Below are 57,671 nucleotides of genomic sequence, written 5' to 3' on the forward strand. Positions count from 1 at the left end.
GTGTCTCTGGGGAAGAAGAAAAGGTGCTAAGCGGTCGGACGAGCGAACCTGATCAGTTGGTTGAACGGGTGGACTAAGACACAGACACTCCCCGTTGGCCTTCGGGCAGACGGTCCGCGCCGCTGCTTGATCGCCGGGACGGATCAAACGGTGCTGACCACCTGGTCGTAGGCCAGCCGCGGACCGCGCGGCTTCCAGGCGTCCTCGCCCGGCTTGCCAATGTTGACGACCATCAGCGGGCTGTGGTTGTCGTCCAGGAACTCCTTCTGGATCCCGGCGGGGTCGAAACCGGTCATCGGACCGGCGGCCAGCCCGGCGGCGCGGACGCCCACGATGAAGTAACCGGCCTGCAGCGAGGCGTTCAGCGCGGCGGCCTGCTCACGGGTCTCGCGCTCGCTGAAGAAGACGTCCTTGATCTGCGGGGCGTGCGGGAAGAGCGCGGGCAGCTCCTCGTGGAACTCGTTGTCCGCGGCGAGGATCGCGACCAGCGGCGCGGAGGCCGTCTTGGGCTGGTTGCCCTCGGCCATGTGCGGAACCAGGCGCTCCCGCGCCTCGGCGGAGCGGACCAGGACGATGCGCAGCGGCGACTGGTTGAAGGCCGTGGGGGCGTACTTCACCAGGTCGTAAATGGCCTGCACCTGCTCCTCGGAGACCGGCTCGTCCGTGAAGACGTTGGCGGTGTGGGCCTCACGGAAGAGAAGATCCTGGGCGGCCGGGTCGAGTGCGAGCGTCATGGTAAACCTCCTGGTCACGGTGGTGATATCGATGTGCGCTGTCTCCACTGTACGAGTTTTAGGTTAATCTTCAACTAAAACCGGACCGTGGTGCTCCGAATCACAGCGCCTGGCCTCCCAGCCCCGGTCTGCACAACCCAGCTCGGTCGGCATCACCCAGCCCCGGTCGGCACAACCCAGCCCCTCCGGCGTTTGAGGAGCCGGGGTCCAGGGGCGGAGCCCCGGTTCGGGAAGGGGCGGGGTGGGGTAAGGCCCGCCGCAGGCGCCCCACCCGCATCAGCCCTCGCCGTCGCCCTCCGCGCCGCCGTCCGCGGACTCGGCCAGCGCCGCGTCCAGCCGCGCCCGCGCCCCCTCCAGCCAGCGACGGCACACCGTGGCCAGCTCCTCGCCCCGCTCCCACAGCGCCAGCGACTCCTCCAGGCTGGTGCCGCCCGCCTCCAGCCGCCGCACGACCTCGACCAGCTCGTCCCGCGCCTGCTCGTAGCCGAGCGTCGTCTCCGCGGCCCCGGCCTTGCCGTCGGCCTTCTCGTCCGTCTTCGCCATGCCCCTCACCCTATTCAGCGGGTCCGACAGCATCGGCGGGTCCGACAGCATCGGCGGGTCCGACAGCATCGGCGGGTCCGACAGCATCGGCGGGTCCGACACCTTCGCCCGTCCCAACGGCGGCCCGCACCGTGAACTCACCCTCCGCGACCCGCGCCCGCAGCTCCTCGTCCGCCGCCACCTCGGCCGCCGCCCGCACCACCGACCCATCGGCGTGCTGCAGCACCGCGTAACCGCGCCGCAGCGTCGCGGCGGGGGAGAGGGCCACCACCCGGGCCTGGGTGTGCGCCAGCTCCGAGTCCGCCCGGTCGAGCAGATGCCCCAGGCAGCGCCGGGCGCGGTCCAGCACCGACGCGATCTGCTCCTCGCGCTCGTCCACCATCCGCCGCGGCTGCCGCAGACACGGCCGGGCGAGCGCGGCCTCCAGCCCCCGCTCCTCGCGGTCCAGCAGCCCGTTCACACTGCGCAGCGCGCGCTCGCGCAGATGCTGGATGCGCACCAGCTCCTCGCCCACGTCCGGCACGGTCTTCTTCGCCGCGTCCGTCGGGGTGGAGGCGCGCAGATCGGCGACCAGGTCGAGCAGCGGCGAATCCGGTTCGTGGCCGATCGCGGACACCACCGGCGTCCGGCACGCCGCGACCGTCCGTACCAGCTGCTCGTCCGAGAACGGCAGCAGATCCTCCACGCTGCCGCCACCCCGCGCGACCACGATCACGTCCACCGCGGGCAGCGCGTCCAGCTCCTTGACCGCCTCGATCACCTGCGGCACCGCGTGGGTGCCCTGCACCGCGACGTTGCGCACCTCGAAGCGGACGGCGGGCCACCGCAGCCGCGCGTTCTCCAGTACGTCGCGCTCGGCGGCCGAGGCACGACCGCAGACCAGCCCTATCAGCTGCGGCAGGAACGGCAGCGGCTTCTTGCGCTCGGCGGCGAACAGACCCTCCGCCGCCAGCGCCTTCTTCAACTGCTCCAGCCGCGCCAGCAGTTCACCGACGCCCACCGGCCGGATCTCGGCGGCCCGCAGCGACAGCTGGCCGCGTGGCGCGTACCACTCCGGCTTGGCGTGCACGACGACCCGGGCGCCCTCCGAGACCGTGTCCGCGATCTTGTCGAAGACGGCGCGGAAGCAGGTGACGGTCAGCGAGATGTCGTAGCTGGGGTCGCGCAGCGTCAGAAAGACCACACCGGCGCCCGGCCGCCGGGACAGCTGGGTGATCTGCCCCTCGACCCACACCGCCCCGAGGCGGTCGATCCACCCCCCGATCAGCCGGGACACCTCGCCGACCGGGATCGGCGCTTCCGCGGACGTGTTGACAGCCATCCCGCGAGGGTATCGGCCACCACCGACAGAGCCCGTCGTCATCGCCCCTACGATGGGGACATGACTGCAACCTCCGCCCGCCGGGTCCTGCTCGCTGCCCCGCGTGGCTACTGCGCGGGCGTCGACCGTGCCGTAATCGCCGTCGAAAAGGCCCTGGAGCAGTACGGCGCGCCGATTTACGTGCGCAAGGAGATCGTCCACAACAAGTACGTCGTCCAGACCCTGGAGAAAAAGGGCGCGATCTTCGTCGACGAGACGGAGGAGGTGCCCGAGGGGTCCATCGTGATCTTCTCGGCGCACGGTGTCGCCCCGGTGGTCCACGAGGAGGCCGCGCAGCGCAAGCTGGCCACCATCGACGCGACCTGCCCGCTGGTCACCAAGGTCCACAAGGAGGCCGTCCGCTTCGCCAAGGAGGACTACGACATCCTCCTGATCGGTCACGAGGGCCATGAGGAGGTCATCGGCACCAGCGGCGAGGCGCCGGAGCACATCACCCTGGTCGACGGCCCGGACGATGTGAAGAACGTCGCGGTCCGCGACGAGTCCAAGGTCGTCTGGCTGTCCCAGACCACTCTCTCGGTCGACGAGACGATGGAGACCGTGGACGCGCTGCAGGACCGCTTCCCGCAGCTCATCAGCCCGCCCAGCGACGACATCTGCTACGCCACCCAGAACCGCCAGGTCGCGATCAAGCAGGTCGCCGCCGAATCCGACCTCGTCATCGTCGTCGGCTCGAAGAACTCCTCCAACTCGGTGCGGCTGGTCGAGGTCGCGATCGGCGCCGGCGCCAAGGACGGCCACCTGGTCGACTACGCGAGCGAGATCGACGAGGCCTGGCTGGAGGGCGTGACGACGGTCGGCGTGACCTCGGGCGCCTCCGTACCGGACGTGCTGGTCGAGGGCGTCCTGGAGTGGCTGGCCGAGCGCGGCTACGGGGACGTGGAGGTCGTCCAGCCCATGCAGGAGTCCCTGACCTTCTCGCTGCCCAAGGAGCTGCGCCGGGACCTGCGGTCCGAGGCGGCTTCGGCGGCCCAGTCGGCCCAGTCGGCCCAGTCGGCCCAGGCGGCCGAGGCCGCCCCCGCCGCCACCGGAACGGACGGCGCGCAGCGGTGACCAAGGGAACCGGCGGCGGCCCGGCTGCCCGCGTATTCGGCGTCGACATCGGCGGGTCCGGGATCAAGGGCGCGCCGGTGGACCTGGACCGCGGCGACCTCGCGGAGGAGCGCCACAAGGTCCTCACCCCGCATCCGTCCACGCCCGAGGCGGTCGTGGACGGCGTGGTGGAGGTCGCCGGGCACTTCGGCTGGTCCGGGCGCCCGGTCGGGGTCACCTTCCCGGGCGTCGTGACGGACGGGACGACCCGTACCGCCGCCAACGTCGACAAGGGCTGGATCGGCACCGACCTGGCCGGTGTGCTCGGCGAGCGGCTGGGCGCCCCGGTCACCGTGCTGAACGACGCGGACGCGGCCGGGGTCGCCGAGATGACCTTCGGCGCGGGCCGCGGCCGCCAGGGCACCGTGATCGTGCTCACCCTCGGCACCGGCATCGGCAGCGCGGTCTTCACCGGCGGGCGGCTGGTGCCCAACACCGAGCTGGGCCATCTGGAGCTGGACGGCCACGAGGCGGAGAAGCGAGCCTCGACCAAGGTCCGGGAGGACCAGGACCTGAGCTGGCCGCACTGGGCGCACCGGGTGCAGACGTACCTGGCGCATCTGGAGATGCTGTTCTCGCCCGAGCTGTTCGTGATCGGCGGCGGGGTGAGCCGGAAGGCGCACAAGTTCCTGCCGCTGATCGAGGGTGTCAGGGCCGAGATCGTCCCGGCTCAGCTGCAGAATAACGCGGGGATCGTGGGTGCCGCGATGGCCGCGGCTGCCGCTGCTGACGACGCCGCCGCTGCCGCCCCATGAGGGCGATCTTGCGGACGAGGACGATCACCGCGGTGAGCAGCGTACCGGCGTAGAGCCAGCCCGCGTTCAGCGACAGCGCGGTGAACACGCCCAGCGCCTGCCCCGCGAACCCCTCGCCGCCGTCGTTGATCGGCAGCAGCCCGGCCGTGAAGGCGATCGGCACCCCGATCGCCCCCGGGAACAGGTCGGCGGGCCGTACCCACATCCCGCAGCCCGCGCACGCCAGCAGGAAGAACACCCCGTACGCGGTGGGCGACCCGGACAGCAGAGCTGCGTCCAGGCAGCCGAAGGCGAACATCGCGAGCGCGGTCAGCAGCCCCGCGCCCAGGGCGGTGAGCCGGGCGCTGGGCACGGTGATGGGCCGGTCGCGCAGCGCGGCGGCCGCGCCCCGCAGCCCGCCGCGCGCGCTCGGGCGCGCCACCGGCCGCGCGCCGCGCCCCGCGCCGTCCGCGCCCTGCCTTCCACCCTGGCCCCGGCCCCGGCCCGGGTACGTGTCATCCGCCGCCGGACGGGGCGAGGGGGCGGCCGCCCGGCGGGGCGTACGTGTCCTGTAGTGCTCCACCAGACCAACGTAGGTGGGCGGAGGGCTGGAATCCTGACTGGGACACGCCCTTCGCGGGACCTTGGCAGTCTGTTCGACTGATTGTCAGCCCGGGAGGGTGACGGTCCGCCCGGGCGGGTGACCGGAGGCGGGCCCGTAGACTGGTGGACCGGCCCCCGCGCGGGGCCGGAGCCCTGTCCTCGCATTCGATCCCGCTACGGGAAGCTACGGGAAGTCGCCAACGTGTCGCTCACGATCGGAATCGTCGGTCTGCCGAATGTCGGCAAGTCGACCCTGTTCAACGCCCTGACCAAGAACGACGTGCTGGCGGCCAACTACCCGTTCGCCACCATCGAGCCCAACGTCGGCGTCGTGGGCGTCCCCGACCCCCGCCTCGACAAGCTCGCCGAGCTGTTCGGCTCGGCCCGCAAGCTCCCCGCCACCGTCGACTTCGTCGACATCGCCGGGATCGTCAAGGGCGCCTCGGAGGGCGAGGGCCTGGGCAACAAGTTCCTCGCGAACATCCGCGAGTCCGACGCGATCTGCCAGGTCATCCGCGCCTTCAAGGACGAGAACGTCGTCCACGTCGACGGCAAGATCTCGCCCAAGAGCGACATCGAGACGATCAATACCGAGCTGATCCTGGCCGACCTCCAGACCATCGAGAAGGTGCTGCCCCGCCTGGTCAAGGAGTCCCGGATCCAGAAGGACAAGCAGGCCCAGGTCAAGGCCGTCGAAGAGGCCAAGGGCCTCCTCGAAGAGGGCCGCACCCTCTTCTCCGCGGGCATCGTCCAGGGCAGCGAGCGCGCCGCCCTCCTCCACGACCTGCACCTGCTCACCACCAAGCCGTTCCTCTACGTCTTCAACGTCGACGAGGACGAGCTGACGGACGACGACTTCAAGGCCGAGCAGCGCGCCCTCGTCGCCCCCGCCGAGGCGATCTTCCTCAACGCCAAGCTCGAAGCAGACCTGGCGGAGCTGGACGACGAGGAGGCCCTCGAACTCCTCCAGTCCGTGGGCCAGACCGAGCCCGGCCTCGCCACCCTGGCCCACGTCGGCTTCAACACCCTCGGCCTCCAGACCTACCTCACGGCAGGTCCCAAGGAATCCCGCGCCTGGACCATCCCCAAGGGCGCCACGGCCCCCGAGGCGGCCGGTGTCATCCACACCGACTTCCAGAAGGGCTTCATCAAGGCCGAGGTCATCTCCTTCGACGACCTGGTCGAGACGGGCTCCGTCGCCGACGCCCGCTCGGCGGGCAAGGCGCGCATGGAGGGCAAGGACTACGTGATGCGCGACGGCGACGTGGTGGAGTTCCGCTTCAATGTTTAATTGGAATTTCAACTAAATCGTTCGCCCTGTAAAGGCGCAGATCAAGAGGGGTCCGTCAATCCGAGACGGGCCCCTCTTGCGGCTCTATCGAGGGCTGGACAACGTGATCGATTCATTTGTCGGAGAGGAGTGCCCGGTCGGACGTAAGGTGAGAGGTCTTGTCACAGGTGGGGGCCAGATGTGGCCTGGTCGAGGAGCGGCAGCGTATGAGCGAGCAGGCACGGCGTCGTGAGCAAGTCCCGGAGCAGCTGAAGGTAGTGGCCCGAAGGTCTCCCAACTTCGGGCGTCTCTACACCATGCAGCCCCTACTCGCGATCTACGGTTCCCAGGCCGAACAGTCGGTCTTCACCAACCCCAACGTCTCGTATGTGGCGTCCGGCCAGTTCGGAGAGGTGCTCGCCGAGGAGCTGGTCCAGAGGGCAGGGGTGCGAGTCGAAGGGGCCCGCCAAGTCGACCGGCTCGCCGGGCTCCAGCGGGCTGGTCTGCTGCCGGGCCGCACCCGGGACGCCTTCGACACCCTTCGCCGGGGGCGGAACGACGCCGCGCACAATCACCTCTTCGACACCAGCAAGGCCCTCAAGGCCGTCGAGCTCTGCTTCCAGCTTGGGCAGTTCTTCTCCCGCGCGATCGACGGTGTCCGCGAAATCTCCGCGTTCGTGCCGCCGCGGCTGCCGAGTGACGTGACGGCCGGGCCTGCCGAGCTCGAGGAGCTCCGCGAGGCGCTCGGCCACCACCAGCGCACCCTCGCCGAGTCCCGCACCCGCCTCGGCGAGGTCGGCGACCGTCTGGAGGCCGAGCAGCGCGGCCGGGAGGAGGCCGAGAAACTGACCGCGGCCGCCGAGCAGGCCCGCGCTGAGTCGGAAGCACTGGCAGCGAGCTATCGGAAGGAGATCGAGCGGCTCAGGAGCGAACAGCGGAGCCGTTACAACCAGGAGCGGTTGAAGCCCCGCCCGGTCGCCGCCGCCGCCCGCGAGGCGATCGTCGCCCGTGCACAGCGGCCCGAGCCGCTCAACGAGGTGCAGGCTCGCGTCCGTATCGACGAAATGCTTGCCGCGGCCGGCTGGACCCTCCAGGACAAGGCTAATCTCAACCCGCTCGCCTCCCAGGGCGTCGCGGTCCGCGAGTTCACCCTGGCCACCGGCCGCGCCGATTACGTCCTCTACGTCGACGGCATGATCGTCGGCGTCATCGAAGCCAAGCGTGAGGGCACCGCCCTGGCCGGGGCCCTCGCTCAGAACGAGCGGTACGCGGCCGGTGTCCTCAAGGAACACTGCCTGGCGGTGTGGCACGAGGATGAACCGTTCGCCTTCCGCTACGCCACCACTGGCGCGGAGACATTCTTTATCAACCTCCTCGACCCGCACGCCCGTTCCCGCCCGGTCTTCGCCTTCCACCGGCCCGAGACCTTCGCCGCCTGGATGAAGCGGGCCACCGAGCGTCCGGACGCTCCCACCTTCCGCGCCGCCCTGCGCACCGGGCTCCCGGTCCTGGAGACCCACGACCTCCGCGCGGCGCAGGAGGAAGCGATCATCGGCCTTGAGCACTCTCTCGGCCAGGACAAGCCGCGTGCCCTGATCCAGATGGCCACCGGCGCGGGCAAGACCTACACCGCCGTCACCGAGGCGTACCGGCTGCTCAAACACGCGGGCGCGGGCCGCATCCTCTTCCTCGTGGACCGGAACAACCTCGGCCGCCAAGCCAAGGCCGAGTTCGACAAGTACCGTGCCCCGGACGAGAACCGTAAGTTCACCGACCTGTACAACGTCGACACGCTCGGCCGGACCGGACTCCAGGAGACCTCCGCCGTAGTCGTCTCCACCATCCAGCGCATGTACTCCCTCCTCAAGGGCGAGCCACTGGAGGACTCGGGCGAGGCCGAGGACCGCGAGGACGCCTCCATCCTCGACGAGAACTACATGACCGACCGCCCGGTCAGTGTCGAGTACAACGCGGACGTTCCCATCGAGTCCTTCGACGTGATCGTCATCGACGAGTGCCACCGCTCCATCTATGGCCTGTGGCGCGGCGTCCTCGACTACTTTGACGCCCACCTGGTCGGCCTCACCGCCACCCCCACCCGCCAGACCAAGGGCTTCTTCGACAACAACCTGGTCTCCGAGTACACCTACGAACAGGCTGTCGCCGACGGCGTCAACGTCGACTTCGACGTGGTCACCATGGACACCTCGGTACGGGAGGCAGGCGGCGCCAAGATTGACAAGGGCACCACGGTCCGTATCCGCGACCGCAAGACCCGTGCCCAGCGGTACGAGGAACTGGACGAGGACTTCGCGTACACAGTCGGCCAGATCGGTCGCACGGTGATCACTGAGGACGAGATCAGGGCCGTCCTCACCGCCTACAAGAACAACTGGCAGCGCTGGTTCCCGGGCCGTGCCGAACTACCCAAGACGCTTGTCTTCGCGGCGAGCGACGACCACGCCGACGAGGTCTTGAAGCAGGTCAAGGAGGTCTTCGGGCGCGGTGACGCCTTCGCCAAGAAGATCACCTACCGGTCCCGGGACAAGGGCGACGACCCTGAGCAGCTCGTCAACGACCTGCGGAACTCGCCGCTGCTCCGGGCCGCCGTCACCGTCGACATGATCGCCACGGGGACGGACGTTCGCGCCCTGGAGTGCGTGATATTCCTGCGGGCCGTACGCAGCCCCGTCCTCTTCGAACAGATGAAGGGACGCGGCTCCCGCACGATCGACGCCGACGAGCTTAAGGCGGTGACACCGGAGGCGGCGACCGACCTCGCCAAGGACCGCTTCGTCCTGGTCGACGCGGTGGGCGTCACCGCGTCGCCGCTGGTCGACACCCGGCCGATGCTGCCGCCGGACACCGGTGCTCTCAGCACGGACAAGCTCATGGACAAGGCGGGCAGCCGCTCCCTCACTGCCGAACAGGCCGAGACGCTCGGCCGTCGCCTGGCCCGCCTGGACCGCAAACTCACCGAGGAGGAGCGTGAGCAGATCAAGCAGGCATCGGGCGGCGTCCCACTCGGCGAGCTGGTCCGCCGGATCTCGGACGCGGTGGATGTCGACACCCAGGACCGGGCGTACCGGGAGGGCGGCGCGGACCAGGCCCGGCGCCTCGTCCAGGATGCGGTCGAGGTCCTGACCACGCACCCGGAGCTCCGCAAGCTGATCGTCGGCATCAAGCAGCAGTACGACTTGACGTACGACGCGACGACCGAGGTCGGGATACGGCTGACGGAGGTCCCGCGAGAAGAACGCGCGGAGAAGGAACTCGCTGAGTGGCGCCGTTTGTTGGACAGCCGCCACCGCGACGAGCAGGCGGCGGAGACGATCGCACTCCAGGTCATCCTCGGCAGCGGATCGCGGGTCCGCCCACAGGAGGCCCGGGCACATCTTCGCGAACTGCTCGCCACCATCAAGGCCACCAACCGGACCTGGACCCCGAAGGTCATCTGGGACCACTACGACCTGCTCGGCAAGGCGTCGGAATCCCTATCGAAATCGGCCGGCCTCGGCGATCTCATGAACCTCGTCCGCTACACGCTCGGCGCGGACGACGAACTCCGCCCTTACCGGACGGTGGTTGAGGAGCGCTTCGAGAGCTGGCTGCTGCGGCAGGGCCAGACGGGCGTCGAATTCACCGAGGACCAGCTGTGGTGGTTGCACCGCATAAAGGACGCGATTGCCGTGGACGTGGGCATGGAGCGCGAGGACTTCGGCCATCTCCCCTTCTCGGCGAAGGGCGGCGGCCGAGGCTTCGCGAACGCCTTCGGTGACAAGGACCGGGCGCTGGAACTGCTGGACGAACTGAATCAGGAACTGGCTTGAGTACGGATATGAGCGGGTTGCCGGAGGGGTGGGCAACAGTCCGCTTGGATGAGTTGTGCGTGGTAAATCCTCGAATGTTCGATGTGGAGCCGACAGACAATGACGCGATTTCTCGGATCCCGATGGCGGCTGTCGAGGCGGGGACGGGAAGGCTGGATGCGTCGGAGACTGTCCCCTATGAGGATGTGAAGGGGAAGTCGCTGACGAAGTTCCAGGAAAGAGACGTCCTGTTCGCGAAGATCACGCCCTGCATGGAGAACGGCAAGATCGCTCTTGCTTCAGGACTCGAAGGCGGGAGGGCCGTCGGGAGTACTGAGTTTCATGTGCTGAGAAGCCGCGGAGGCCTGCTCCCCGAGTATCTGATGCACTTCCTGCTGCAGAAGAGCGTTCGGGTTGCAGCAGAGCGCAATATGGCCGGTGCGGTCGGGCAGCGCCGAGTGCCCAAGCCGTACTTGGCGGCTCTTGAGATCCCGGTGCCACCCCTCGCCGAACAACACCGCATCGTCAAGGCCCTCGAAGAGCAGCTATCCCGGCTCGATGCGGCTGCCAGATCTGTCGAAGCCGCAACACGGCGGGCCGAGGCGCTCGGGAAGTTGCTTGACAGCTGTGCGGTGGCCGATGCCGATTCTAGGAGTGAGTTTGCTCGCCCGTTGACTTTGGGCGAGGTGCGCAGCAGCACTAAGGATTCAGCTGGCAGGAAATGGAAGCCTACGGATCCGATCAACATTCCTGGCTTCGTCGAGACCTCGCGATGGCCAACGGTCAGTCTCGGTGACCTTGCCGTTGATCGAGGGTATGGGACATCCGTTAAGTGTTCCTACGGAGGGTCTGGGGCTCCCGTTCTGCGAATTCCGAATGTGCAGGACGGGGTAATTGACCCTGAGGATATGAAATTCGCCGAGGATCCTACCGTGGATCTCTCGGATTATTTTGTGCGCTCCGGGGACGTTCTCTTCGTTCGCACCAATGGAAGTCCGAGTCTCATCGGGCGAGTCGGTGTAGCTGAGGAAGATGCTGACGTTGCGTTCGCTTCGTATCTCATTAGGTTCCGACTCAACCTCGAAGTCGTAGATCCTCGATGGGTGCGGCTGGTGACGCAGAGCGGGATTTGGCGGAGGCATATCGAGCGAGTTGCGGCGTCTTCCGCAGGTCAGTTCAATCTGAACTCCTCACGCTTGGCGGAGCTTCCGATTCCGCTTCCTTCGCTCGACGAGCAGAGGTCGATCGTCGAGCAGGCGGAGTCGCAGTCGGAGGAAGTCCAGCGGGTGAGGGGCGTTCTCCGGCGCTCCGATCGCCAGGCGCACCAGCTTCGCGCCAGTCTTCTGCGTGCTGCCTTCGAGGGGCGGCTGACGGACCAGGACCCCGCCGACGAACCCGCCACCACGCTCCTCGCCCGCATCGCCGCCGAGCGTGACGCCGCCAAGCCCGCCCCTAAGGTCAAGCGTGCCGCTCGCCCCAGCAAGGCAACTGCTGCCGCACCTGCCCTAACCGCCGCCCCCTCCACCACTGTTCAGCAGGAGCTCTTCCAGTGACCGCCCCCGTCCCGACGCCAGACGACGAAGCCGCCCCCTCCGCCGAGGGCGTCCCTCTCACCGAGACGCCCAAGTCGAAGAAGGCCGCCGCGCAGACCAACACGCTGGTCGCCAAGCTGTGGAACTACTGCAATGTCCTCCGTGACAACGGTATGTCGACCATCGAGTATGTCGAGCAGCTCTCGTACCTGCTCTTCCTGAAAATGGTCGACGAGATCGAGAACGACCCGTGGGAGGGCCGCGACCTCAGCGGCATCGTGCCGGAGGGCTACGATTGGAAGTCGCTCGTCAGCAAGCGCGGAGCGGCGCTCGAAGCGCACTACTGCGCCATCCTGGAGCACCTGGGCCGTAAGCCCCACACCACCATCGGCACGATCTTCGCCGACGCGCAGAACCGGATCACCAAGCCCGCGCTGCTCGAAAAGCTGGTCGTGGAGCTGATCGGCCGAGAGGAGTGGACGGTCACCGGGACCGACCTCAAAGGCGACGCCTACGAGGGGCTGCTCGCCAAGGGGGCGTCCGACACCAAAACCGGCGCCGGCCAGTACTTCACGCCGCGCGCGCTCATCGACGCGATGGTGGACGTGACCCGGCCCGGTCCGGACGACACCATCACCGACCCCGCCTGCGGCACCGGCGGGTTCCTCATCGCCGCGCACAGTTACATCACCCGGCACCACGTCAAGGACATGGACCTTGAGGCCCGCAAGGCATACGACAGCGGCCGCAAGATCTGGGGCACCGAGCTGGTAACCGGCACCGCCCGCCTTGCCGCCATGAACATGCTCCTCCACGGCATCGGCAAGAGTGACGGCCCGGGCCTGATCCACGTCGACGACGCGCTCGCCGACCAGCCGAGCGGCCGGCACGCCTCACTCGTCCTCGCCAACCCGCCCTTCGGGCGCAAGTCCGCAATCACCGTGATCGGCCAGGACGGCGACTTGGAGAAGGAGGACGTCCAGTACGACCGCGACGACTTCACCGCCACCACGACCAACAAGCAGCTCAACTTCCTCCAGCACATCATGTCGCTGACCGCGGTGAACGGCCGGGCGGCCGTCGTCCTGCCGGACAACGTCCTCTTCGAGGGCGGCGCAGGCGAGAAGATCCGCTGCAAGCTGCTGGACGAGTTCGACCTGCACACGATCCTGCGCCTGCCCACCGGCATCTTCTACGCGGGCGGCGTCAAAGCCAACGTCCTCTTCTTCGACAAGAAGCCCCCGCGCGCCGACGGCAAACCGCACACCACCGTCACCTGGGTCTACGACTTCCGCACCGGCCAGCACTTCACCATGAAGCAGCGCCCGCTGACCCGCCCCCACCTGGACGACTTCGTCGCCAAGTACAAGGCGGGCGAGCCTCTGACCGCCCGCGTCGCCGACGAGGACGACAACGGCTGCTGGAAGCCGTACGCCTACGAGGACTTGATCAGGCGCGACAAGGTCAACCTCGACATCACCTGGATGAAGGACCCCGCCTTGGAGGACGCGGACAGCGACCTGGAGCCGGAGGTCATCGCCGAGGAGATCGTGCGCGATCTCCAGTCCGCTCTCGCCGAGTTCACTGCCATCGCGAAGTCCCTGGGCGCGGATGTGGACGCACCAGATGCGGAAGAGATCTGACGAAGGCCGGAAGGTTCGTCGTCACCGCACCGTAGGGCCGCAATGCCAAGTACGTTGTGGCCCTACGGCGTTCACGTGCGGCTGCTGCCAGCTATTCCTCCGCAACGGCGATGCCGAAGGTTCCCTTCGTCGAGACGGTCTGTACGATGCATCAGGCCGGTTATGGAGCAGCCACAACGGCGGACAGCCTCTCGGCCAACCCCGCTACCTCCCTGGGGGAGTGCCGACGGCAAATCCTGCTACTTCATCTCCGGCTGCGACGGTGAACTGGCGAACTGGCCTCACGGCTGACCGGGCAGCACAAGGCCTTGCAACTGGCCATGGTCGCTCGCCCGCCTGTTGCGGAACCCTGAGACGATACTCAGGACCACACGGCAGGTAGCGGATGAGCTCCGCTACCTGAGCCGATGCCAAGCCGCGAGCCTGGCCAACTCCGTACGTACCGCGGAGGGCTCCAGAATCCTGCCTGTGCGAGAGTGAAGGGCCGAATCCGGAGCCGAACCCATCAGATCGAGCCGCAACCGACCGTGATCCGCAAGCCGCTTGACCGGCCTTTGTACGGTGCAGGGAGGATCAGGAGTCCGCGTCCCGAAGTTCCCCGTCCTCCCACGCCCCGCACAGAGGTATGCATGGCCATCGCGCACCCTCAGACCCGTCAGTTCGGGTCGTTCGTCACAAACCTGTCGTACGCACGCCAGATGGTCCGAGCCGGGCAGGCACTGGAGGTGCTCAGTCCCAAGGGCATCGACACCGGCGATTTCTACCGGGCCGCCTGGGTGCAGTCCATTGCCGCCCTCGAACACTGGGTGCAGGAAGAGGTGTTGCGCCGGGTCGCCGAGGAAGCTGCCAAGGACGACCCGGACATGCCACGGAAGCTCCGTGACTACCCGTTGCCGCTGCACTGCGTGGAGAGGGTCCAGCGGGGCGAAACGACCACCGCCGAGGTGGTCGCGGAGCGGGTGCGCCAGGACATCGCCCGTCAGACCTTGCAGAACCCGGACGCCATCGCGAAGGTGATGTCGCTCGTCACCGACGTCAAGGTGTGGCGGGAGGCGGCGAAGTGGGTCAACCGGTGGAGCCAGTACCGCACTGCATACGACGAGAAACGGCTGCGCGGCCAGTACATTCTGTTGCTCCGCCGCCGAAACCAGATCGCACACGACGCGGATCTGATCGACGGCGACCTCACGCAGCGCCGCCAGATCGGCGAGGCTGACGTCACGGACGCCCTCAACTGGATCGAGCGAATTGCGCTCGCGCTTGCGTATGCCCTGGAGGGGGAAGTGTCCAGGACTTCAGGGCATCCGGCTCCGGCCGGTGCTTCGGAAGTACCAGGTGGAGATCAGCTGCACATCGACTGAGTGATCGTCATCGACCCCTGCGTACCCGTCCTAGGGGCCTTGTCAGTCCTCCGGTTTAGCCTTTGGCCATGCGACCGCCTCTTGAGAACGTTCTGCGCAACACGCTCTTACGGAACCTCGAACTGATTGAGCCGGGGCTCCGGCCGGTTCAGTTCGAGGAGTACCCGCTCCCCAATGCCCGTGGCACGAGGGGCAGAATCGACATCCTGGCTCGTGATCGCCATCAAATGTGGGTGGTCATCGAGCTGAAGCGGTCCCGGTCCAGCGCACGGCAGGCCCTGCACGAAGTCAACAAGTACACGGAGCTTCTCTGTCGGGAGAAGAACCTCGCGCCGGACCGCATCCGTGCCGTGATCGTGGCTATGCCGGATGACTGGGAGGAACTCCTGATCGCCGTTAGTCACGCGGCGCGAGTCTGGAGCCATAATCTTCGCGGTTACCGGCTACTCCTGGACAGCAACGGTGCCCCCACCAGAACCGAACGGGTAGAGCTTCTGCCTCGAGCCTTCGAGCCCCGGTCGTTTCCGCGGAGGATCGGCCTGGATGGTGCGGACGCTTTCGTCGCCGGTGTGGAGAAGGGCAAGAAGGCCGGCGTCTGCGTCGATTCTGCGCGCGGTGCCATGTCCTTGTCGGTCTGGGTTGAGGAGTGGCTTGAGCGACGAGTCATCGGTGAGTCGACCCGCCGCAACTACGAAGGGTTTGTCCGGAACCATCTCGTGCCGCGCCTTGGCTGCAAGCTCCTGACTGGGCTTGCGCGGTGGGACTTTGAGAAGTTCGTCAAGGGCATCTACCGAGGCGGTGCAGGGCTGGCTGCATCGACAGTGAATGACCACATGGTGATGGTGGCCGCCTTCATGAAGGCGGCCGTCGTCGACAAGCGCATCACGGAGAACCCTGCACGGGGCATCTGGATATCCCGTAGGGTGCGCGTCAGTGCCAAGGCCCACCATGGGGACTGTTAGACGCCCTTCGTGCCGCTGAAACACCGGCTGGAGAAGGAGTGCCGAGACATCCCAACTGCCCTGTTCATTGAGCAGGAGATTGACGCTCACCTCGTCAAGTGGAAGCCAGTGCCCGTGGTCTTCACCGGACAGAAGGGCAAGCGGATTCGGCTCGAGACCCTCTTCGCGCACGTCAGCCTGGCACCGGCGTGATGCCGACCATCTCCACCTACGGCTACCAGTTCAAGAAGGTATGTCTCTCGGCCGGTCCGGTCGGTCTGGACGGCAATGCCAAGTACACGCCTCGTAGCCTGCGGCACTTCTTCGCCTCCACCGCCCTGGCCAACGGTGGGCCGATCCACGAGGTCTCGCGCTGGCTGGCTGGGTCACCGCTCGGTCAAGGCCACGGTCGACATCTACGGGCGTCTGCTGCCCAGCGCGTGGGACCGCTGCCGGGAAGTCCTACAGCACGCCATGGGGCCCGCATCCTTGGGCGGGACGTCCCTGCCGCCGAAAGACGCGAGCTGGAGCGCTGGCACCCGAGCTGCGTAGGTGTACGAGGACCGTCTGGCCTGCATGGTGCTGGAATGGAACATTCGTACGATGATGCTGGGATGACCTCTGTAAAACCCGCGTTTCCGCAGGTGGGAGCTCTGCGCTATGGGTTCCGCTTTAACGTCTAGAAGCGCCGCCACATCCGGTGTTCGCGCTGAGGCCCGGGCGTCCCCCTGACGTCCGAAGACTGCGCACGTAAGGCCCTAGGAGTCCGGTTCCTGCATTGCGGGCCCTTCTACGGCCCCCTCATCCACGGTGATAGCCGCAATCACCAGCCGACGGAGGAGGAGCCAGATGAAGACCGACCTCACTGCTGCACCGGATGCGGATCACGGCGCCGTAAGCCCCTGCCCACCCGGCGGCAGGGGATGCGCACCATTGTCGGCACCGGGGCGGGCAACGCGCTCGAGTGGTACGACTGGAACGTCTACGCGCTCTTCGCGCCCTTCATCGCCGCGCAGTTCTTCGACCAGGGGAACGCGTTCTCCGCGCTGCTCGCGACCCTCGCGGTGTTCGCCGTGGGGTTCGTGATGCGTCCGCTCGGTGGTCTGCTGTTCGGCTGGATCGGCGATCGGTACGGACGGCGGGCGGCGCTGCTGCTGTCGATCGTCCTCGGCGCCGTCGGCTGTTTGCTGATCGGCGTCGCTCCCTCGGACGAGAGCGTGGGCGCGACGGCATCGGTGGTGCTCCTGATCGCCCGGCTGCTTCAGGGGCTGGCGTACGGCGGTGAGGCGGGAGCCTCGTACACCTACATCTCCGAGTCGGCTCCCGCACACCGCCGGGGTCTGTGGTCGAGCGCGATCTATGTCTCCGGCGTCGCGGCCATCCTCCTGGGGACGCTGCTCGGCGCCACGCTGACCAGCGTGCTCTCCGAGCAGCAGATGTCGGCCTGGGGTTGGCGGGTGCCGTTCCTCGTCGGCGGGGTGCTCGGCGTCGTCACCCTCATCCTGCGCCGGACGCTGGAAGAGACACCGCAGTACGAGCAGGAGCGGGCCAGGGACCGGGTCTCGATCGCCCGGGGCCTGTGGGAGAACCGCGCCGCGGCGCTCCGGGTCATCGGGCTCGTCGTCGGCGTCACCACGTTCTTCTACGCGTGGGTGACCGCCGCACCGGCGTACGCGATCAGCGTGAAGCACATGGACGCGTCCGCCGCCTTGTGGTCCGGTGTCATCTCGTCCGCCGTCACGATCGCGGCGCTGCCGCTCGCCGGGGCGCTGTCCGACCGTTTCGGGCGACGGCCGAACTTCCTCGTCTTCACGCTCGGCGCCGCGGCGCTGTCGTTCCCCCTGAACCGCCTCATCCAGGGCGAGATGTGGCAGCTCACCCTGGCCATGTCGATCGCGGGCGTGCTGCTGACCGTCGTCACGTCGATCCTGCCGGCCTTCCTCGCCGAGGCTGTTCCCCACGCATGTGCGCGCCTCGGGGATCGGGCTGCCCTACTCGGTCGCGGTGGGGCTCTGCGGCGGCACCGCCCCGTACCTCCAGACCTGGCTGGGCAACACGGGGCACGGCGACCTCTTCATCGGCTACACCGTGGTCCTGCTGCTGATCGGGGCCGCCGTGGTCCTGGCCACGCCCGATACCAAGGGGAAGCCGCTGGAGTAGAGGGTCAGACCTGGTCGGCCCATGGGTCGATCGGGACTGCCTCGACCGCCCGGCCGGTCGCGTCGAGAACGCGTCCGTAGAGCTTCTCCTGGCGCAGCACGATGTTGCGGTCGAGGATCCGGGCGTAGGGCACGTCGTGCAGGATCTGGACAATGTGAGCGTGCAGGTCGGAGATCTGTCGCAGGCCGATGCTGAGCATGAGGTTGCGCTCGTCGGCGATGGCGAGGCATGTGCGGACCTCCGGCCGACGGCCCAGGACCCGCCCCGCCTCGTCGAGCCGGTCCTCGGGCACGTTCAGCCAGAGCACCGCGGAACTGGGCCAGCCGACCAGGCCCCCGGGCGACATCACAGCGGAACGCCACTTCCCGACGGGACATCAGCGCGTTCAGCCGCCGCTGCACCGTACGGGCGGACACGCCCAGCGTCTCGCCCACCTCGGCATGGGTGCGCCGCCCGTCGGTACTCAGCTCACGGAACATCGCGCGGTCCGTGGCCCCGAAGGGCCGCGCGCCCTCCGAGGACCGCTCCGGATACGTCTCACGCAGCCGGCGCACCTGGCCGGGGCTCAGGACGTGCAGCCGTCAGCGCCCGGTCGCCTCGAACAGCCGGGTCACGAAGTAACTGCGGCTCCGGGCCACGCCCTCCAGCTCGGGCAGCCCGACGAGCAGCAGCTGCGACATCGTCGGGAAATCGGCGGTGACCAGAAGCGCCCAGAGGTCCTGGCGGCCCGCCGTGTACTGGACGGTGAGGGCACTGTTCCACCGGGCCATGGCCGCCGCGACGGCCGCGCTCGCTCCTCGCTCGCACTCGACCTCGACGACCACCACGCACAGTTGCCCGGCCTCGTGCGGGCCGAACGCGACCGACACCCAGGCCAGTCCGTTCTCGCGCAACCGTGCCCAGCGCCGCGCCGCGGTGACCGGGTCGATCTCCAGGACCCGGCCGATCAGCGCCATGAGGCGCGGGGGTTGACCTGGAGCGCGTCGAGCAGCTGGAGGTCGATTTCACTGCGTATGGGAAGCCGCTTTCCGGCGTTTGGAGCGCTCCGTCTGTCTATTTGCTGCATGTACAGCCTGTTCATTATCCGCGCTGGCACGGTGCGGAGACAACCATTGAAGTGCGGAAGGAGAGGCAGCTGATATGGCTACGGAGCCGAACACGGCCGCGGTGGACGGTACGCCGCGGTGTGTCCACGACCTCGTGATGTCGGGAGGCCGGGTGATCGCCCCGGAGACCGGCCTCGACGCCGTGCGCCACGTCGCGGTGAACGGCGGACGCGTCGTCGCCATCACCGAGGAACCGCTTCCGGCCCGTCGCGTCGTCGACGTCACCGGACAGGTGGTCGCTCCCGGATTCATCGACCTGCACAGTCACGCCCTGTCCCCGACGTCGATGCGGCTGCAAGCCCTGGACGGTGTGACGACCACTCTGGAACTCGAAGCCGGTGCCCCCTGGCTGGAAGGGGCCTACCGCGACGCGGCGCTGGACGGGCGCCCCATCAACTACGGGTACTCGGCTTCCTGGGCGGCGGCACGGATGTCCGTCATGGACGGACGATCTGGACCCGCACACCCTGACCACGCAGCTCACCGCCCGCATGGGGGGACGGAGCTGGGGCGCCCCGGGAACCCCCGACGACGTACGCCGGATCCTCGACCTTCTGGAGTCCGAGCTCGAACTCGGCGCGCTCGGCATCGGTGTCCTCATCGGCTACGCCCCGGACGCCTCCCACCGCGAATACCTCGACGTGGCACGGCTGGCGGCCCGGTACGGCGTCCCGACGTACACCCACGCCCGGCACAAGAACAGCTTGGAGCCCGGTACGGCCCTCCAGGGCATCCAGGAGGTCGTCGCCGTCGGGCTCGGCACCGGCGCACACATGCATCTGTGCCACATCAACAGCACGTCGCTCCAGCAGATCGACGTGGTGACGGAACTCGTCGGCAACGCCCGTGCCCACGGCGTCCAGGTGACCACCGAGGCGTATCCGTACGGTGCGTCGATGACCGCGATCGGCGCGCCCTTCCTGCATCCGGACAACCTGCCCCGGCTCGGCATCACGCCCTCTCATATCGTCCACACGCCTACGGGGGAGAGGCCGGGCACCGCGAGCCGGCTGATGCAGTTGCGTGCACAGGACCCCGGCGCGCCCGCCATCATCCAGTACCTGGACGAGTCGCGCGCCGATGAACAGAACCTGCTCCGCCGTGCCCTTCTCTTCGACGACACGATGATCGCCTCCGACGCCATGCCACTCCAGAGCGGCGACGGGAAGCCGCTGACGGGCACGGAGTGGCCGCTGCCCTCCGACGCGGTCACCCACCCCCGCAGCACGGGCACCTTCGCCCGGACCCTGCGCGTCTACGTCCGGGAAACCGGCCTGCTCACCCTCCCGGAAGCCATCCGCCGCGCCACGTTGCTGCCCGCACGGGTACTGGAGCGCGCGTGCCCCGATGCCCGCCGCAAGGGGAGGGTCCAGCCCGGCGCCGACGCGGACCTCGTCGTCTTCGATCCGCTGACCGTGCACGACCGGTCCACCTACGAACACCCGACCCGCCCCTCGCAGGGGTACCGGCACGTGCTGGTGGGAGGGGAGTTCGTGGTGCGCGACAGGGAGATCGACCTCGCCGCGATGCCCGGCCGTCCGATGCGCGGGGACCGCGGATGACCACGGACGCACCGGAGCACGGCCGGAGCCGAGACCTGTCCTCCGCACCCGTCGGCGCGCTGAAAGTGGGCGTCCTCGGCGGCATGGGCCCCGCGGCGACCGCCGACTTCTACGCCAAGCTCGTCCGCTCGACTCCGGCTGCCCGGGACCAGGACCATGTGCCCGTCGTCATCTTGGCCGATCCCACGATTCCGGATCGCACCGCCGCGCTTCTCGACCATGGAGCGGATCCCTCGCCATGGCTCAAACGGGGAGCCCACTACGTGGCGTTGGCGGGCGCGAACCTCATCGCCGTTCCGTGCAACACCGCACACGCCTTCCTGGGCGCGGTGCGGTCGGCCGCCGCCCCCGTGCCGGTGCTCGACATGGTGGCCGAGACCGCCGACGAAGTAGCCCGCTCGCAGCCCGGCGCCGCCGTCGGGATCCTGGCCACCACCGGCACCCTCACGGCCGGGCTGTACCTGAACGCCCTGGCCGTCCGTGGTCTGAAGCCCCTGGCCCCCGAAGGCACCGCCCAACAGGCGGTGATGTCGGCCATCCGCCATGTCAAGGCGGGGGCGACCTGGCCGACGCCCGTCGGCTGATATCACCCGCGTTGCGGGCGCTCGGACAACGCGGCGCCACGGCCGTCGTGGCGGCGTGCACGGAGATCCCCTTGATCTTTGAGGGCCATGACGCGGGGCGCATGAGGGTCGTGGACGCCACCGAGGTCCTCGCCCGTGCTGTCGTCCGCCGCGCCCTGCCCGACGCTCCGCTTGACTGTCCACAGCTCTTCGATGCCGACGGAGGAACGCCATGTCACTGACCGGCCGGAGTGCCGCCGTCTTCGCCCTCGGCGGCACCATCGCCACCACTGCGGATCCAACCACCGGCGAGTTGTCCCCCGCCCTGTCCGCGGAGCAGCTCCTGGGATCCGTGAGCGGGCTGGACGCCTTGGGAGTCGAGCTGCGCGTCCACGACTTCCGCCGTCTGCCCAGCGCCTCACTGTCGTTGGCGGATCTCGACGCGCTCCACGCCGCCATCAGGGCGGAGCTCGACTCCGGGCGGGTGGACGGCGTCGTGGTCGTCCAGGGAACGGACACCATGGAGGAGACGGCCTTCTACCTCGACTTGTTGCACCAGGGCGAGGAGCCGGTCGTCTTCACCGGAGCGATGCGCGACGCGACCAAGGCCGGCCCTGACGGACCGGCCAACCTGTACGCCGCCGTCATCGCGGCAGCCGGACCGTGGCTGCGGGGGGCGGGCTGCGTCGTCGTCCTCGGCGACGAAGTGCACGCCGCACGAACGGTCCATAAGGGCCACACGACCAGTCCCGCCGCCTTCACCTCACCCGGTTCCGGTCCTCTCGGACTGGTGGTGGAGGGACGGGTGAGGCTCCATCAGCAACTGCCCCGGAGGACCACCGTCCCGCCCGACCCGGGAGGAACGGCGGCCCCGCACCCGGTGCGGGTCGCGCTGCACACCGTGGCCTTCGGGGACGACGGCACCCAACTGGACCTGCTGGACGGCCAGTGTGACGGGCTCGTCGTCGCGGCCATCGGTGCCGGGCACGTTCCCGAATGGCTGGTCCCCCGGCTCCGCCGCCTCGCGGACCGAATCCCCGTCATCCTCACCTCCCGCATCGCCAACGGCCCCGTCCTCACCCGCACCTACCACTACCCCGGCTCCGAGCAGGACCTCCTCGCGGGCGGCCTGATCGCCGGCGGCGACCTCAGCCCGTACAAGGCCCGCTTGCTCCTCCACCGCCTCCTCTCCACCGGCTGCCACGACCGAACCCGCATTGCCCAAGCCTTCGACGCCATCGGCCGGCGCGGCTGACAGGGCTCATCGCTTCGGCTTGCCCTTGGCGTACAGCCAGGTGTCGAAGAGATCGCTCAGGTCCTTGCCGGACAGGCGCTCGGCGAGGGCGATGAACTGACGCGTGTCGGCGTTGCCGTGGCGGTGGTCCTTCAGCCAGGTGCGGAGGACGCGGAAGAAGGTGCGGTCGCCGACCGAGCGGCGGAGTTGGTGGAGGGCCATCGCGCCGCGGCCGTAGACGGGTGGGTCGGAGATGTGGGCGGAGGAGGGTGGGGCGGCCGGTGGGAAGGCCCAGATGCCCTTGCTCTCCTCGTCCGTGCCGTCGTAGAAGGCGTCGAAGGTCTGCTGGGCGGTGCGGCCGTGGTGCTGTTCGGTCCAGAGCCACTCGGCGTACGTGGCGAAGCCCTCGTTGAGCCACATGTCTTTCCAGGCGCGCGGCGTGACCGAGTTGCCGAACCACTGGTGGGCGAGTTCGTGGACGATGAGGCGCTCATCGGGGGCGGCGGCGAAGTAGGGCTTGGTCTGGGTTTCCAGGGCGTAGCCGAGGTCGGGGAGGTGGCCGACGATGGCGCCGGTGGAGGCGAAGGGGTAGGGGCCGAAGGTGCGGCGCTCCCATGCGGTGATCTTGGTGATCCGGGCGGGGACCTCGCGGGCGGCCTTGGCCTCGGCGGGGTCGATGGCGACGTACTGGGGGAGGCCGGCCGCGGTGGTGGTGCGGATGTCGAAGCGGCCGATGGCGACGGTGGCCAGGTAGGTGGCCATGGGGTCGCGGGTGCGCCAGTGGTGGGTGGTGCGGCCGCGGTGGGTGTCGCGGCGGGTGAGTTCGCCGTTGGAGACGGCCGTGTAGCCCCGGGGGACGGTGACGCCGATGTCGTACGCGGCCTTGTCGGAGGGGTGGTTGTTGCCGGGGAACCAGGTCATGGAGCCGGTCGGTTCGCCGAGTGCGACGGCGCCGTCGGCGGTGCGGAGCCAGCCTTCGCGGGAGCCGTCCGGGTCGGTGAGGGTCTTCGGCTTGCCGTCGTAGACGACGGTCGTCGTGAAGGTGCGGCCCTTGGGGAGATCGGCGTCGGGGGTGAGGGTCAGCTCGGTGCCGTCGCGGGAGGCGCGGGCGGGGCGGCCGTTCACGGTGGTTGCGCGGACGTGCAGTCCCGCGAGGTCGAGGTGGAACGAGCTGAGGGCACGGGTGGCGCGGGCGGTGATCCGGGCGGTGCCGCGCAGCCGGTGGGTTGCGGGCGCGTAGTCGAGGGTGAGGCGGTAGTGGGTGACGTCGTAGCCGCCGTTGCCGAGGTGAGGGAAGAGGGGGTCGCCGACCCCGGCCGCGCCCGGGCGGGCTCCGGAGTCGGCGCCGACGCAGGACGTGGTCAGGAAGAGGGCGAGGAGCAGGGCCCGGGGGAGGCGGGGTGTGGCGGGGCGCTGGGGCACGGGTCTCCTCGGATGGGGCGGCGGGCCGCTGATGATCGCCATGAAAGCGGGTGAACCGGATTGCCGTCGATATAAACGTCTCCGAACTGCAGTTCACCACTTCTAGTGAAGCTTTGGCCGTCAGTTGCTATCTGCAACCGTCGGTTGTCAAGCTGTTGCTGACTGTCAACCACTGGGAGTGCACGTGGCCTTTGGTGACCAGCCCGCATACCTCCGTGTCGCCGACGACCTCCGGAAGAAGATCGTCGCGGGCGATCTGCCACCGCATGCCCGCCTCCCCTCCCAGGCGCGGATCCGCGAGGAGTACGGGGTCTCCGACACCGTCGCCCTCGAAGCCCGCAAGGTGCTGATGGCGGAGGGCCTGGTCGAGGGCCGCTCCGGGTCGGGTACGTACGTGCGTGCGCAGCCCGTCCCGCGCCGTCTGATGCGCACCGGCTACCACGCCCGGAAGGAGTCCAGCCCGTTCCGGCAGGAGCAGGGGGACGAGCGGGTCAGCGGCACCTGGGAGTCGGGGAGCGAGCAGGAGGAGGCGAGCCCGGAGATCGCCGAGCGGCTGCGGGTCGAGCCGGGCGAGCGCGTCATGCGCACCCGGTATCTCTTCCGGGCGGCGGGCGAGCCGGTGATGCTCTCCACGTCCTGGGAGCCGCTCGCCGTCACCGGCCGCACCCCCGTGATGCTGCCCGAGGAGGGGCCGCTGGCCGGGCGCGGGGTGGTCGAGCGGATGGCGGCCGTCGACGTGGTGGTGGACAACGTGGCGGAGGAGGTCGGGGCGCGGCCCGGCCTCGCCGAGGAGGTGCTGGCGCTCGGCGGGGTGCCGGGCCATGTGGTGCTGGTGATCTCCCGTACGTACTTCGCGGGCGGCCGCCCCGTCGAGACGGCGGACGTGGTGACGCTGGCCGAGCGCTATCGGGTCGCGTACCACCTGCCGGTGAAGTGACCGCGGTACGGGCCGGTGTTAACCGCGAGTTGACGCCCGCCCCCGCGCCGTAACGGACCGGCAACGCTCCCCCGCGGTCTGCCGACATGTGACCGGCCTAGCTTCCTCAGGCGTACCGCTCACGCGCCGAACGACAGGGGAAGCCGCCATGACGGACACGGTCACACCCGAGCAGGCAGAAGCGAGAGGGGCCCGCGCACCGCGCCGCAGCTACGCCCGGCTCGCCGCCGACGAGAGCCGCGAGGACTATTCGCTGCGCTACGCGCCGCACTCCTACCGCCGCTGGTCACCGACCATGGTCGCGTCGACGGCGCTCGGCGGCATCGCGTATCTCGCCGACTTCGCGATCGGCGCGTCCATCGTCTTCACGTACGGCTTCACCAGCGGTCTCGCCTCGATCCTCACCGCGGCGACGATCATCTTCCTGACCGGTATCCCGATCGCGCGTGCCTGTGCGACGTACGGGCTGGACATGGATCTGATCACCCGTGGTGCCGGGTTCGGCTACTTCGGATCGACTCTGACCTCGCTCATCTACGCGAGCTTCACCTTCATCTTCTTCGCGCTGGAGGGCTCGATCATGGCGCAGGCCATGCGTCAGGCGCTCCACATCCCGCTTCCCATCGGCTATCTGATCACCACTCTGATCGTGATCCCCATCGTCTTCCGCGGGATGGGCGCGCTCGCCAAGGTGCAGGCGTGGACCCAGCCGCTGTGGCTGGTCGGGCTGGTGCTGCCGTTCGTGGTGCTCTCCTTCGAGCGGCCGGACGCCTGGGCCTCGTTCGCCTCCTTCGGCGGTACGGAGGGGGCGGGCTCCGGCTTCGACTGGATCGGGTACGGGCTCGGCACCGGGGTGGCGCTCTCGCTGATCGCCCAGATCGGCGAGCAGGCCGACTATCTGCGCTTCATGCCCGCCAAGACCGAGCAGAACCGGCGGCGCTGGAACCTCGCGGTGCTGGCCGCCGGACCCGGCTGGGTGGTGATCGGCGCGGCCAAGCAGCTCGGCGGCGCGTTCCTGGCCTTCGTGGCGCTCGGCGCGGTCGGCACGACCCATGCCCTGGAGCCCATCGCCCCGCAGATCGAGGCGCTGAAGCCCTGGCTCGGCTCGGTCGCCCTCCCGGCCGCCGCGCTGTTCGTCGTGGTCTCCCAGATCAAGATCAATGTGACCAACGCCTACAGCGGCTCGCTCTCCTGGTCCAACTTCTTCTCCCGGGTGACCCACCGCCACCCCGGCCGGGTCTGGTACATCTTCCTCAACCTCGCCATCGCGCTGGCGCTGATGGAGATGAACATGTTCGCGGCGCTCAACAAGCTGCTGGGCTTCTACTCCAACGTCGGCATCGCCTGGATCGCGGCGGTCACCGCCGATCTGGTGATCAACAAGCCGCTGGGGCTGAGCCCGAAGTACATCGAGTTCAAGCGCGCGTACCTGTACCCGGTGAACCCGGCGGGGTTCGGCGCGATGGTGATCGCCTCGACGGTCTCGATCATCGCCTTCTTCGGGGTGTTCGGGCGGGTGGCCGAGGCGTTCTCCACCTTCATCGCGTGCGGTCTGGCGCTGGTGCTGAGCCCGCTGCTGGCCTGGCTCACCCGCGGGCGCTACTACCTGGCCCGGCCGAATCCGGTGAACGGCCCGGGGGTGGACGTGCCGGACATCACGGCCGCCCACACCTGCGCGGTGTGCGAGACGGCGTACGAGCTGCCGGACATCGTCGACTGTCCGGTGCGGGCCGGGGCGGTCTGCTCGCTGTGCTGCTCGCTGGACGCCGAATGCGGTGACGCCTGCCGCAAGGGCCTCAAGCAGAGCGGCCCCGTGCTGCTGCCGGTGCCGGTGCCGGTGGCGCGCGCGAGTGATGGGGCGGTGCGCGCGAGCGACGGGTAAAGGACCGGTAATTTATTCGGCTGGTCTTTCTCCGGATCGCGGCCAACTTGAGCTTGCTTTGAGCTTGTTGGTCATGGATGGCGCCTTGTTCCCCGTACTTCGCTATTCAAAACCCATGCCTCGCCGTCACGGCCCACGACTTGTCGAATTGAACGCATTCGGCGATATCCGAGCTGAATGGCCGCGCTGGTGGGAGCGTCGCCGCCCGCCCCGGTCTGTACCGTCTGGCCAGCGGCTTCATGCAAAGCCGATAAACGTGTTGCATAGATCACACGCACTCGCCGACAGCTCAGATCTGCCTCAAGCCCGTAAAGCGCGCCCCTATTTCGCTTGTACGATGGCGCGCGTTTGCATCAGGTCTGGGGGGCGAAAGGAGCGTGAGGGGCGTTGAGCACGGAGCAGGGTTCCCACTCGCATTACAAACGGTCACTCGGCACGGTGGCCCTCACCGCGGTGGGCCTCGGTTCGATCATCGGCTCCGGCTGGCTGTTCGGCGCCGCGCGGGCCGCGGCGCTGGCGGGCCCGGCCGCCATCTTCGCCTGGGTGATCGGCGCGGCGGTCGCCCTGACCATCGCCCTGACGTACTCCGAACTCGGTTCGATGTTCCCCAAGGCCGGCGGCATGGTGCGGTACGGCCAGTACTCGCACGGCTCACTGGCCGGATACCTGGCCGCCTGGGCCAACTGGATCGCGATCGTCTCCGTCATCCCCGGTGAGGCGACCGCGTCGGTCCAGTACATGAGCAGCTGGGACTTCGGCTGGGCCAAGGGGCTGTACGACGGGAAGGAGCTGACCGGCAGCGGTGTCGCGCTCGCGTCCGTGCTGCTCGTCTTCTACTTCTTCCTCAACTGGTTCGCGATCACCCTCTTCGCGAAGACCAACACCGCGATCACCGTCTTCAAGCTCGTCGTCCCGGCCCTGACCGCGGGTGCCCTGCTGATGTCGCACTTCGACACCGGCAACGTCACCGGCAACGGCGGCTTCACGCCGAACGGCTGGAACTCGGTGTTCACCGCCGTCGCCGTCTCCGGCATCGTCTGGGCGTACAACGGCTTCCAGTCGCCGCTCAACATGGCGGGCGAGGCCCGCAATCCGGGCAAGTCGCTGCCCAAGGCCGTCATCAGCTCCATCCTCATCGCGCTGGTGATCTACGTAGCGCTGCAGGTCGCGTTCCTGACCGCCGTCCCGGCGGCCGACCTCGCGGAGGGCGGCTGGGCCAAGCTCTCGTACGACTCCCCGCTCGCCGACCTCTCCCTCGCCTGGGGCCTGAACTGGCTGGCGCTGCTGCTGTACGCGGACGCCTTCGTCTCCCCGTCCGGCACCGGCATGATCTACGCGGCCACCACCTCCCGCATGGTCCAGGGCGTCCAGGAGAACGGCCACCTGCCCGGCGTCTTCGGCAAGGTCGACCCGAAGACCGGCATTCCGCGCCCGGCGCTGGTGCTCAACCTGGTGATCGCCTTCGTGTTCCTCGCGGTCTTCCGCGGCTGGGGCTCGCTGGCCGAGATCGTCTCCGTGGCCACGGTCATCTCGTACATCACCGGTCCGGTCGCCGTGATGTCGCTGCGGCGGCTCTCCCCGGACCTGCCGCGCCCGGTGAAGCTGCGCGCGATGCCGGTCATCGCGCCGATCGCCATGGTCTTCGGCTCGCTCGTCCTCTACTGGGCCCGCTGGCCGCTCACCGGCAAGGTCATCTTCATCATGGCGATCGGCCTGCCGATCTGGGCCTGGTACGAGCTGCGCAAGCCGTGGGCCGAGCTGAAGCCGCATCTGCGGTCCGGCGCCTGGATGGTGACGTACCTGCTGGTCATGGCCGCGTTCTCGTGGGCCGGTGGCAAGGAGTTCGGCGGCCGCGGCTATGTGCCCGAGGGCTGGGACATCCTGCTCGTCGCCCTGATCGCCCTCGGCTTCTACGTCTGGGGCGTGCGCAGCGCGTGGCGCAATCCGACCCTGCTGCAGGCCGAGCGCGAGCTGGCCGAGACCACGGCCGAGGACCTGACCGGCGAGGCGGACCGGGAGACGGTCTCCACGCGCTCCTGAGCGCGTGGCCGGATGCGTGCCGCGTTGTAAGAACACGTATCCGCTGCGTGAAGGTAGGGCGTAGGCTCGGGCATATGCGGAACGGGATTTCCTTAACGGTGTCGCCCAGACGCGTGCCCGGGCGCGCCACAACGGAGGGGGCGGAGCGATGAGTGACGGCAACACTGTGCTGCCATGGCTCGTCATCCGCCAGGACGGCAACGGCAACCGCTATCGCGTCGGCCGCTACGCCACGCGCACGGAGGCCCAGGAGGTCGCCGACCGGCTCGACGGGCAGGGGCAGGAGCAGCTCTACGTCGTCGAGCGGACCGCCGCGACCGGGCAGGCGGGCTGACGCCGCCCGTACAACCCGCGAAGAAGGTCTCGCCGCCGGCGGGCCGGCGTCTCCCGTTCGTCCGGGCGGGAGAATCCGGCCCGCCGGGCTCTCTGTCACAGGGCCTAGAGTGCCCGCATGACGGTGCGCGTGGTGGTGGGCGGAGCGGTGTTCGACCAGGGGCGGCTGCTGGCCGCGCGGCGCAGCGCGCCACCCGAGCTGGCCGGGCGCTGGGAGCTGCCCGGCGGCAAGGCCGAGCCCGGTGAGACCCCGCCGCAGGCCCTGGTGCGGGAGCTGCGCGAGGAGCTGGGCGTCGAGGTCGAGCCGCTGGAGCCGCTGCCCGGCGAGTGGCCGCTGAAGCCCGGCTACGTCCTGCGGGTGTGGACCGCCGCGCTGCGCTCCGGCGAGCCGCGTCCGCTGGAGGACCACGACGAGCTGCGCTGGCTCACCCCCGAACGGGTGGACGAGGTCGACTGGCTCGATGAGGACCGGCCCGCGGTGGCGGAGGCGGTCCGGCGGCTGCGCGCCGCGGAACACCTCCATCCGCGCGCCCACTGAACCCGTTTGACCTCTTTCGGCCCTGCCGGGGCAGCCTGGGGCGGTACCCGGGGCAGGAATTCGGGTATGTACTGATTAACCCATCTGAATCCCTACATTCCGGCGGTGCCTCGCGGTGGCTGGGAAGTGATCGGCGTGAGTGAGAGCGCAGGGACGGCCGCCGGGCCCACCCCCGGTTTCGCCGAGTGGGTCTTCCCGGCCGAGCCGGGCGCCGTGCGCGACGCCCGCTGGCTGGTCCGGCAGGTGCTGGACGAGTGGGGTCTGTCGGCGCTGGGCGATGTGACGGCGCTGCTGGTGAGCGAGCTGGTCACCAACGCCCTGCGGTACGCGAGTGGCCCGATCGGGCTGCGCGTGTACGCCCGTCGCGAAACCGGTGTGCCGCGTTCCGTGCTGCGGGTGGAGGTGTCCGACCCGCTGGCCGATCCGCCGCACGCGCGGAGGGCGTCCGCGGAGGACGAGAGCGGCCGGGGGCTGGAGTTGATCGCCCGGGCCGCGCTGCGCTGGGGCACCCGGCTGGACCGGACTGGAAAAACGGTGTGGTTCGAGCTGCCTCTCCCCGGTTAGGAGTGAGGGGGAGCGCTGATCTTGAGCGCTTCATCAAAAGCCGGGACGGAAACGGATTGCGGGCTGAGATAGTGCTGTGATCGTGAAGACCGTACTCCGGATGGCCGTGGTGCTGGATACTCGGCTATCTGTAGCCGGTCGGAGCACCTGAGCCGGAGGGGACGGGCGCATGAGCGAGAAGCCAGCGGGGGCGGATACCCCCGAGGGGACGGTTGGTTCGCAGGTGTCGCCAGTGTCGCCAGTGTCGCAAATATCATCGATGTCCGATGTGTGGCAGAGCAGTTCGCCCGGATCGATCTATGACTACATCCGTGTCGCCTCCTTCTCGCTGGGTTCCGACGGCCGTATCGCACAGTGGAGTGAACGCGCCACCGAACTGCTGGGGCTGACGGCGGGCCAGGCCATCGGCCAGGACCCGGTGGAGGCCTTCGTACCGGATGAGCTGCGGGAGACCGGCCGCCGCAAGGTCGCCGACATCCTCGACGGCCGGGAGTGGACCGGGCTGGTCCCCTACCGCAATCCCGGTGGTCCGGGCGGAGTCGGCATCGCCGAGGTGTATGTGATGCCGGGCCAGGACGAGGGCGGGGAGCGCACCGCGCTCTGTATCGCCGTCGACGTGGGTGCCCTGCGCGGACTGGAAACCGACCTCGCCGCCTCGCAGGCCGTTTTCGGTCAATCTCCGCTTGGTTTCTTTCTCTTCGGTACAGATTTGCGCATGCTCCGGGTCAACGATCGCTTTGCGAAGGTTTTCGGCCGCCCGGTCGAGGAGTACCGCGGCGCCACCTCGCACGACCTGCTGCCCCGGGGCGAGGCCGACCGGCTCGCCGCCGCCCTGCGCCAAGTCCTGGACAGCGGACAGTCCTTGACGGACATGCCGCTCATGGGACCCGTGCCCGGCAGCCACGACCGCCGTCGCTGGTCGGTGTCGCTGTACCGGCTGCACAGCGGGTCGGGCCGCCCCATCGGCGTCGCCGGGCTCGCCACCGATGTCACCGGCCGCCGCCGCGCCGAGCAGGAGGCCGCGGGCGTACGCCGCAATCTGGCGCTGCTGAACGAGGCCGGGGCCCGAATAGGCACCTCGCTGGACCTGGAGACCACCGCCCGCGAACTCCTGGACGTGGCCGTCCCGCAGTTCTGCGACCTGGCCTCCGTCGACCTCTACCAGGGGCTGCTGTCCGGCGACGAGACCCCGCCCGGGCTCGCCGACGGCAGCGCCGAACTGCGCCGCGTCGCCTTCGCCAGCGCAGTCTCGGACGGCCCGGTCGCCTTCGGCGACGTCTACCGCACCGACGACAGCGGCCAGGGCGAGCTGCCCAAGCCCATCGAGGTCGGCGAGGTGCACCGCTACCCGTTCCACTCGCAGTGCGCCCACGCCCTGCGCACCGCCCAGGTCCGGGTCGTCACCGGGCGCGACAGCGGCGAGGGCATGGAACTCGGCGCCATGCTGCAGTCCACCCTCCTGGTGCCGATGGTCGCCCGCGACACCGTCGTCGGGCTCGTCCAGTTCTCCCGTACGAAGGGCAGCGAACCCTTCGGCGAGCGGGACCGGGCGCTCGCGGTCGAACTGGCCGCCCGCGCCGCCGTCTCCATCGACAACGCCCGGCTCTACCGCAGAGAACACGAGCGCGCGCTGATCCTGCAGCGCAGCCTGCTCCCGCCCGGCGACCCGGAGGCCGCCGGGCTCGACATCGCCTGCCGCTATCTGCCGGGCAACGCGGCCACCGAGGTGGGCGGCGACTGGTTCGACGTCATCGAACTGCCCGGACACCGCACCGCGCTGGTGGTCGGCGACGTGATGGGGCGGGGGCTGCGGGCCGCCGTCGCGATGGGCGAGCTGCGCACCGCCGTCCGCACGCTGGCCCTGCTGGACCTGGAGCCCGCCGAGGTGCTCTCCGCGCTGGACGAGATCGCCCGCGGACTGGGCGCGCCCGGCGGCTCGCCGAGCAGCGCGCGGGCCGCGGGGCGGTCCGCCGACGGCTCCTCCGACCTGTCCGAGGTCTACCTCGCCACCTGTGTCTACGCCGTCTACGACCCGGTCACCCGGCGCTGCACCTTCGCCAACGCGGGCCATCTGCCGCCCGCCCTGGTCGAACCGGGGGACGGCGCGCTGCTGATGGAGGTGCCGCCGGGGATGCCGCTCGGGGTCGGCGGCGAGCCGTTCGAGGAGATCGAGGTGGAGCTGCCGGACGGCGCGCTGCTGGCCCTCTACACCGACGGCCTGGTCGAGTCCCGCGACCACGCGCTGGACGAGGGGCTCCAGGACCTCCGTACCGCACTGTCCACCCACGAGGGCGCGGACAGCCCCGACAGCTCGCTGGAGGACATCTGCGACCACGTCCTCAGCAGCCTCGACACCCACCACGGCGAGGACGACATCGCCCTGCTCATGGCCCGGGTGCAGGGTCTGCCGAGCGGTTCGGTCGGCGACTGGAAGCTGCCGAGCGACCCGCAGTCGGTCGGCAAGGCCCGCGAACTCGCCCGTGAGCAGCTGGAGTCCTGGGGGATGGACGGTCTGGTCGACACCACCGAGCTGCTGGTCAGCGAGCTGGTGACCAACGCGCTGCGGTACGGCGAGGGCGAGATACGGCTGCGGCTGCTGCTGGACCGGACGCTGGTGTGCGAGGTCTGGGACGGCAACCTGGTCCAGCCCCGGCGGCGGCGCGCCCGCGACACCGACGAGGGCGGCCGCGGGCTGCAGCTGGTCGGCCTGCTCAGCGCGGGCTGGGGCAGCCGCCGCACCCCGCACGGCAAGACGGTCTGGTTCGAGCTGGCCCTCCCGGACGGCGAGTCCTCGGGCCCGGACTCGGTGGAAGCGCTGCTCAGCCTGTGGTGAGCCGTGGGCCCGCGGCACCGCGGGCCCACGACCGGACTGTCAGCCCTCCCGGCGGCGGATCTTGTTGCCCAGCCAGACCAGGGGGTCGTACTTGCGGTCCACGGCCCGCTCCTTGAGCGGGATCAGGGCGTTGTCGGTGATCTTGATCCCCTCGGGGCAGACCTCCGTGCAGCACTTGGTGATGTTGCAGTAGCCGAGCCCGTGCTCCTCCTGGGCCGCCCGCTTGCGGTCGATCCCCGTCTCGGCCGCCGCGTCCAGCGGGTGCATGTCCAGCTCGGAGACCCGCATCAGGAAGCGCGGGCCCGCGAACGCCTCCTTGTTCTGCTCGAAGTCGCGCAGGACATGGCAGGTGTCCTGGCACAGGAAGCACTCGATGCACTTGCGGAACTCCTGCGAGCGCCCCACGTCCTCCTGTTGCATCCGGTACTCACCCGGCCCCAGCCCCTCCGGCGGGACGAAGGACGGCACCTCCCGGGCCTTGGCGTAGTTGTACGAGACGTCCGTGACCAGGTCGCGGACGACCGGGAAGGCCCGCAGCGGGGTCAGGGTGATCGTCTCGTCGCGGCTGAAAACCGACATCCGTGTCATGCACAGCAGCCGGGGCCGTCCGTTGATCTCGGCGCTGCACGAACCGCACTTGCCCGCCTTGCAGTTCCAGCGGACCGCCAGGTCCGGTGCCTGGGTCGCCTGGAGGCGGTGGACGATGTCCAAAACGACTTCGCCCTCATTGACCTCGACGCGGAAGTCCCGCAGACCGCCGCCGTCCACATCGCCCCGCCAGACCCGGAAGTGGGCCTCGTACGCGCTCACTGCGTCAGCTCCTCGTCCGTCAGGTACTTCACCAGCTCGTCCTTTTCGAACAGGTTCAGCAGGTCGGGCCGGATGGGCGGCGTCTCGCGCTTCTCCAGCCGGATCTGCCCGCGCCCGGGGTCGGGCGGCGCGGCGAGACCGGCCGACGGGTCGGCCAGGCGGCAGACCAGGTTGACCCGGCGCCATTCGCGGTCCATCGCGGGACAGTCGTCGCGGGTGTGCCCGCCGCGGCTCTCGGTGCGCTCCAGGGCGGCGCGCGCCACGCACTCGCTGACCAGCAGCATGTTGCGCAGGTCGATGGCCAGGTGCCAGCCGGGGTTGAACTGCCGGTGGCCCTCGACCCCGGCCCGCCGCGCCCGCACCCGCAGCGCCGCCAGCCGGTGCAGCGCGTCCTCCATCTCACCGGCCCGCCGGATGATGCCCACCAGGTCGTTCATGGTCTGCTGCAGCTCCTGGTGGAGCGTGTACGGATTCTCGGCGGGGCTGACGGGCGGCTGCTCTCCGGCGGCTCCCCCGAGCCCCTCGCCGGGCGCCTCGCCGTCCTCGGCGCTGAACGGCCGCAGCGCCTCGGCCGCCGCCAGGTCCAGCTGGGCGTCGTCCGGCACCGGGCGGGCGCCCGCGGCGGCACTCTCCCGCGCGTACTGGGCCGCGTACAGCCCGGCGCGGCGGCCGAAGACCAGCAGGTCGGAGAGGGAGTTGCCGCCGAGCCGGTTGGAGCCGTGCATACCGCCCGCGACCTCGCCCGCGGCGAAGAGGCCGGGGACGCCGTTCGCGGCGGCGGTGTCCGGGTCGACGTCCACCCCGCCCATCACGTAGTGGCAGGTCGGACCGACCTCCATGGGCTCGGCCGTGATGTCGACGTCGGCCAGCTCCTTGAACTGGTGGTGCATCGACGGCAGCCGCCGCTTGATCACCTCGGCGGGCATCCGGGTGGAGACGTCGAGGAAGACGCCGCCGTGCGGGGAGCCGCGGCCCGCCTTGACCTCGGAGTTGATGGCGCGGGCCACCTCGTCGCGGGGGAGCAGCTCGGGCGGGCGGCGGTTGTGGTCCGGGTCCTCGTACCAGCGGTCGCCCTCGTCCTCGGACTGGGCGTACTTCTCCTTGAAGACGTCCGGAATGTAGTCGAACATGAACCGCTTGCCCTCGCTGTTGCGCAGCACCCCGCCGTCGCCGCGCACCGACTCGGTGACGAGGATCCCCTTGACCGAGGGCGGCCAGACCATGCCGGTCGGGTGGAACTGCACGAACTCCATGTTGATCAGCGGGGCCCCGGCGAGCAGGGCCAGCGCGTGGCCGTCGCCGGTGTACTCCCAGGAGTTGGAGGTCACCTTGAAGGACTTGCCGATGCCGCCGGTGGCCAGCACCACGGCCGGGGCCTCGATCGCGAAGAAGCGGCCGGACTCCCGTTCGTAGCCGAAGACCCCGGCGACCCGCTCGCCCGCCGCGTCCTTGACGATGCGGGTGACCGTGCACTCCTGGAAGACCTTGAGCCGCGCCTCGTAGTCGCCGGTCTCGGCCTTGTCCTCCTGCTGGAGGGAGACGATCTTCTGCTGCAGGGTGCGGATCAGCTCCAGCCCGGTGCGGTCGCCGACGTGGGCGAGCCGCGGGTACTCATGGCCGCCGAAGTTCCGCTGGGAGATCCTGCCGTCCGGGGTGCGGTCGAAGAGCGCGCCCCAGGTCTCCAGCTCCCAGACCCGGTCCGGGGCCTCCTGGGCGTGCAGCTCGGCCATCCGCCAGTGGTTGAGGAACTTGCCGCCGCGCATGGTGTCGCGGAAGTGCACCTGCCAGTTGTCGCCCGCGTTGACGTTGCCCATGCTGGCGGCGATGCCGCCCTCGGCCATCACCGTATGGGCCTTGCCGAACAGCGACTTGCAGATGACGGCGCAGCGCATGCCCTGTTCGCGTGCCTCGATCGCGGCCCGCAGCCCGGCGCCGCCCGCGCCGATCACGACCACGTCCCAGGCCTGACGTTCCACTTGCGTCATCGTTGAAGGCACCTCTCCTAGAAGAACCGGGGGTCGTCGAAGGCGCCGCTCGCCAGCAGATACACATAGAAGTCGGCGACGGCGACACTGATCAGCGACGCCCAGGCCAGCTGCATATGGCGTGCGTTGAGCGAGCTGACCCAGCCCCAGAGCCGGTAGCGCACCGGATGCCGGGAGAAGTGCTTGAGCCGCCCGCCGACGATGTGCCGACAGGAATGACAGGAGAGGGTGTACGCCCAGATCAGCGCGATGTTGGCGAGCAGCACCAGGGTGCCGAGGCCCATGTGACCCCACCGGCCGTGCTCGTCCCGGAAACCGAGCACGGTGTCATAGGTGAGGATTCCCGCGACGATCACCGCGAAGTAGAAGAAGTAGCGGTGGATGTTCTGCAGGACGAGCGGGAAGCGGGTCTCGCCGGTGTAGTTGGCGCGCGGTTCGGCGACCGCGCAGGCCGGTGGCGAGGCCCAGAAGCCCCGGTAATACGCCTTGCGGTAGTAGTAGCAGGTCAGCCGGAAGCCGAGCGGGAAGATCAGGATCAGCAGGGCGGGGGACAGGCCCCACCACCCACCGAAGATCTCCCAGTTCGCGCCGCCCTTCATGGGGACGCAGTTCTGCGCGATGCAGGGCGAGTAGAACGGGGAGACGTACGGCTCGGCGTAGTAGTTGTCCCCGGCGAAGGCCCGCCAGGTCGAGTAGACGATGAACGCGAACAGCCCGGCGGCGGTGACCGCGGGCTGCAGCCACCAGCGGTCGGTCCGCAGATGGCGGGCGGGGATGGCGGCGCGCGACGGGCTGCGCACGCCGCTCGTGGCCGCTTCCCGCTCGGAGGGCGTGGCGGCTTGGGGGTCGGTGCCAGTGGCCAAGGAAAACTCCGCGGTGGAGTGGTGTGGGGGACTGTCGGGCGCGGACCCGTCGGGCCGGGTGCGTCGCGCCGGGCGACCCCGTTTAAGGAGCGTGGCGGTCGCGCGCGCCGAGACCCTCGTCGTCGACGTCCGACCACAGCGCGCTGTCGTAGGGCGCGTCGGGGACCGGAACCATCTCGGGGCGCGGCCGCTCCGTGCCGGGGGCCGTATCGCACAGCAGGGCGAGACTCTCGCGCAGGTGGTCCGCGTCGGTGCGGACCCGTCGTATCTCCAGTCCGCCGGTGCCGACTCGGCCTTCCAGCCGGGTGACGGAACGGACCAGATCGTCGAGACAGCGTTGGACGGCCGTCAAGTCGTCGTTCAAGGACATGACTTGCCCTCACTTCCGCGGTTGCGGTTGGCGGCGCTCATGCGACAGCGAGTGTTACGCGTCACAGTCCTGGTTGGGAAGGGATCTGCCGCGATTGGCGGAGTCACCGGCGTGATCACGCCGCCGTGCGCCGGGGTGCGCGCCGGTCGTATTGATCCGGTCGGGTGATCCTGTCCCCTCCATGGCCGTCCCGAGGTGCTGTCCCATGATCCGTCGCTTTGAGTAAGGAGTATATGCGACAGGCGTCAAAATGTGCGAAATGCGCTTAATATCGGCACCCCCCGGAGGTCACGAGCCATGTCCATCGACAAGCGACGCTGCGCCATGCTGCTCGCCGCGGGAGTGCTGCTGCCGCTGCCCGTCCTCACCGGGTGCAGCTCCGGCGACGACGACGGCCCGCCGTCGCCCGCGGCCCGGGACATCGCCCCGGCCTCCCGCGCGCAGACCGCCCCCGGCGGCACGCTGCGCTGGGCGCTCGACGCCCGGCCCGCGACGTTCAACGCCTTCCAGAGCTCCGCCGACACCGGCACCGAGCGGATCGCCGGAGCGGTGCTGCCCGCGCTCCACACCCTCGACGCCCGCGGCCGCCCGCAGCTCAACGGCGACTACCTGGAGTCCGCCGAGGTGGTCTCGCGCGAGCCCAAGCAGGTCGTGGTCTACAAGCTCAACCCCAAGGCGGTGTGGAGCGACGGCCGCGCGCTCGGCGCGGAGGACTTCGCCGCCCAGTGGAAGGCCCTGCGCGGCACGGAGAACGCCTACTGGACCGCGCGCAACGCCGGATACGACCGCATCGCCAGGATCCAGCCGGGCGACAAGGAGCACGAGGTCAAGGTCACCTTCGCCAAGCCGTACACCGACTGGCGGTCGCTGTTCACGCCGCTGTACCCGAAGAGCATGATGAGCAACCCGGCCGTCTTCAACGCCGGGGCCCGCAAGGGGCTCGCCGTCAGCTCCGGCCCGTTCACGGTCCGCGAGGTGAAGGACACCTCGGTCACCCTCGTACGGAACCCCCGCTGGTGGGGCGACCGGGCCCGGCTGAACCGGCTGGTCTTCGAGGCCGTCCCGGCCGGGAAGCGGGCCGAGGCACTGATCGACGGGACCGTCGACATGGCCGAGGTCGACCGGTCGACGGCGCGCCGCGTCCAGGCCGCGGCGCCCGCCGGGAAGCGGGCCGCCGGGGCGAAGTCGCACCCCTCCGGCAAGGCGGGCGCGCCGAAACTGGAGACCCGCGCCCAGGACGCCGCGGACGCCACGCGCGCCCGGGCGGAGGCCGAGAACGCCCCGGCGGCCGAGCGGTCCGAGACCGTCGCCCTGCGCCGGTACAGCCTGCGCACGGCGCTGGACCCGGCGTACACCCAGCTCGCCATCAACGGCGCCAAGGGCCCGCTCGCGGATGAGCGGGTGCGCCGCGCGGTGGCCCGCGCGATCGACCGCGAGGCGCTCGCCAAGCTGGTGCTGGGGCCCTTCGGGCTGCCCGCCGAGCCGCTCGGCAACCACCTGCTGATGGCCGAGCAGAAGGGGTACAAGGACCACAGCGGCGCCCTCGGCGGCCGGGACGCCCAGGCCGCGCAGTCCCTGCTCGCCGACGCGGGCTGGCACCCCGGCGGCCCGGCCGCCCGCCAGAAGTCGGTCGACGGCAAGACGGAGGACAAGGCGGGCGACAAGACGGCCGACGAGCGGCGGCAGCCGGGCCCGGCCGGTGACAACGCGGACAAGCCCTCCGGCGCGGACCCCGCCGCGGGCGACGCGGGCCGGTCCGGGCGCTCCCGCCCGGCCGCCGTGCAGAAGAAGGGGCGGCCGCTGGTGCTGCGCTTCGTCCTCCCGTCCGACTCCGGCGGCGCCTCGCTGCGCGCCGTCGGGACGCGCATCGGCCGGATGCTGGAGGAGATCGGCGTCCGTACCGAGATCACCCGGGTGAAGAGCGACGACTTCTTCAAGAACCACATCGCCACCGGCAAGTACGACCTGGCCCTCTACTCCTGGCCCGCCTCCGCCTACCCGGCGACCGACGGCCGCCCGATCTACGCCAAGCCGCAGCCGGCCGCGGACGGCTCGCTGGTGGTCGAGCAGAACTACACCCGGGTCGGTACGGACCAGATCGACCAGCTCTTCGACCAGGCCCTCTCCGAGCTGGACGGCGGCGCCTCGCGCGCCCTGGTCGGCCGCGCGGACGCCCGGATCTGGGCGGCCGCCGGGTCGATTCCGCTCTACCAGCCGCCGCAGCTGGTCGCGGTCCGCAAGACGGTCGGCAACGCCGGAGCGTTCGGCTTCGCCACCCCCCGCTACCAGGACATCGGCTTCCGGAAGTAGCCGCGAGGGCGTGCGGGGGCAGGCGCGGGAGCGTGCGGGACGGCGTGGGGACGGGTGGCGGCATCCGTCCCCGCGCCGTCCCCTTACCATGGGGTGAGGCCGTGGCGTAAGCAGCCCGGCGGAAAGGCGCGCCGGACAAAGGAGCGCGCTGCCACCCACGAAACCGGGAGAAGCGCGCTCGTATGCCCACGCGCCACGACATTCGTAACGTCGCCATCGTCGCTCACGTCGACCATGGCAAGACGACCCTCGTCGACGCCATGCTCAAGCAGGCAGGTGCGTTCGCCGCGCATCAGCAGGTGGACGACCGGGTCATGGACTCCAACGACCTGGAGCGCGAGAAGGGCATCACCATTCTCGCGAAGAACACCGCCGTCAAGTACCACCCGGCGGACGGCAGTGATCCCGTCACCATCAACATCATCGACACCCCCGGCCACGCCGACTTCGGTGGCGAGGTCGAGCGCGGCCTGTCCATGGTCGACGCCGTGGTGCTGCTGGTGGACGCCTCCGAGGGCCCGCTGCCGCAGACCCGCTTCGTGCTGCGCAAGGCGCTGCAGGCCAAGCTGCCGGTCATCCTGTGCATCAACAAGACGGACCGCCCGGACTCCCGGATCGACGACGTCGTCAACGAGACGTACGACCTGTTCCTGGACCTGGACGCGACCGAGGAGCAGATCGAGTTCCCGATCGTCTACGCCTGCGCCCGCGACGGCATCGCCTCGCTGACCAAGCCGGAGGACGGCACCGTCCCGGCCGACAGCGACAGCCTCTGGCCGTTCTTCGTGACCCTGCTGGAGACCGTCCCGGCGCCCGAGTACGAAGCGGCCGCCCCGCTCCAGGCCCATGTCACCAACCTGGACGCGGACAACTTCCTCGGCCGGATCGCGCTGCTCCGCGTCGAGCAGGGTGAGCTGAAGAAGGGGCAGACCGTCGCCTGGATCAAGCGCGACGGCACGATCTCCAACGTCCGCATCACCGAGCTGATGATGACCGAGGCGCTCACCCGCAAGCCCGCCGAGGTGGCCGGTCCCGGCGACATCTGCGCGGTCGCCGGTATCCCGGAAATCATGATCGGCGAGACCCTGGCCGACCCCGAGAACCCGATCGCGCTCCCGCTGATCACCGTCGACGAGCCCGCCATCTCGATGACCATCGGCACCAACACCTCGCCGCTGGTCGGCAAGGGCGGCAAGGGCCACAAGGTCACCGCCCGGCTGGTCAAGGACCGGCTGGAGAAGGAGCTGATCGGTAACGTCTCGCTGCGCGTGCTGCCGACCGAGCGCCCCGACGCCTGGGAGGTGCAGGGCCGCGGTGAGCTGGCGCTGGCGATCCTGGTCGAGACGATGCGCCGGGAGGGCTTCGAGCTGACCGTCGGCAAGCCGGAGGTCGTCACCAAGGAGGTCGACGGCAAGCTCCACGAGCCGATCGAGCGCCTGACCATCGACGCCCCCGAGGAGCACCTCGGGGCCATCACCCAGCTGATGGCGACCCGCAAGGGGCGCATGGAGACCATGACCAACCACGGTTCCGGCTGGATCCGCATGGAGTGGATCGTGCCGTCCCGTGGCCTGATCGGGTTCCGCACCGAGTTCCTGACCCAGACCCGCGGCACCGGTATCGCGCACTCCATCTTCGAGGGCCACGAGCCGTGGTTCGGCGAGCTGCGCACCCGTAACAGCGGCTCCCTGGTGGCGGACCGCTCGGGCGCGGTGACCGCGTTCGCGATGACCAACCTCCAGGAGCGCGGCGTGCTCTTCACCTCGCCGGGCACCGAGGTGTACGAGGGCATGATCGTCGGCGAGAACTCGCGCGCCGACGACATGGACGTGAACATCACCAAGGAGAAGAAGCTCACCAACATGCGGTCCTCGACCGCGGACGTGACCGAGTCCCTGGTGCCGCCGCGGCTGCTCTCGCTGGAGCAGTCCCTGGAGTTCTGCCGCGACGACGAGTGCGTCGAGGTGACCCCGGAGACGGTCCGCATCCGCAAGGTCGTCCTGGACCAGAAGGAGCGCGGCCGCGCCGCCTCGCGCGCCAAGCGCTAGTTTTCCGCCTCCGTACGCCCCGGCAGCCCGGGCCTTCCGCTTCTCTCGCGGGGCCCGGGCTGTCGACGTTTCAGAAGAGCGCCCGTCAAGGGGATATCCGGCGAGCGGTGTCCGATTATCGGTGTCGAGGCTCCGCATGATGTGTTAACAGTCCGTTTCGCGCGTGTCTGTCTGTGACAGATTTGTCCGGATTCCGAAGCTCCGCGCGTAGATGATGTGACCAAAGCGAGACCCATAAGGTGTGGTTTACGGGGCTGGCGTGCTCAATCATGGGGTCCATTGAGCTCGGGTCAACGGGTCGCGCGCTGTGGGGAGTGCGGGCCTTCGAGCACATCTGGGGGGTCCGGTCCCTTTCGCTGTCAGGGGTGTCAGCGTGTCTCCGGACACCCCTCTCGTAGCAGCAGAGGACTCCGGAGGAGGCAAACCCATGCGTGGTGCCAAGAGCGCCAAGTGGGTCGCGATGGCCGCGGTCGTGGCACTGGGCGCGACCGCTTGTGGCGGCGGCGGTGACAAGGGCGACGACGAGAACGCGGCCGTCGACCCGAACGGTGTGTACACCTATCAAGACGTCGAGCCGCAGAACCCGTTGATCCCGACCAACACCAACGAGGTCGGCGGCGGGTACATCCTGAAGAACCTCTTCCGCGGCTTGGTCGACTACGACGTCAAGGGCAAGCTGCGCAACCAGGTTGCCGAGAGCGTCGATTCGCCGGACAACCAGAAGTTCACGGTGAAGCTCAAGAAGGGCTGGAAGTTCCACAACGGCGAGCCGGTCACGGCCAGCTCCTTCGTGGACGCCTGGAACTTCGGCGCCAACGCCAAGAACGCCCAGCTCAACTCCTCTTGGTTCGCCGACATCAAGGGCTACGACGAGGTCCACCCGGAGAAGGGTGACCCGAAGGCCGAGAAGATGTCGGGCCTCAAGGTGGTGAACGACAACGAGTTCACCATCGAGCTGTCGCACCCGGTCTCCACCTTCAAGGACCGGCTCTTCTACGACGCCTTCTTCCCGCTTCCCAAGGCCTTCTACAAGGACCCGAAGAAGTTCGGTGAGGCCCCCATCGGCAACGGCCCCTACGAGGTCGACGGCAAGTGGGAGCACAAGGTCCAGTTCAAGGTGAAGAAGTACGCCGGGTACCAGGGCGTGGACAAGCCCAAGAACGGCGGCATCGTCTTCAAGTTCTACAACAAGGACGAGAGCGCCTACAACGACCTGGTCTCCGACAAGCTGGACGTGATGTACCAGGTCCCGCCGTCGTCGATCAACGTCTACAAGACCGACCTCGGTGACCGCTCGGCGGACCAGATGTTCGGCGGCAACACCACCATCGCCTTCCCGATGTACGACAAGGAATGGGCGAAGCCGGAGAAGGCCAAGGTCCGGCAGGGTCTGTCCATGGCGATCGACCGCGAGACCATCACCAAGACCGCCCTGAAGGGCTCGAAGGACCCGGCCGACGGCTGGACCCCGAAGGTCGTCGAGGGCTACCAGCCCAACGCCTGCGGTGAGTTCTGCAAGTTCGACCCGAAGAAGGCGAAGCAGCTCATCAAGGCCGGTGGCGGCGTCCCCGGCAACAAGATGACCATCGCCTACAACGCCGACGGCGGTAACAAGGAATGGGCCGAGGCGGTCTGCAACGACATCAAGCAGAACGCCGGCGTCCCCTGTGAGGCCGAGCCGCGCGCGACGTTCCAGCAGCTGCGCACCGAGATCACCGAAAAGAAGATGAACAGCGCGTTCCGGATGGCCTGGGTCCAGGACTTCCCGAACATCTCCAACTTCATCGCGGAGCAGTACCGCACCGGTGCCGGCGCGAACGACTCCGGCTTCAGCGACAAGAAGCTCGACAAGCTGATGGAGGAGGCCGACTCGGCCAAGACCATCGAGGAGTCCAACAAGCTCTACGCGAAGGCCGAGGCGAAGCTCAAGGACACCATGCCCTCCATCCCGCTCTTCTTCGACCACACCAACGGCGGTCACTCGAAGAACGTGCAGAACGTCAAGTTCGACACGTTCCGGCAGGCGATCTGGACCGACGTCGAGGTCAAGAAGTAGTCGAGAGGCTGTGACGCACTCCCGGTGACCGCCCGTCCTTGACGACGGGCGGTCGCCGGGCGCGTCGGCGACAGGAGGACACCCATGGGGCGATACGTCGCGAGGCGACTGCTCCAGATGATCCCGGTCTTCATCGGGACCACACTGCTCATCTTTCTGATGGTGTATTCGCTGCCCGGCGATCCCGTCAAGGCGCTCTTCGGCCAGCGGGCATCCGACCCCGCCACGGTCGAGCGACTGCGCCATCAATTCGGCCTGGACAAGCCGCTGCTGACCCAGTACTGGGACTACATCACCGGGCTGTTCAGAGGCGACTTCGGGCAGAGCTTCACCGGCCGTCCGGTCGCGGATCTGATGGCCGACGCCTTCCCGGTCACCATCCGGCTCGCGCTGCTCGCCTTCAGTATCGAACTGGTCATCGGCGTCACCCTCGGTGTGGTGACCGGCCTGATGCGCGGCAAGTTCCTGGACCGGTTCGTGCTGGTGTTCACCCTGATCGTGACCTCGATCCCGGTGTTCGTGATCGGCTTCGTCACCGTGTTCCTGTTCGGCCTCAAATGGAAGGTCATCACCCCGACCGTCCAGGACTCCATGGACATCCAGCAGCTGCTGGCACCGGCCCTGGTGCTGGGTGCCCTCTCGCTCGCGTATGTGTCCCGGCTGACCCGGACCACCGTGGTGGAGAACCTGCGCGCCGACTACATGCGCACCGCGCTCGCCAAGGGCCTGCCACGGCGCCGGATCATCGGCGTCCACCTGATGCGCAACTCGCTCATCCCTGTCGTCACGTTCCTCGGCACCGACCTCGGCACCCTGATGGGCGGCGCGATCGTCACCGAGGGCATCTTCAACATCCAGGGCGTCGGCAACACCCTCTTCCGGGCGATCCAGACCAGTGAGGGTCCCACCGTCGTCGGCATCGTGACCGTACTGGTCCTCGTCTACCTGGTGAGCAGCCTGGTCGTCGACCTGTTGTACGCAGTCCTGGACCCGAGGATCCGCTATGCCTGAGAAAACCCTGGCCCCCGAGGGCAGCCCCGTAACGGCGGCCGCCGCCGCGCCCCTGCCGGGCGGCGGCGAGGTCACCAAGGCACGCAGCCTGGGGCAGGACGCCTGGCGCGAACTGCGCCGCAACCCCATCTTCTGGGTCTCCGCCGTGCTGCTGGTGCTCTTCCTGGTGATGGCGGCCCTGCCCAGCCTGTTCACCGGCACCGATCCGGGCCACGCCGATCTGCGCAACCACTACCTGGGCAAGCCGGAGTGGGGACACTTCTTCCAGCCGGACTGGTTCGGCTACAACGGCCAGGGCCAGAGCGTCTACGCCCGGACGATCTACGGCGCCCGCGCCTCGGTCATCATCGGCGTCTGCGTGACCCTCGGGGTCACCCTCGTCGGCGGTCTGGTGGGCATGTTCGCGGGGTACTTCGGCGGCTGGCTCGACACCCTGCTCTCCCGGCTCACCGACATCTTCTTCGGCATCCCGCTGCTGCTCGGCGGCATGGTGCTGCTCCAGGCGTTCACCCACCGCACCATCTGGACCGTGGTGCTCGCCCTCGCCACCTTCGGCTGGATGCCGCTCGCCCGCGTGATGCGCGGCGCGGTCATCACCCAGAAGCAGGCCGACTTCGTGACGGCGGCCCGGGCGCTGGGCGCGGGCACCACCCGCATCCTGCTCCGGCACATCCTGCCCAACGCGCTCGCCCCGGTGATCGTCGTGGCCACCATCGCGCTCGGAGGCTTCGTCTCCGCCGAGGCCACGCTGTCGTACCTTGGTATCGGCCTTCAGTCGACCGTCTCGTGGGGTGTGGACATCTCGGACGCGCAGAACGTGCTGCGGGACGCCCCGCACGTCCTGCTCGTACCGGCCACCTTCCTGAGCCTGACCGTGCTGTCGTTCATCCTGCTCGGCGACGCGGTGCGCGACGCCTTCGACCCCAAGCTGCGCTGAGGGAGGCGTACGTGACCACCATCGAGAAGACCGGCGCGGAGCCCTCCGCGCGCGACCAGGACGCAGACGGCGGCCCGCTGCTGGAAGTCCGTGATCTGCACGTGGAGTTCCACACCCGGGACGGCGTCGCCAAGGCCGTCAACGGCGTCAGTTACTCCGTGAGCGCGGGCGAGACGCTGGCCGTGCTGGGCGAGTCCGGCTCGGGCAAGTCCGTGACCGCGCAGGCCATCATGGGCATCCTGGACATGCCGCCCGGCAAGATCCCGCAGGGCCAGATCCTGTTCCGTGGCGAGGACATGCTCACCATGGCTCCGGAGGAGCGCCGCAAGATCCGTGGCCGCAGGATCGCCATGATCTTCCAGGACGCGCTCTCCGCGCTGAACCCGGTGCTCTCCGTCGGCTACCAGCTCGGCGAGATGTTCCGGGTCCACCAGGGGCTGTCCAAGAAGGACGCCAAGACCAAGGCCATCGAGCTGATGGAGCGGGTGCGCATCCCCGCCGCCAAGGAGCGGGTGGGCGACTATCCGCACCAGTTCTCCGGCGGTATGCGCCAGCGCATCATGATCGCCATGGCGCTGGCCCTGGAGCCGGACCTGATCATCGCCGACGAGCCGACCACCGCGCTCGACGTGACCGTCCAGGCCCAGGTGATGGAGCTGCTCGCGGAGCTTCAGCGCGAGTACAACATGGGACTGATCCTGATCACCCATGACCTGGGCGTGGTCGCGGACGTCGCCGACAAGATCGCGGTGATGTACGCGGGCCGGATCGTGGAGACCGCCCCCGTGCACGAGCTGTACAAGCGCCCGGCCCACCCGTACACCAAGGGACTGCTCGACTCGATCCCGCGGCTGGACCACAAGGGCCAGGAGCTGTACGCGATCAAGGGGCTGCCGCCCAACCTGCTCAAGATCCCGAGCGGTTGCGCCTTCAACCCGCGCTGCCCGAAGGTCCAGGACATCTGCACCACCGAGGTCCCGGCGCTGGCCGCGGTGACCGAGCAGGACGGCACCGCGCTGCCGGGCCGCGGCAGCGCGTGCCACTTCTGGAAGGAGACGATCCATGGCTGAGACGGAGAAGAACGACAAGGCCATGGAACCCGCGGCTCCGGCCGACGCCACCCCCAACGTCACCGAGGTGGAGACGGTCGACGCCGCCACCGAGGACGAGGCGGTCGCGGCGCTCGACGCGCAGGTCGACCGGGGCGAGCCGATCCTCCAGGTGCGCAACCTGGTCAAGCACTTCCCGCTGACCCAGGGCATCCTCTTCAAGAAGCAGGTCGGCGCAGTCAAGGCGGTCGACGGCATCTCCTTCGACCTCTACCAGGGCGAGACGCTCGGCATCGTCGGCGAGTCCGGCTGTGGCAAGTCCACCGTCGCCAAGCTGCTGATGACCCTGGAGACCGCCACCGCGGGCGAGGTGTTCTACAAGGGCCAGGACATCACCCGGCTGTCCGGCCGCGCCCTGCGCGCCGTCCGTCGCAACATCCAGATGGTCTTCCAGGACCCGTACACCTCGCTCAACCCCCGCATGACGGTGGGCGACATCATCGGCGAGCCGTACGAGATCCACCCCGAGGCCGCGCCCAAGGGTGACCGGCGGCGCAAGGTCCAGGAGCTGCTGGACGTCGTCGGCCTCAACCCCGAGTACCTCAACCGCTATCCGCACCAGTTCTCCGGCGGCCAGCGCCAGCGCATCGGCATCGCCCGCGGCCTCGCGCTCAACCCGGAGATCATCATCTGCGACGAGCCGGTCTCGGCGCTGGACGTGTCGGTGCAGGCGCAGGTCATCAACCTGATGGAGAAGCTCCAGGACGAGTTCAACCTGTCCTACATCTTCATCGCCCACGACCTGTCCATCGTCCGGCACATCTCCGACCGGGTCGGCGTGATGTACCTGGGCAAGATGGCCGAGATCGGCACCGACGCCGAGATCTACGACCACCCGACGCATCCGTACACCCAGGCCCTGCTGTCCGCCGTCCCGGTCCCCGACCCGGAGGCGCGGGAGGGCCGGGAGCGCATCATCCTCTCCGGAGACGTCCCCTCCCCGGCCAACCCGCCCTCCGGTTGCCGCTTCCGCACCCGCTGCTGGAAGGCCGAGGACAAGTGCGCGAAGGAGGTGCCGCTGCTCGCCATCCCCGAGCGCTTCGCCGGTACGGACTCGCTCGCGGCGCACGAGTCGGCGTGCCACTTCGCGGAGGAGAAGGACGTGGTGCACGCGTAACGCCCCCGCGGGCGCATGACGTGACGAGGGCCCGCCCGGACCGCAGCGCCGCGGTCCGGGCGGGCCCTCGTGGTGGTTCAGGCGGACGGGCCCGGGCAGGGGTGTCCGACGACGGCCCCGCCTCAGCGGCCGTGCACCGCCTCGTACTCGGCTTGCAACTCCTCCGCGATCACGTCTCCGCCCTCCCGGCGCCAGCGGGCGACCGCGCCGTCCCAGGCCGAGACCGGCTTCTGGCCCTGGGCGATGGCGTTGGTGGCGTCATTGAAGATCAGCGAGAGGTTCTGGGTCTTCTTGACGCCGGTGCGGCTGATCAGCCCCGAGTCGGGCCGGGAGAGGGCGATGGGGAGCTGGGCGGTCTGGTAGGCGTGGGCGCGTCGGGCGGCGCCGGGGTTGCCGGGGAAGTAGCTGACGGTCGGCGGACAGGTGATGTACTTGATCGGCACGACGCCGGGGTTCTCCCGGCCCGCGAGGTCGGTCAGTTCGAGGTCGCCGTCCGGGGTCCGGGTGAAGTGGATGCCTTCCACACCGTAGTTGGTCAGCTCGAACTCCCTGGTGCCGAAGGGCGCGGCCAGGAAGTTCATGATGCGCAGGATGAGGCGGATACGGTCCGGGGACGCCTTCTTGAGGATCGTGTAGCCGTAGGTGCCCGGGTGGAAGTGGGCCACGGGACCGCTGCCCAGGCCGGTGGGGGCGCGGAGCAGGTCCACGGTGAACTTCTTCACGTCCGTGACGCGCTTCGGGTAGGCGTTGTAGGTGTCCTCGTAGGAGCGGATGGACTCGTTCTGGAACAGCGCCTCGATCTGCGGGTTCATGACCGTGGTGCCGCCGGGGTACACCGCCCCGCTCCGGTACACCTTCCGGGCGAACGCCACGGCCTCACGGAACTCCGGCGCGGCCTCGGCCTTCACGAAGGTGCCGTCCGCCGTGCGCCGCCACTGGTTGGGGGCACCGTGCCAGGCGGAGAACGAGCGGAGGCCGAAGAGGAACGTGCCGATGTGGCCGAGGCCCCAGGTGCGGTGGCCGGCGAGCCGCTCGAGGGCGTCCAGGTACTGGTCGGCGGTCCAGTGCTCGTAGGGGCCGCCCATCGCCGTGGTGAACTGCTCGCGGTTGGCCATCATCACGGTGTACGTGCGCGGGCGGATGATCGGGACGCCCCGGATCCGGCCCGCCATCAGCCCGACGTTCCGCCAGGCGTAGCCGGGGAGGTTGGCCAGGTTGGGGTACTCCCGGACGGCGTCTCCCGAGAGGTGGCCGGACAGGTCCTGGGCGACGGCCGTGGCGTAGTCGGCGATCCTGGGGATCGTGTCGCGGCACATCACGGCATCGGGCATGTCCCCGCTGGCCATGAGGGTGGCGAGCTTCGCCTGGAGGTTGGCGGTGGGGACCATGCGGAGCCTCAGATCGACGCCGAGGGCCTTGTTGATCGCCTGCCAGAACCTGTTCTCGCCGACCGGGGCCGGTGGCTGCTCGTACGTCTCCACCAGGACCGTGACCGTCTCGCCGTTGCCGGGCCGCTCGGGGACGGAGGTCACCAGCTCGGAGGGGTAGCTGAAGTAGGCCGGGTCGACGCCCTCGGGGTCGGCGGGCAGATCCGGTTCGGGGACCTTCGCCGGGACGTGGTCGGGCCATGGCACCCGGTCCACACCGACGTTGCTCGCGCTCACCGCCTCCTTGGTGGCGCAGCCGACCAGGGCCGGGGCGCCCAGGGTGAGAGCGGCTGCCGCGCCCAGTACGCCGCGACGGGTCGGGGATGTCATGGCAGCCTCCTCAGCTCTTGATGGCACCGGTCAGCACGCCCTTGGTGAAGTAGCGCTGCACGAACGGGTAGACGATCAGGATCGGGACGGTGGCGATCACGACGGTCGCCATCTGGAGGGTCTGCGGGGACGTCGACGCCACGTCGCCGATCGATCCCGCGTTGCCGCCCAGCGCCTGGCCCTTGGTGATGACGGTCTGGAGCACGGCCTGGAGCGGCCACTTCGTGGAGTCGTCGAGATACAGGACCGCATGGAAGAAGCTGTTCCAGTAGCCGACCGCGTAGAACAGGCCGACCACGGCGATCACCGCCTTGGACAGCGGCAGCACCACCTGGACCAGGGTCCGCAGCTCGCCCGCGCCGTCGATCCGCGCCGCGTCGTACAGCTCCTCCGGCAGACCCTGGAAGAAGCCGCGCAGGACGACCAGGTTGAAGACGTTGACCGCGACGGGCAGGACGAGCGCCCAGTAGCTGTCCAGCAGTCCGAGGTTCTTGACGATCAGATAGCTGGGCAGCATGGCGGGCGGGAAGAGGAAGGTGAACAGCACCATCAGCAGCAGCGGCCTGCGGAGCGAGAAGTGCGGCCGGCTCAGGGCGTAGGCCAGCGCGACCGTGGTCACCAGGCTGACTAGGGTGCCGCCGATGGTCACCCCCACGCTGACCAGCAGGGCGCGGGTGACCGTCCCGCCCGACAGGATCTCCGCGTACGCACGGAGGGTCGGCTCGGTCGGGAACAGCACCCAGCCGCCGTTCTCGGTGACCTCTTCCGGCGAGGCGAGGCTGGTGGAGAGCACCACCAGGAACGGGACGGTGACCAGCAGGCAGATCACCACCAGGGCGAAGCCCTTGCCGATACGGGTCGGCAGCTTCGGCCGCTCCATCCAGGCCGGGCGGGCGTCCTCGCTCCCGTCGGCCTCGATCGCCGCCGGGCCCGCGGCCATGGCGGTGGTGGTCGTACGCGGTGCCGCGCTCGTGCTCACTTGTAGACCCCCTGTTCGCCCATGCTGTGCGCGATCTTGTTGGCCGCGTAGACCAGCAGAGCGCCGATGACGCCCTTGAAGAGTCCGGCCGCCGCCGCGTAGCCCCAGTCGGCGCCCATCACGCCCTGCCAGTAGACGAAGGTGTCGAGCACCTCGCCCGCCTCCGGTCCGACCGCGTCCCGCTGGAGCAGGATCTGTTCGAAGCCGACGGTGAGGATGTCGCCCAGCCGCATGATCAGCAGCAGGATGACGATGGGGCGCAGGGCCGGCAGGGTCACGTGCCAGAAGCGGCGCCAGGGGCCCGCGCCGTCCATGGCGGCGGCCTCGTACAGCTGCTCGCTCACCTGGCTGAGGGCGGCGAGGAAGATGATCGTGCCCCAGCCGCAGTCCTTCCAGATGATCTCCGCGACCATCAGCGGCTTGAACGAGTCGGGGTCGGCCATGACGTCGACGGTGTGCAGACCCGCGTCACCGAGCATCCCGTTGAGCATGCCGGTGGAGCCCAGGATCTGCTGGAAGAGGGCGACCACGATCACCCACGAGATGAAGTGCGGCAGATAGACGACGCTCTGCACAACCGTGCGGACCGAGCCTCGCGCGAGGCTGTGCAGCAGCATCGCGAGCGCGATCGGCAGCGGGAAGAAGAACACGATCTGGAGGCCCGCGATGGCCACCGTGTTCCAGGCCGCCCGCCAGAAGGCGTCGTCGGAGAACATCGCGCTGAAGTGTCCGAAGCCGATCCAGGGGCTCTCCCAGACGCCCTGGTACGGCACGTAGTCCTTGAAGGCGATGACGTTGCCGGCCAGGGCGGCGTAGTGGAAGACCAGGAAGTAGACGACGGCGGGCGCGGAGAGCAGCAGCAGGGTGCGCTGGCTGCGGAGCCGCGCTCGGCGGCGGGCTCTCGGCGCGGTGTCGGCCATGGGGCGGACCCCCTCGGAGTCTCGGACACGGTCGAGGCGCAGCTAAACCGCTTGCTCTGGGGGCGGTCAAGGGGTCGGATTGAATCGATTTAAATTCCCGAACAGGTGCTTGAAACATGGGAGATGATGCGTCACAGTGTTGTAGAAAGCGCTTGCCGAGCGCGGGACGTACCGCTCGGCTCGCGCTTTACCAATGGCATTCCCGATGCCGTTTCCGGGCGCTGCCGGGCCGCTGCCACGGACAGCGGTCACCGGCGTGCGGGTCTCCCGGCCCTGGGGTGTGATGAGGACATAGGCCCTGTCCGGCGGATCTTCGCGGGGCCGCGACGCCTGGTACCGCACCTCGCTGCGTTGTCGGAGTCGTCCGAGTACGCCCAGTACGAGGACGATCCTCCGCCTCGCGATGCACGGCACCAGACGCCGCGGCCTGATCCACGAAGATCCGCCGGACAGGACCTAAGGCGGATCTTGGACCGGGTCCTCGGGAGGCGCCATGCGCGGAGCCCAGCACGTCATGCGGACGCGGTGCGTGCGGGTGCGGTGCGTCCTGTGCGCCCTCTGCGTCGCCGCCGTCCCGGCTGTCGCGGGCTGCGGCGGTGGCTCCGGTTCGTCCGAGGGCATCGTCCGCTCCTCCTGGGGCGATCCGCCGAACCCGCTGGAGCCCGCCAACACCAACGATGTCCAGGGCGGCAAGGTCCTCGACATGATCTTCCGGGGGCTCAAGCGGTACGACCCGGCGACCGGTGAGGCCAAGGACGCGCTCGCCGAGCGGATCACCACCGACGACCAGCGCACCTACACCGTCACCATCAAGAAGGACCGGCGGTTCGGCAACGGCGAGAAGGTCACCGCCAAGTCCTTCACTGACGCCTGGAATTACGGCGCCCTGCTCGACAACAAGCAGCGCAACGCCTACTTCTTCGAGTACATCGAGGGGTACGACAAGGTCCACCCCACCACCGGCCGCCCCACCGCCCGTACCCTCTCCGGGCTGCGGGTGACGGGGGAGCGGACCTTCACCGTCCGGCTCACCCAGAAGTTCTCCTCCTGGCCCAAGACGCTCGGCTACAACGCCTACGCGCCGCTGCCCCGGGCCTTCTTCGAGGACCACGAGGCCTGGCTGAAGAAGCCCGTCGGCAACGGCCCCTACCAGGTGCGGTCGTACGACAAGGGCGCGGTCATGAAGCTGCGCGCCTGGGGCGGTTACCGGGGGCCCGACAAGGCCCGTAACAAAGGGGTCGACCTCCGCGTCTACACCGACAGCAACACCGCCTACACCGATCTCCAGGCGGGCAACCTCGATCTGGTGGACGACGTCCCGGCCCAGCAGCTGAAGTTCGTCCGCTCCGATCTCGGCAACCGCTACATCAACCAGCCCGCCGGGATCATCCAGACCCTCACCTTCCCGATGTACGACAAGGCCTGGAGCGGGCCCGCCCGGGCGAAGCTGCGCCGCGGCATCTCCATGGCGATCAACCGCGCGCAGATCACCGATCGGATCTTCCGGGGCACCCGCACCCCCGCCACCGACTGGACCTCGCCGGTGCTGCGCCGCCAGGGCGGCTACCAGCCGGGGCTGTGCGGGGACGCCTGCAGTTACGACCCGGACCGGGCGCGGAAGCTGATCGCGGCGGGCGGCGGGCTGCCCGGCGGCCGGATGACGATCACGTACAACGCCGACACCGGCTCCCACAAGGACTGGGTCGACGCCGTCTGCAACAGCGTCAACACCGCGCTGCGCAGCGACCGGGCGTGCGTCGGCAAGCCGGTCGGCACCTTCGCCGACTACCGCAACAAGATGGCCGGGAAGCGGATGACCGGCCCCTTCCGGGCGGGCTGGCAGATGGACTATCCGCTGATCCAGAACTTCCTGCAGCCGCTGTACTACACGGACGCCTCCTCCAACGACGGCCACTGGAGCGACACCGGCTTCGACCGGCTGGTGAACCAGGCCAACGCGGCGTCCGCCGACGGGTCGTCCATCACCGCCTTCCAGAACGCCGAGAAGATCCTCGCCCGGCAGATGCCCGCCATTCCGCTCTGGTACCAGAACGGCAGCGCGGGCTACGCGCCCCGGCTGCGCGAGGTGACGCTGAACCAGTTCAGCGTCCCCGTCTACCACCAGATCAGGGTCGGCTGAGCCATGGGCCGCTATGTGCTGCGGCGGCTGCTGCAGATGATCCCGGTCTTCCTCGGCGCCACGTTCCTGATCTTCTTCATGGTCTACGCGCTCGGCGACCCGGTCGCCGCCCTCTTCGGCGACAAGGCGCCCGACCCGGCCACCGCGGCCCGCATCCGCAAGGATCTCTACCTCGACGAACCGCTGTGGAGCCAGTACGTCCACTACATGGGGCAGGTCTTCGGCGGTCAGTTCGGCACCGCCTTCAACGGACAGCCCGTCACCGAGCTGATGGCCGGGGCCTTCCCCGTCACCCTGCGGCTCACCATCGTCGCGGTCGTCTTCGAGATGGCGCTCGGCGTCACCCTCGGCGTGCTCAGCGGATTGCGCCGCGGCCGGGGCCTGGACACCTCGGTGCTGCTGCTCACCCTGCTCGTGGTGTCCATTCCGACGTTCGTCAGCGGCACCGTGCTGCAGTACGTGTTCGGCGTGCGGTGGGGCTGGGCCCGGCCGTCCGTCGCCCCCGAGGCACCGTTCACCGAACTGCTGCTGCCCGGGGTGGTGCTGGGGCTGGTGTCCCTCGCGTACACGACCCGCCTGACCCGCACCTCGCTCGTCGAGAACGCCCGCGCCGACTACGTCCGCACCGCCGTCGCCAAGGGGCTGCCGCGCCGCCGGATCGTCGTCCGGCATCTGCTGCGCACCTCGCTGATCCCGGTGGTGACCTTCATCGGCACCGATATCGGCGCGCTCATGGGCGGGGCCATCGTCACCGAGCGGATCTTCAACATCCACGGCGTGGGCTACCAGCTCTACCAGGGCATCCTGCGCCAGAACTCGCCGACCGTGGTCGGCTTCGTCACCATCCTGGTGATCGTCTTCCTGCTCGCCAACCTGCTCGTCGACCTCCTCTACGCCGTGCTCGACCCGAGGATCCGGTATGCCTGAGCCCTTTGAGCCCCGTGAGCCCTTCGAGGCGCGATCCGACGCACCGTCCAGCCAGCCGGACCTCGCCGCCACCGGCACCGCGACCCTGGAGAGCGGGCCGCGCGGCCGTCCGTGGCGCCGCCGTCCCCTCCCGCGCCTGCGGTGGCGGGCCGCCGCGCGCCCCGCCGCCGAAGGCCCCGCCACCGGCTCCCGCGGGCTGTGGTCCGACGCCTGGCACGATCTGCGCCGCAACCCCGTCTTCGTCGTCTCCGCGCTGGTCATCCTCTTCCTCGTCACCATCGCGGTGTGGCCGCAGCTGATCGCGGACGGCAACCCGTACCAGGGCAACCTGGCCAAGGCGCAGGACGGCCCGGCGCCCGGCCACCCCTTCGGCTTCGACCTCCAGGGCCGGGACGTCTACACCCGCACCGTCTACGGCGCCCGCGCCTCCATCACCGTCGGCATCTGCGCGACCGCCGGCGCGGCCCTGCTCGGCAGCGTGCTGGGCGGCCTCGCCGGATTCTTCGGCGGCTGGTGGGACGGGCTGCTCTCGCGGATCGCCGATGTCTTCTTCGGCATCCCGATCCTGCTCGGCGGGCTGGTCTTCCTGTCGGTGGTCACCAGCGGTTCGGTGTGGCCGGTGGTCGGCTTCATCGTGCTGCTGGGCTGGCCGCAGATCTCCCGTATCGCCCGCGGCGCGGTCGTCACCGTCAAGCAGCAGGACTACGTGCTCGCGGCGCGCACCCTCGGCGCGGGCAACGGCCGGATGCTGCTGCGGCACATCGCGCCCAACGCCGTCGCCCCCGTGATCGTCGTCGCGACCATCGCGCTCGGCACGTACATCGCGCTGGAGGCGACCCTGTCCTTCCTCGGCGTCGGGCTGAAACCGCCCACCGTCTCCTGGGGCATCGACATCTCGTCCGCGTCCACCCAGATCCGCAACGCCCCGCACATGCTGCTGTGGCCCGCGGCGGCGCTCAGCATCACCGTGCTCGCGTTCATCATGCTCGGCGACGCGGTGCGCGACGCCCTCGACCCGAAGCTGCGCTAGCCATGACCCGGCTGCTGGACGTACGGGACCTGCGCGTCGCCTTCCGCACCCGGGACGGTGTCGCCGAGGCGGTGGGCGGGGTGAGCTACGCCGTCGACGCGGGGCGGACGCTGGCCGTGCTGGGCGAGTCGGGGTCGGGGAAGTCCGTGACCGCCCAGGCGATCATGGGCATCCTCGACACCCCGCCCGCCTTCGTCACCGGCGGCAAGGTCTTCTTCCAGGGCCGCGACCTGCTGACCCTGGGCCGTGAGGAGCGCCGCCGGATCCGCGGCGCCAAGATGTCGATGATCTTCCAGGACGCGCTGTCCGCCCTCAACCCGGTGCTCCCGGTGGGCGCCCAGCTCGCCGAGATGTACCAGGTGCACCGCGGCATGTCGCGCGGGGACGCCCGGGCGCGGGCCGTCGAGCTGATGGACCGGGTCCGCATCCCGGCCGCGGCGGCGCGGGCCGGGGACTATCCGCACCAGTTCTCGGGCGGCATGCGCCAGCGCATCATGATCGCCATGGCGATCGCGCTGGAGCCGGAGCTGATCATCGCCGACGAGCCGACCACCGCGCTCGACGTCACCGTCCAGGCCCAGGTCATGGATCTGCTGGCGGAGCTGCGCCGCGAGTACGCCATGGGGCTCATCCTCATCACCCATGACCTGGGCGTGGTCGCGGACGTCGCCGACACCATCGCCGTGATGTACGCGGGCCGGATCGTGGAGACCGCGCCGGTGCGCGACCTGTACCGGCGCCCCGCCCACCCGTACACCCGCGGCCTGCTCGACTCCATCCCGCGCGTGGACCAGCGGGGCGGCGAGCTGTACGCGATCAAGGGGCTGCCGCCCAGCCCGCTCGCGCTCCCCGCGGGCTGCCCGTTCCACCCCCGCTGCCCGCGCGCCCGCGACCTCTGCCGCACCGACCGGCCGCCGCTGTACGAGGTGGCCGCTGACGGGGCGACGGATGCCGGGGCCCAAGGGCGGGCCAGCGCCTGCCACTTCTGGAAGGAGGAGCTGCATGGCCTCGACCCCCTCGACCCCCTCGGCACCGCCGGTACCGTCGGCCCCCTCGGCTGACCTGGCCCCGCCCGTCCTGGAGGTACGCGGCCTCGCCAAGCTCTACCCGCTGACCCGGGGCGTCCTGCTCAAGCGGCGGACCGGCGCGGTCCGGGCGGTCGACACGGTCTCCTTCGACCTGCGGCGCGGCGAGACGCTCGGCGTCGTCGGCGAGTCCGGATGCGGCAAGTCCACCCTCGCCCGGCTGCTGGTCGGCCTGGAGCGGCCGACCGCCGGTTCGATCCGCTACCGGGGCGAGGACATCGCGCGGCTGTCCGGCCGCGCCCTGCGGGCCATCCACCGCAACATCCAGATGGTCTTCCAGGACCCGTACACCTCGCTCAACCCCCGGATGACGGTCGGGGACATCGTGGGGGAGCCGTACGAGATCCACCCCGAGGTCGCGCCCCGGGGCGACCGCCGCCGCGCGGTCCAGGACCTGCTGGACGTCGTCGGCCTCAACCCCGAGCACATCAACCGCTATCCGCACCAGTTCTCCGGCGGCCAGCGCCAGCGCATCGGCATCGCCCGCGGCCTCGCGCTCAACCCGGAGATCATCATCTGCGACGAGCCGGTCTCGGCGCTGGACGTGTCCGTGCAGGCCCAGGTGGTCAACCTGATGGAACGCCTCCAGGACGAATTCGGCCTCGCCTACGTCTTCATCGCCCACGACCTGTCGGTGGTCCGGCACATCAGCGACCGGGTCGCCGTGATGTACCTGGGCCGCTTCGCGGAGACCGGCACCGGCACCGAGATCTACGACCACCCGACGCATCCGTACACCCAGGCCCTGCTGTCCGCCGTCCCGGTCCCCGACCCCGAGGCCCGCGCCCACCGGCGCATCCTGCTGACCGGCGACGTCCCCTCCCCGGCCGACCCGCCCACCGGCTGCCGCTTCCGCACCCGCTGCTGGAAGGCCGAGGCCCGCTGCGCGGCGGAGGTGCCGGTGCTGGCGGTGCCGACGGGTCTGACGGGCGGGGCCGCGCACCCGTCGGCGTGCCACTTCGCGGAGGAGCGCGCGTAGGGGCCGTCTCGGTTCGCGGCCGTCTGCGGCTCCTTCAGGCGGCTCCGTCGATCAGCCAAGTGGTACGACTATTTCGCCCCCGTGGTCGCCCTTCTGCGCCTCGTCCAGCATGAGCGCGGCTACCGTGGCGCGGGAGATTCTGGGCGGCAGCAGAGGGCGCCGTAGGTCGGCGAGCGGCACGAGGCGGCGTCCGGTGCTCAGGGGCCCGTCCTTGAGGTCCGGGGCATGGAACACCGTGGCGCCGACGTCCAGGGCGACCTGGTCGGCCTCGGCCTTCTCGGCCAGTTCCGCGCCGACGGCCATCCGCATCACCGCCCGGTAGATCAGGCCGCCCGCGCGTTCCGACGGGCCCGACCCCAGTGCACCGAGCCACACGGTACGGATGTGTGCCGCGGCGAGCAGCCTGGCCCCGGCGACCAGC

The 57,671-nt window shown here is 69.4% G+C and carries 47 protein-coding genes and 2 pseudogenes (1 of these 49 cut by a window edge); 33 read left to right on the plus strand and 16 right to left on the minus strand.

The features are described 5' to 3' along the window. Positions 1–143: 143 nt before the first annotated feature. The 3 genes from ACZ6CL_RS01665 to xseA all read right to left on the minus strand — a co-directional run bounded on the left by ACZ6CL_RS01665 (position 144) and on the right by xseA (position 2,598). Positions 144–734, minus strand: coding sequence for a malonic semialdehyde reductase (locus ACZ6CL_RS01665; RefSeq protein WP_468929799.1), 591 nt, complete (start codon positions 732–734; stop codon positions 144–146). A 276-nt stretch (positions 735–1,010) separates the two neighbouring features. Continuing rightward, positions 1,011–1,277, minus strand: coding sequence for an exodeoxyribonuclease VII small subunit (locus ACZ6CL_RS01670; RefSeq protein WP_468929801.1), 267 nt, complete (start codon positions 1,275–1,277; stop codon positions 1,011–1,013). A 10-nt stretch (positions 1,278–1,287) separates the two neighbouring features. Further along, on the minus strand, positions 1,288–2,598 hold the full coding sequence (gene xseA, locus ACZ6CL_RS01675) for an exodeoxyribonuclease VII large subunit (RefSeq protein ID WP_468929804.1): 1,311 nt from the start codon (positions 2,596–2,598) through the stop codon (positions 1,288–1,290). A gap of 60 nt (positions 2,599–2,658) precedes the next feature. On the opposite strand from xseA, the gene ACZ6CL_RS01680 reads away from it, so the two are divergent. Together ACZ6CL_RS01680 and ppgK are read left to right on the plus strand one after the other, a co-directional pair. Then, complete coding sequence (locus tag ACZ6CL_RS01680; RefSeq protein WP_468929806.1) at positions 2,659–3,711, plus strand: 4-hydroxy-3-methylbut-2-enyl diphosphate reductase; 1,053 nt, start codon at positions 2,659–2,661, stop codon at positions 3,709–3,711. Then, complete coding sequence (ppgK, locus tag ACZ6CL_RS01685) at positions 3,708–4,505, plus strand: polyphosphate--glucose phosphotransferase (RefSeq protein WP_468929808.1); 798 nt, start codon at positions 3,708–3,710, stop codon at positions 4,503–4,505. The genes ACZ6CL_RS01680 and ppgK overlap by 4 nt, the downstream gene beginning before the upstream one ends. Here ppgK and ACZ6CL_RS01690 read toward each other — a convergent pair. Then, on the minus strand, positions 4,399–5,067 hold the full coding sequence (locus ACZ6CL_RS01690) for a DUF6542 domain-containing protein (protein WP_468929810.1): 669 nt from the start codon (positions 5,065–5,067) through the stop codon (positions 4,399–4,401). The two genes, ppgK and ACZ6CL_RS01690, sit on opposite strands and share 107 nt — an antisense overlap. Before the next feature lie 222 nt (positions 5,068–5,289). Here ACZ6CL_RS01690 and ychF point away from each other — a divergent pair, with 222 nt between their 5' ends. The 8 genes from ychF to ACZ6CL_RS01730 all read left to right on the plus strand — a co-directional run bounded on the left by ychF (position 5,290) and on the right by ACZ6CL_RS01730 (position 17,883). Beyond that, positions 5,290–6,378: a redox-regulated ATPase YchF gene (gene ychF / locus ACZ6CL_RS01695; RefSeq protein WP_468929812.1), complete on the plus strand. Its 1,089-nt coding sequence runs from the start codon at positions 5,290–5,292 to the stop codon at positions 6,376–6,378. A 206-nt stretch (positions 6,379–6,584) separates the two neighbouring features. Continuing rightward, positions 6,585–10,187, plus strand: coding sequence for a DEAD/DEAH box helicase family protein (locus tag ACZ6CL_RS01700; protein ID WP_468929815.1), 3,603 nt, complete (start codon positions 6,585–6,587; stop codon positions 10,185–10,187). An 8-nt stretch (positions 10,188–10,195) separates the two neighbouring features. Continuing rightward, the gene (locus ACZ6CL_RS01705; RefSeq protein WP_468931227.1) at positions 10,196–11,719 is read left to right on the plus strand and encodes a restriction endonuclease subunit S; all 1,524 of its coding nucleotides are present in this window, start codon (positions 10,196–10,198) and stop codon (positions 11,717–11,719) included. Then, positions 11,716–13,341 carry a type I restriction-modification system subunit M gene (locus ACZ6CL_RS01710; protein WP_468929817.1) on the plus strand — a complete coding sequence of 542 codons (1,626 nt, stop codon included), beginning with the start codon at positions 11,716–11,718 and terminating at the stop codon, positions 13,339–13,341. The genes ACZ6CL_RS01705 and ACZ6CL_RS01710 overlap by 4 nt, the downstream gene beginning before the upstream one ends. 629 nt (positions 13,342–13,970) lie before the next feature. Further along, entirely contained in the window at positions 13,971–14,702 is a 732-nt protein-coding gene (locus tag ACZ6CL_RS01715) for a hypothetical protein (protein WP_468929819.1), read from the plus strand. Positions 14,703–14,770: 68 nt separating this feature from the next. Next, positions 14,771–15,664, plus strand: a complete 894-nt coding sequence (locus tag ACZ6CL_RS01720) for an endonuclease NucS domain-containing protein (protein ID WP_468929820.1) — start codon at positions 14,771–14,773, stop codon at positions 15,662–15,664. Positions 15,665–15,673: 9 nt separating this feature from the next. Further along, positions 15,674–15,856 carry a hypothetical protein gene (locus ACZ6CL_RS01725; protein WP_468929823.1) on the plus strand — a complete coding sequence of 61 codons (183 nt, stop codon included), beginning with the start codon at positions 15,674–15,676 and terminating at the stop codon, positions 15,854–15,856. 710 nt (positions 15,857–16,566) lie between these two features. After that, positions 16,567–17,883 carry an MFS transporter gene (locus ACZ6CL_RS01730; RefSeq protein WP_468929825.1) on the plus strand — a complete coding sequence of 439 codons (1,317 nt, stop codon included), beginning with the start codon at positions 16,567–16,569 and terminating at the stop codon, positions 17,881–17,883. Here ACZ6CL_RS01730 and ACZ6CL_RS01735 read toward each other — a convergent pair. The 3 genes and pseudogenes from ACZ6CL_RS01735 to ACZ6CL_RS01745 all read right to left on the minus strand — a co-directional run bounded on the left by ACZ6CL_RS01735 (position 17,808) and on the right by ACZ6CL_RS01745 (position 18,759). Beyond that, positions 17,808–18,152, minus strand: a complete 345-nt coding sequence (locus ACZ6CL_RS01735; RefSeq protein WP_468931293.1) for a hypothetical protein — start codon at positions 18,150–18,152, stop codon at positions 17,808–17,810. The genes ACZ6CL_RS01730 and ACZ6CL_RS01735 overlap by 76 nt on opposite strands. A gap of 34 nt (positions 18,153–18,186) precedes the next feature. Continuing rightward, a pseudogene (locus ACZ6CL_RS01740) lies at positions 18,187–18,357 on the minus strand (AsnC family protein); the annotation flags it as partial. Positions 18,358–18,384: 27 nt separating this feature from the next. Beyond that, positions 18,385–18,759: an Lrp/AsnC ligand binding domain-containing protein gene (locus ACZ6CL_RS01745; RefSeq protein ID WP_468929828.1), complete on the minus strand. Its 375-nt coding sequence runs from the start codon at positions 18,757–18,759 to the stop codon at positions 18,385–18,387. A 247-nt stretch (positions 18,760–19,006) separates the two neighbouring features. On the opposite strand from ACZ6CL_RS01745, the pseudogene ACZ6CL_RS01750 reads away from it, so the two are divergent. The 4 genes and pseudogenes from ACZ6CL_RS01750 to ACZ6CL_RS01765 all read left to right on the plus strand — a co-directional run. Continuing rightward, positions 19,007–19,279, plus strand: a pseudogene (locus ACZ6CL_RS01750) (amidohydrolase family protein); the annotation flags it as partial. A gap of 121 nt (positions 19,280–19,400) precedes the next feature. After that, a complete protein-coding gene (locus tag ACZ6CL_RS01755) occupies positions 19,401–20,471 on the plus strand; it encodes an amidohydrolase family protein (protein ID WP_468929830.1) in 1,071 nt (356 codons plus the stop codon). Further along, positions 20,468–21,055 (plus strand): cysteate racemase, encoded by a 588-nt coding sequence (gene cuyB / locus ACZ6CL_RS01760; RefSeq protein WP_468929833.1) that lies wholly within the window; start codon positions 20,468–20,470, stop codon positions 21,053–21,055. Before ACZ6CL_RS01755 ends, cuyB begins: the two co-directional genes overlap by 4 nt. Positions 21,056–21,266: 211 nt before the next feature. After that, on the plus strand, positions 21,267–22,289 hold the full coding sequence (locus tag ACZ6CL_RS01765) for an asparaginase (protein ID WP_468929834.1): 1,023 nt from the start codon (positions 21,267–21,269) through the stop codon (positions 22,287–22,289). A gap of 6 nt (positions 22,290–22,295) precedes the next feature. Here the strand turns inward: ACZ6CL_RS01765 and ACZ6CL_RS01770 are convergent, their stop codons facing one another. Further along, on the minus strand, positions 22,296–23,732 hold the full coding sequence (locus ACZ6CL_RS01770; RefSeq protein ID WP_468929837.1) for a M1 family metallopeptidase: 1,437 nt from the start codon (positions 23,730–23,732) through the stop codon (positions 22,296–22,298). A 142-nt stretch (positions 23,733–23,874) separates the two neighbouring features. Here ACZ6CL_RS01770 and ACZ6CL_RS01775 point away from each other — a divergent pair, with 142 nt between their 5' ends. From ACZ6CL_RS01775 to ACZ6CL_RS01805, 7 genes are all read left to right on the plus strand, one after another. Further along, positions 23,875–24,627, plus strand: a complete 753-nt coding sequence (locus ACZ6CL_RS01775) for a GntR family transcriptional regulator (RefSeq protein WP_468929840.1) — start codon at positions 23,875–23,877, stop codon at positions 24,625–24,627. Positions 24,628–24,775: 148 nt separating this feature from the next. Beyond that, positions 24,776–26,509: a purine-cytosine permease family protein gene (locus ACZ6CL_RS01780; protein WP_468929843.1), complete on the plus strand. Its 1,734-nt coding sequence runs from the start codon at positions 24,776–24,778 to the stop codon at positions 26,507–26,509. 387 nt (positions 26,510–26,896) lie between these two features. Further along, positions 26,897–28,549 carry an APC family permease gene (locus ACZ6CL_RS01785; protein ID WP_468929846.1) on the plus strand — a complete coding sequence of 551 codons (1,653 nt, stop codon included), beginning with the start codon at positions 26,897–26,899 and terminating at the stop codon, positions 28,547–28,549. A gap of 148 nt (positions 28,550–28,697) precedes the next feature. Then, complete coding sequence (locus ACZ6CL_RS01790; protein WP_385446654.1) at positions 28,698–28,883, plus strand: SPOR domain-containing protein; 186 nt, start codon at positions 28,698–28,700, stop codon at positions 28,881–28,883. Between the two features lie 117 nt (positions 28,884–29,000). Further along, positions 29,001–29,420 (plus strand): (deoxy)nucleoside triphosphate pyrophosphohydrolase, encoded by a 420-nt coding sequence (locus ACZ6CL_RS01795; protein ID WP_468929849.1) that lies wholly within the window; start codon positions 29,001–29,003, stop codon positions 29,418–29,420. Positions 29,421–29,546: 126 nt separating this feature from the next. After that, the gene (locus ACZ6CL_RS01800; RefSeq protein ID WP_468931230.1) at positions 29,547–29,984 is read left to right on the plus strand and encodes an ATP-binding protein; all 438 of its coding nucleotides are present in this window, start codon (positions 29,547–29,549) and stop codon (positions 29,982–29,984) included. A 169-nt stretch (positions 29,985–30,153) separates the two neighbouring features. Then, positions 30,154–32,817 (plus strand): SpoIIE family protein phosphatase, encoded by a 2,664-nt coding sequence (locus tag ACZ6CL_RS01805; RefSeq protein ID WP_468929851.1) that lies wholly within the window; start codon positions 30,154–30,156, stop codon positions 32,815–32,817. Between the two features lie 39 nt (positions 32,818–32,856). Here the strand turns inward: ACZ6CL_RS01805 and ACZ6CL_RS01810 are convergent, their stop codons facing one another. The 4 genes from ACZ6CL_RS01810 to ACZ6CL_RS01825 form a co-directional block, all read right to left on the minus strand. After that, positions 32,857–33,627, minus strand: coding sequence for a succinate dehydrogenase/fumarate reductase iron-sulfur subunit (locus ACZ6CL_RS01810; protein ID WP_468929854.1), 771 nt, complete (start codon positions 33,625–33,627; stop codon positions 32,857–32,859). After that, positions 33,624–35,612 carry a fumarate reductase/succinate dehydrogenase flavoprotein subunit gene (locus tag ACZ6CL_RS01815; RefSeq protein ID WP_468929857.1) on the minus strand — a complete coding sequence of 663 codons (1,989 nt, stop codon included), beginning with the start codon at positions 35,610–35,612 and terminating at the stop codon, positions 33,624–33,626. The genes ACZ6CL_RS01810 and ACZ6CL_RS01815 overlap by 4 nt, the downstream gene beginning before the upstream one ends. Before the next feature lie 17 nt (positions 35,613–35,629). Further along, entirely contained in the window at positions 35,630–36,475 is an 846-nt protein-coding gene (locus tag ACZ6CL_RS01820) for a hypothetical protein (RefSeq protein ID WP_468929859.1), read from the minus strand. An 82-nt stretch (positions 36,476–36,557) separates the two neighbouring features. Next, complete coding sequence (locus ACZ6CL_RS01825) at positions 36,558–36,845, minus strand: hypothetical protein (RefSeq protein WP_468929860.1); 288 nt, start codon at positions 36,843–36,845, stop codon at positions 36,558–36,560. Between the two features lie 297 nt (positions 36,846–37,142). Between ACZ6CL_RS01825 and ACZ6CL_RS01830 the strand changes: the two genes are divergently transcribed. The 7 genes from ACZ6CL_RS01830 (at position 37,143) to ACZ6CL_RS01860 (ending at position 47,433) form a co-directional block, all read left to right on the plus strand. Beyond that, positions 37,143–39,155: an ABC transporter family substrate-binding protein gene (locus ACZ6CL_RS01830; RefSeq protein ID WP_468929877.1), complete on the plus strand. Its 2,013-nt coding sequence runs from the start codon at positions 37,143–37,145 to the stop codon at positions 39,153–39,155. A 182-nt stretch (positions 39,156–39,337) separates the two neighbouring features. Beyond that, a complete protein-coding gene (typA, locus tag ACZ6CL_RS01835) occupies positions 39,338–41,203 on the plus strand; it encodes a translational GTPase TypA (protein ID WP_468929893.1) in 1,866 nt (621 codons plus the stop codon). Positions 41,204–41,630: 427 nt separating this feature from the next. Next, a complete protein-coding gene (locus ACZ6CL_RS01840) occupies positions 41,631–43,259 on the plus strand; it encodes a peptide ABC transporter substrate-binding protein (protein WP_468929895.1) in 1,629 nt (542 codons plus the stop codon). Between the two features lie 84 nt (positions 43,260–43,343). Beyond that, positions 43,344–44,270: an ABC transporter permease gene (locus tag ACZ6CL_RS01845; protein ID WP_468929897.1), complete on the plus strand. Its 927-nt coding sequence runs from the start codon at positions 43,344–43,346 to the stop codon at positions 44,268–44,270. Beyond that, positions 44,263–45,207 carry an ABC transporter permease gene (locus ACZ6CL_RS01850; RefSeq protein WP_468929899.1) on the plus strand — a complete coding sequence of 315 codons (945 nt, stop codon included), beginning with the start codon at positions 44,263–44,265 and terminating at the stop codon, positions 45,205–45,207. The genes ACZ6CL_RS01845 and ACZ6CL_RS01850 overlap by 8 nt, the downstream gene beginning before the upstream one ends. Positions 45,208–45,218: 11 nt before the next feature. Then, positions 45,219–46,277, plus strand: coding sequence for an ABC transporter ATP-binding protein (locus tag ACZ6CL_RS01855; RefSeq protein WP_468929902.1), 1,059 nt, complete (start codon positions 45,219–45,221; stop codon positions 46,275–46,277). Continuing rightward, positions 46,270–47,433, plus strand: coding sequence for an ABC transporter ATP-binding protein (locus ACZ6CL_RS01860; RefSeq protein ID WP_468929904.1), 1,164 nt, complete (start codon positions 46,270–46,272; stop codon positions 47,431–47,433). The genes ACZ6CL_RS01855 and ACZ6CL_RS01860 overlap by 8 nt, the downstream gene beginning before the upstream one ends. 122 nt (positions 47,434–47,555) lie before the next feature. Here ACZ6CL_RS01860 and ACZ6CL_RS01865 read toward each other — a convergent pair whose 3' ends face one another. Genes ACZ6CL_RS01865 through ACZ6CL_RS01875 form a run of 3 tightly spaced genes read right to left on the minus strand, consistent with a single transcriptional unit; the run spans position 47,556 to position 51,089 of the window. Beyond that, the gene (locus ACZ6CL_RS01865) at positions 47,556–49,190 is read right to left on the minus strand and encodes an extracellular solute-binding protein (protein WP_468929906.1); all 1,635 of its coding nucleotides are present in this window, start codon (positions 49,188–49,190) and stop codon (positions 47,556–47,558) included. Between the two features lie 10 nt (positions 49,191–49,200). Then, complete coding sequence (locus ACZ6CL_RS01870) at positions 49,201–50,130, minus strand: carbohydrate ABC transporter permease (RefSeq protein ID WP_468931232.1); 930 nt, start codon at positions 50,128–50,130, stop codon at positions 49,201–49,203. Positions 50,131–50,165: 35 nt separating this feature from the next. Continuing rightward, positions 50,166–51,089 (minus strand): ABC transporter permease, encoded by a 924-nt coding sequence (locus tag ACZ6CL_RS01875; RefSeq protein ID WP_468929908.1) that lies wholly within the window; start codon positions 51,087–51,089, stop codon positions 50,166–50,168. A gap of 493 nt (positions 51,090–51,582) precedes the next feature. Between ACZ6CL_RS01875 and ACZ6CL_RS01880 the strand changes: the two genes are divergently transcribed. Genes ACZ6CL_RS01880 through ACZ6CL_RS01900 form a run of 5 tightly spaced genes read left to right on the plus strand, consistent with a single transcriptional unit; the run spans position 51,583 to position 57,250 of the window. Continuing rightward, positions 51,583–53,229: a peptide ABC transporter substrate-binding protein gene (locus tag ACZ6CL_RS01880; RefSeq protein ID WP_468929910.1), complete on the plus strand. Its 1,647-nt coding sequence runs from the start codon at positions 51,583–51,585 to the stop codon at positions 53,227–53,229. Positions 53,230–53,232: 3 nt separating this feature from the next. Beyond that, the gene (locus ACZ6CL_RS01885) at positions 53,233–54,156 is read left to right on the plus strand and encodes an ABC transporter permease (protein ID WP_468929913.1); all 924 of its coding nucleotides are present in this window, start codon (positions 53,233–53,235) and stop codon (positions 54,154–54,156) included. After that, positions 54,149–55,186 (plus strand): ABC transporter permease, encoded by a 1,038-nt coding sequence (locus tag ACZ6CL_RS01890; RefSeq protein WP_468929914.1) that lies wholly within the window; start codon positions 54,149–54,151, stop codon positions 55,184–55,186. Before ACZ6CL_RS01885 ends, ACZ6CL_RS01890 begins: the two co-directional genes overlap by 8 nt. A 2-nt stretch (positions 55,187–55,188) precedes the next feature. Then, positions 55,189–56,247: an ABC transporter ATP-binding protein gene (locus ACZ6CL_RS01895; RefSeq protein WP_468929917.1), complete on the plus strand. Its 1,059-nt coding sequence runs from the start codon at positions 55,189–55,191 to the stop codon at positions 56,245–56,247. Continuing rightward, positions 56,189–57,250 (plus strand): ABC transporter ATP-binding protein, encoded by a 1,062-nt coding sequence (locus tag ACZ6CL_RS01900; RefSeq protein ID WP_468929919.1) that lies wholly within the window; start codon positions 56,189–56,191, stop codon positions 57,248–57,250. The genes ACZ6CL_RS01895 and ACZ6CL_RS01900 overlap by 59 nt, the downstream gene beginning before the upstream one ends. A 51-nt stretch (positions 57,251–57,301) precedes the next feature. On the opposite strand, the gene ACZ6CL_RS01905 is transcribed toward ACZ6CL_RS01900, so the two are convergent. Further along, a protein-coding gene (locus tag ACZ6CL_RS01905) for an NAD(P)-dependent oxidoreductase (protein WP_468929920.1) crosses the window boundary here: on the minus strand, positions 57,302–57,671 show its 3' portion. 242 nt of this gene lie beyond the right edge of the window; 370 of the gene's 612 nt are visible here — the last part of the coding sequence; its start codon lies off the right edge, out of view; the stop codon is at positions 57,302–57,304.

The sequence above is a fragment of the Streptomyces sp. NPDC041200 genome, assembly GCF_055591805.1.

Bases quoted from the DNA above. Each gene is read 5' to 3' on its own strand.
- ACZ6CL_RS01770 (WP_468929837.1), bottom strand. From the start codon at position 23,732: ATGGCGATCATCAGCGGCCCGCCGCCCCATCCGAGGAGACCCGTGCCC.
- ACZ6CL_RS01880 (WP_468929910.1), top strand. From the start codon at position 51,583: ATGCGCGGAGCCCAGCACGTCATGCGGACGCGGTGCGTGCGGGTGCGG.
- ACZ6CL_RS01705 (WP_468931227.1), top strand. From the start codon at position 10,196: ATGAGCGGGTTGCCGGAGGGGTGGGCAACAGTCCGCTTGGATGAGTTG.
- ACZ6CL_RS01815 (WP_468929857.1), bottom strand. From the start codon at position 35,612: ATGACGCAAGTGGAACGTCAGGCCTGGGACGTGGTCGTGATCGGCGCG.
- ACZ6CL_RS01745 (WP_468929828.1), bottom strand. From the start codon at position 18,759: ATGGCGCTGATCGGCCGGGTCCTGGAGATCGACCCGGTCACCGCGGCG.
- ACZ6CL_RS01900 (WP_468929919.1), top strand. From the start codon at position 56,189: ATGGCCTCGACCCCCTCGACCCCCTCGGCACCGCCGGTACCGTCGGCC.
- ACZ6CL_RS01850 (WP_468929899.1), top strand. From the start codon at position 44,263: ATGCCTGAGAAAACCCTGGCCCCCGAGGGCAGCCCCGTAACGGCGGCC.
- ACZ6CL_RS01730 (WP_468929825.1), top strand. From the start codon at position 16,567: ATGCGCACCATTGTCGGCACCGGGGCGGGCAACGCGCTCGAGTGGTAC.
- ACZ6CL_RS01700 (WP_468929815.1), top strand. From the start codon at position 6,585: ATGAGCGAGCAGGCACGGCGTCGTGAGCAAGTCCCGGAGCAGCTGAAG.
- xseA (WP_468929804.1), bottom strand. From the start codon at position 2,598: ATGGCTGTCAACACGTCCGCGGAAGCGCCGATCCCGGTCGGCGAGGTG.
- ACZ6CL_RS01665 (WP_468929799.1), bottom strand. From the start codon at position 734: ATGACGCTCGCACTCGACCCGGCCGCCCAGGATCTTCTCTTCCGTGAG.
- typA (WP_468929893.1), top strand. From the start codon at position 39,338: ATGCCCACGCGCCACGACATTCGTAACGTCGCCATCGTCGCTCACGTC.
- ACZ6CL_RS01780 (WP_468929843.1), top strand. From the start codon at position 24,776: ATGACGGACACGGTCACACCCGAGCAGGCAGAAGCGAGAGGGGCCCGC.
- ACZ6CL_RS01875 (WP_468929908.1), bottom strand. From the start codon at position 51,089: ATGGCCGACACCGCGCCGAGAGCCCGCCGCCGAGCGCGGCTCCGCAGC.
- ACZ6CL_RS01670 (WP_468929801.1), bottom strand. From the start codon at position 1,277: ATGGCGAAGACGGACGAGAAGGCCGACGGCAAGGCCGGGGCCGCGGAG.
- ACZ6CL_RS01890 (WP_468929914.1), top strand. From the start codon at position 54,149: ATGCCTGAGCCCTTTGAGCCCCGTGAGCCCTTCGAGGCGCGATCCGAC.
- ACZ6CL_RS01790 (WP_385446654.1), top strand. From the start codon at position 28,698: ATGAGTGACGGCAACACTGTGCTGCCATGGCTCGTCATCCGCCAGGAC.
- ACZ6CL_RS01680 (WP_468929806.1), top strand. From the start codon at position 2,659: ATGACTGCAACCTCCGCCCGCCGGGTCCTGCTCGCTGCCCCGCGTGGC.
- ACZ6CL_RS01840 (WP_468929895.1), top strand. From the start codon at position 41,631: ATGCGTGGTGCCAAGAGCGCCAAGTGGGTCGCGATGGCCGCGGTCGTG.
- ACZ6CL_RS01870 (WP_468931232.1), bottom strand. From the start codon at position 50,130: ATGGCCGCGGGCCCGGCGGCGATCGAGGCCGACGGGAGCGAGGACGCC.
- ACZ6CL_RS01715 (WP_468929819.1), top strand. From the start codon at position 13,971: ATGGCCATCGCGCACCCTCAGACCCGTCAGTTCGGGTCGTTCGTCACA.
- ACZ6CL_RS01755 (WP_468929830.1), top strand. From the start codon at position 19,401: ATGGGGGGACGGAGCTGGGGCGCCCCGGGAACCCCCGACGACGTACGC.
- ACZ6CL_RS01805 (WP_468929851.1), top strand. From the start codon at position 30,154: ATGAGCGAGAAGCCAGCGGGGGCGGATACCCCCGAGGGGACGGTTGGT.
- ACZ6CL_RS01825 (WP_468929860.1), bottom strand. From the start codon at position 36,845: ATGTCCTTGAACGACGACTTGACGGCCGTCCAACGCTGTCTCGACGAT.
- ACZ6CL_RS01860 (WP_468929904.1), top strand. From the start codon at position 46,270: ATGGCTGAGACGGAGAAGAACGACAAGGCCATGGAACCCGCGGCTCCG.
- ACZ6CL_RS01830 (WP_468929877.1), top strand. From the start codon at position 37,143: ATGTCCATCGACAAGCGACGCTGCGCCATGCTGCTCGCCGCGGGAGTG.
- ACZ6CL_RS01865 (WP_468929906.1), bottom strand. From the start codon at position 49,190: ATGACATCCCCGACCCGTCGCGGCGTACTGGGCGCGGCAGCCGCTCTC.
- ACZ6CL_RS01895 (WP_468929917.1), top strand. From the start codon at position 55,189: ATGACCCGGCTGCTGGACGTACGGGACCTGCGCGTCGCCTTCCGCACC.
- ACZ6CL_RS01845 (WP_468929897.1), top strand. From the start codon at position 43,344: ATGGGGCGATACGTCGCGAGGCGACTGCTCCAGATGATCCCGGTCTTC.
- cuyB (WP_468929833.1), top strand. From the start codon at position 20,468: ATGACCACGGACGCACCGGAGCACGGCCGGAGCCGAGACCTGTCCTCC.
- ACZ6CL_RS01765 (WP_468929834.1), top strand. From the start codon at position 21,267: ATGTCACTGACCGGCCGGAGTGCCGCCGTCTTCGCCCTCGGCGGCACC.
- ACZ6CL_RS01795 (WP_468929849.1), top strand. From the start codon at position 29,001: ATGACGGTGCGCGTGGTGGTGGGCGGAGCGGTGTTCGACCAGGGGCGG.
- ACZ6CL_RS01720 (WP_468929820.1), top strand. From the start codon at position 14,771: ATGCGACCGCCTCTTGAGAACGTTCTGCGCAACACGCTCTTACGGAAC.
- ACZ6CL_RS01885 (WP_468929913.1), top strand. From the start codon at position 53,233: ATGGGCCGCTATGTGCTGCGGCGGCTGCTGCAGATGATCCCGGTCTTC.